This is a genomic window from Isoptericola jiangsuensis (assembly GCF_048320105.1).
Lineage (GTDB): Bacteria > Actinomycetota > Actinomycetes > Actinomycetales > Cellulomonadaceae > Isoptericola > Isoptericola jiangsuensis_A.
Genome location: NZ_CP182942.1, coordinates 3,468,875 through 3,515,477, shown reverse-complemented (window position 1 = coordinate 3,515,477; position 46,603 = coordinate 3,468,875). Strand labels below are relative to the sequence as shown.

34 protein-coding genes (1 of these 34 only partly in view) are annotated in these 46,603 nt (G+C 72.9%); 6 read left to right on the top strand and 28 right to left on the bottom strand.

What is annotated here, in order from left to right; all coding sequences use genetic code 11:
- The first annotated feature begins 336 nt into the window (after positions 1-336).
- Positions 337-936 (top strand): N-acetyltransferase family protein, encoded by a 600-nt coding sequence (locus ACNHYB_RS15975; RefSeq protein WP_418276347.1) that lies wholly within the window; start codon positions 337-339, stop codon positions 934-936.
- Here the strand turns inward: ACNHYB_RS15975 and ACNHYB_RS15970 are convergent.
- The 7 genes from ACNHYB_RS15970 to ACNHYB_RS15940 all read right to left on the bottom strand — a co-directional run bounded on the left by ACNHYB_RS15970 (position 930) and on the right by ACNHYB_RS15940 (position 13,834).
- Positions 930-1,928, bottom strand: a complete 999-nt coding sequence (locus tag ACNHYB_RS15970) for a sugar phosphate isomerase/epimerase family protein (protein ID WP_418276346.1) — start codon at positions 1,926-1,928, stop codon at positions 930-932. The genes ACNHYB_RS15975 and ACNHYB_RS15970 overlap by 7 nt on opposite strands.
- 48 nt (positions 1,929-1,976) lie before the next feature.
- Positions 1,977-2,588: a hypothetical protein gene (locus ACNHYB_RS15965; RefSeq protein WP_418276345.1), complete on the bottom strand. Its 612-nt coding sequence runs from the start codon at positions 2,586-2,588 to the stop codon at positions 1,977-1,979.
- 219 nt (positions 2,589-2,807) lie between these two features.
- Positions 2,808-8,711 carry a ThuA domain-containing protein gene (locus tag ACNHYB_RS15960; protein ID WP_418276344.1) on the bottom strand — a complete coding sequence of 1,968 codons (5,904 nt, stop codon included), beginning with the start codon at positions 8,709-8,711 and terminating at the stop codon, positions 2,808-2,810.
- A 138-nt stretch (positions 8,712-8,849) separates the two neighbouring features.
- Positions 8,850-10,022 carry a Gfo/Idh/MocA family protein gene (locus ACNHYB_RS15955; protein WP_418276343.1) on the bottom strand — a complete coding sequence of 391 codons (1,173 nt, stop codon included), beginning with the start codon at positions 10,020-10,022 and terminating at the stop codon, positions 8,850-8,852.
- Between the two features lie 111 nt (positions 10,023-10,133).
- Positions 10,134-11,201 (bottom strand): substrate-binding domain-containing protein, encoded by a 1,068-nt coding sequence (locus ACNHYB_RS15950; RefSeq protein ID WP_418276342.1) that lies wholly within the window; start codon positions 11,199-11,201, stop codon positions 10,134-10,136.
- 81 nt (positions 11,202-11,282) lie between these two features.
- Positions 11,283-12,317 carry an ABC transporter permease gene (locus tag ACNHYB_RS15945; RefSeq protein ID WP_418276341.1) on the bottom strand — a complete coding sequence of 345 codons (1,035 nt, stop codon included), beginning with the start codon at positions 12,315-12,317 and terminating at the stop codon, positions 11,283-11,285.
- Positions 12,314-13,834: a sugar ABC transporter ATP-binding protein gene (locus ACNHYB_RS15940; protein ID WP_418276340.1), complete on the bottom strand. Its 1,521-nt coding sequence runs from the start codon at positions 13,832-13,834 to the stop codon at positions 12,314-12,316. Before ACNHYB_RS15940 ends, ACNHYB_RS15945 begins: the two co-directional genes overlap by 4 nt.
- A gap of 113 nt (positions 13,835-13,947) precedes the next feature.
- On the opposite strand from ACNHYB_RS15940, the gene ACNHYB_RS15935 reads away from it, so the two are divergent.
- Positions 13,948-15,159, top strand: coding sequence for an ROK family protein (locus ACNHYB_RS15935; protein ID WP_418276339.1), 1,212 nt, complete (start codon positions 13,948-13,950; stop codon positions 15,157-15,159).
- Entirely contained in the window at positions 15,156-15,827 is a 672-nt protein-coding gene (locus tag ACNHYB_RS15930) for a ThuA domain-containing protein (protein WP_418276338.1), read from the top strand. The genes ACNHYB_RS15935 and ACNHYB_RS15930 overlap by 4 nt, the downstream gene beginning before the upstream one ends.
- A 5-nt stretch (positions 15,828-15,832) precedes the next feature.
- Here the strand turns inward: ACNHYB_RS15930 and ligA are convergent, their stop codons facing one another.
- Positions 15,833-18,283, bottom strand: a complete 2,451-nt coding sequence (ligA, locus tag ACNHYB_RS15925; RefSeq protein ID WP_418276337.1) for an NAD-dependent DNA ligase LigA — start codon at positions 18,281-18,283, stop codon at positions 15,833-15,835.
- A gap of 63 nt (positions 18,284-18,346) precedes the next feature.
- On the opposite strand from ligA, the gene ACNHYB_RS15920 reads away from it, so the two are divergent.
- Positions 18,347-19,150, top strand: a complete 804-nt coding sequence (locus ACNHYB_RS15920; RefSeq protein ID WP_418276336.1) for a hypothetical protein — start codon at positions 18,347-18,349, stop codon at positions 19,148-19,150.
- Positions 19,151-19,262: 112 nt separating this feature from the next.
- Complete coding sequence (locus ACNHYB_RS15915; protein WP_418276335.1) at positions 19,263-20,750, top strand: flavin-containing monooxygenase; 1,488 nt, start codon at positions 19,263-19,265, stop codon at positions 20,748-20,750.
- 42 nt (positions 20,751-20,792) lie between these two features.
- Here ACNHYB_RS15915 and ACNHYB_RS15910 read toward each other — a convergent pair whose 3' ends face one another.
- Genes ACNHYB_RS15910 through ACNHYB_RS15890 form a run of 5 tightly spaced genes read right to left on the bottom strand, consistent with a single transcriptional unit; the run spans position 20,793 to position 24,801 of the window.
- Positions 20,793-22,022: a hypothetical protein gene (locus ACNHYB_RS15910; RefSeq protein WP_418276334.1), complete on the bottom strand. Its 1,230-nt coding sequence runs from the start codon at positions 22,020-22,022 to the stop codon at positions 20,793-20,795.
- Positions 22,019-22,618: a GTP-binding protein gene (locus ACNHYB_RS15905; protein ID WP_418276333.1), complete on the bottom strand. Its 600-nt coding sequence runs from the start codon at positions 22,616-22,618 to the stop codon at positions 22,019-22,021. The genes ACNHYB_RS15910 and ACNHYB_RS15905 overlap by 4 nt, the downstream gene beginning before the upstream one ends.
- Complete coding sequence (locus tag ACNHYB_RS15900; RefSeq protein WP_418276332.1) at positions 22,599-22,955, bottom strand: DUF742 domain-containing protein; 357 nt, start codon at positions 22,953-22,955, stop codon at positions 22,599-22,601. Before ACNHYB_RS15900 ends, ACNHYB_RS15905 begins: the two co-directional genes overlap by 20 nt.
- 11 nt (positions 22,956-22,966) lie before the next feature.
- Entirely contained in the window at positions 22,967-23,389 is a 423-nt protein-coding gene (locus ACNHYB_RS15895) for a roadblock/LC7 domain-containing protein (RefSeq protein ID WP_418276331.1), read from the bottom strand.
- Complete coding sequence (locus ACNHYB_RS15890) at positions 23,386-24,801, bottom strand: ATP-binding protein (RefSeq protein ID WP_418276330.1); 1,416 nt, start codon at positions 24,799-24,801, stop codon at positions 23,386-23,388. Before ACNHYB_RS15890 ends, ACNHYB_RS15895 begins: the two co-directional genes overlap by 4 nt.
- Before the next feature lie 267 nt (positions 24,802-25,068).
- Between ACNHYB_RS15890 and ACNHYB_RS15885 the strand changes: the two genes are divergently transcribed.
- On the top strand, positions 25,069-27,219 hold the full coding sequence (locus ACNHYB_RS15885; protein WP_418276329.1) for a prolyl oligopeptidase family serine peptidase: 2,151 nt from the start codon (positions 25,069-25,071) through the stop codon (positions 27,217-27,219).
- A 42-nt stretch (positions 27,220-27,261) separates the two neighbouring features.
- On the opposite strand, the gene ACNHYB_RS15880 is transcribed toward ACNHYB_RS15885, so the two are convergent.
- From ACNHYB_RS15880 to ACNHYB_RS15810, 15 genes are all read right to left on the bottom strand, one after another.
- Entirely contained in the window at positions 27,262-29,739 is a 2,478-nt protein-coding gene (locus tag ACNHYB_RS15880; protein WP_418276328.1) for a glycoside hydrolase family 65 protein, read from the bottom strand.
- Positions 29,736-30,479: an HAD family hydrolase gene (locus ACNHYB_RS15875; RefSeq protein ID WP_418276327.1), complete on the bottom strand. Its 744-nt coding sequence runs from the start codon at positions 30,477-30,479 to the stop codon at positions 29,736-29,738. Before ACNHYB_RS15875 ends, ACNHYB_RS15880 begins: the two co-directional genes overlap by 4 nt.
- 42 nt (positions 30,480-30,521) lie before the next feature.
- Positions 30,522-31,562, bottom strand: a complete 1,041-nt coding sequence (locus ACNHYB_RS15870) for a hypothetical protein (protein ID WP_418276326.1) — start codon at positions 31,560-31,562, stop codon at positions 30,522-30,524.
- Positions 31,559-32,728: a tRNA 2-thiouridine(34) synthase MnmA gene (mnmA, locus tag ACNHYB_RS15865; protein ID WP_418276325.1), complete on the bottom strand. Its 1,170-nt coding sequence runs from the start codon at positions 32,726-32,728 to the stop codon at positions 31,559-31,561. The genes ACNHYB_RS15870 and mnmA overlap by 4 nt, the downstream gene beginning before the upstream one ends.
- Positions 32,725-33,906, bottom strand: coding sequence for a cysteine desulfurase family protein (locus ACNHYB_RS15860; protein ID WP_418278085.1), 1,182 nt, complete (start codon positions 33,904-33,906; stop codon positions 32,725-32,727). Before ACNHYB_RS15860 ends, mnmA begins: the two co-directional genes overlap by 4 nt.
- A 196-nt stretch (positions 33,907-34,102) precedes the next feature.
- The gene (locus ACNHYB_RS15855; protein WP_418276324.1) at positions 34,103-36,436 is read right to left on the bottom strand and encodes a PhoX family protein; all 2,334 of its coding nucleotides are present in this window, start codon (positions 36,434-36,436) and stop codon (positions 34,103-34,105) included.
- 147 nt (positions 36,437-36,583) lie between these two features.
- Entirely contained in the window at positions 36,584-37,657 is a 1,074-nt protein-coding gene (locus ACNHYB_RS15850) for a molybdenum cofactor biosynthesis protein MoaE (RefSeq protein ID WP_418276323.1), read from the bottom strand.
- A complete protein-coding gene (gene moaC / locus ACNHYB_RS15845) occupies positions 37,654-38,097 on the bottom strand; it encodes a cyclic pyranopterin monophosphate synthase MoaC (RefSeq protein ID WP_418278084.1) in 444 nt (147 codons plus the stop codon). The genes ACNHYB_RS15850 and moaC overlap by 4 nt, the downstream gene beginning before the upstream one ends.
- A gap of 41 nt (positions 38,098-38,138) precedes the next feature.
- The gene (gene glp, locus ACNHYB_RS15840; protein ID WP_418276322.1) at positions 38,139-39,413 is read right to left on the bottom strand and encodes a gephyrin-like molybdotransferase Glp; all 1,275 of its coding nucleotides are present in this window, start codon (positions 39,411-39,413) and stop codon (positions 38,139-38,141) included.
- 73 nt (positions 39,414-39,486) lie between these two features.
- Positions 39,487-40,584 carry a uroporphyrinogen-III synthase gene (locus ACNHYB_RS15835; RefSeq protein WP_418278083.1) on the bottom strand — a complete coding sequence of 366 codons (1,098 nt, stop codon included), beginning with the start codon at positions 40,582-40,584 and terminating at the stop codon, positions 39,487-39,489.
- Between the two features lie 31 nt (positions 40,585-40,615).
- On the bottom strand, positions 40,616-41,410 hold the full coding sequence (cobA, locus tag ACNHYB_RS15830; protein WP_418276321.1) for a uroporphyrinogen-III C-methyltransferase: 795 nt from the start codon (positions 41,408-41,410) through the stop codon (positions 40,616-40,618).
- Position 41,411: 1 nt separating this feature from the next.
- Complete coding sequence (gene nirD, locus ACNHYB_RS15825) at positions 41,412-41,816, bottom strand: nitrite reductase small subunit NirD (protein WP_418276320.1); 405 nt, start codon at positions 41,814-41,816, stop codon at positions 41,412-41,414.
- Positions 41,813-44,521, bottom strand: coding sequence for a nitrite reductase large subunit NirB (nirB, locus tag ACNHYB_RS15820; protein ID WP_418276319.1), 2,709 nt, complete (start codon positions 44,519-44,521; stop codon positions 41,813-41,815). The genes nirD and nirB overlap by 4 nt, the downstream gene beginning before the upstream one ends.
- Before the next feature lie 179 nt (positions 44,522-44,700).
- The gene (locus ACNHYB_RS15815; protein ID WP_418276318.1) at positions 44,701-46,350 is read right to left on the bottom strand and encodes an FAD-dependent oxidoreductase; all 1,650 of its coding nucleotides are present in this window, start codon (positions 46,348-46,350) and stop codon (positions 44,701-44,703) included.
- Positions 46,347-46,603: the 3' end of a molybdopterin oxidoreductase family protein gene (locus ACNHYB_RS15810; RefSeq protein ID WP_418276317.1), read on the bottom strand. It continues 1,981 nt past the right edge of the window; 257 of the gene's 2,238 nt are visible here — the last part of the coding sequence; the start codon falls outside the window, past its right edge; it ends in the stop codon at positions 46,347-46,349. Before ACNHYB_RS15810 ends, ACNHYB_RS15815 begins: the two co-directional genes overlap by 4 nt.

The following is a 46,603-nucleotide window of genomic DNA, read 5'->3' as shown; positions in this document are numbered from 1 at the left end:
TTCAACCTTACCCGGTCCGACCCGCGCTGTCCAACTCGCTCTCGCTCGCTGGACGGCCGATCTCGTGAGCTCGGCCCCGCACCGCTCGACCGCAGGGCGCACTGATGCACCGTGTGATCTTGCGTTGTGGGTTTCAGCCCCGGTCGGCCGCTCTCGCGTCCGTTCCCCGTCGGGCTGACTTCGAGAACATTACACGCCCTGCGGCGTCGGTCCAAGTCCGCCGGGCGTGACCCGGCGCACACCGCTCCACCGCACTGTCGAGGACTCCCGCCGGGGTCCGTCGTCGGCCGTCGTCCGGTGCACACGTCCGGCGGTCCTGGACCGCACCAGGCCCGCATGGCCGACGTCCTGCGGGCTAGTCTCGACGACGTGACCACCGCCGTCGTCCGCCCCGCACGTCCCGACGAGGCCGCCGAGATCGCCTGGCTGGCAGCCCTCACGTTCCCGCTCGCCTGCCCGCCGGGAACCGGCGTGTCCACCATGGCCGCGCACATCGCCGCGCACCTGACCCCCGCCCACGTCGAACGCTGGATCCGCGACCCCGACCGTGCGCTCCTGGTCGGGGTCGACGACGGCGCCCCGGCCGGCTACGCGCTGCTGGTGCGAGGTCTCCCCGACGGCGCCCAGGAGCGGGAGACCCTGAGCACCGCGACCGGACCCGGACCGTACGTCGAGCTGTCCAAGATCTACGTCCACCCAGACCGGCAGGGCGACGGCACCGCAGGCGCCCTGATGGCCACCGCCGTCGCGGCCGCGGCGGAGCTCGCACCCGGGCGCCCCCTCTGGCTGGGCACCAACGGTCGCAACGAACGCGCCCAGGCCTTCTACCGCAAGCACCGGTTCGAGGTGGTGGGGCGGCGCACCTACGACGTGGGAGGCGTGCAGCACGACGACGTGGTCATGCTGCACGCCCCCGGGTCGTCAGCTCCTCACTGAGACGAGAACGCGGCGTCGAACGCGGCGTCCGGGGCGTCGAACGCGAGGCGTCGGACGAACTCCAGCCCCTCCGGCGCGCCGACCAGGCGGTCCATCCCGGCGTCCTCCCACTCCACGGACAGCGGACCGTCGTAGCCGATCGCGTTGAGCATCCGGAACGCGTCCTCCCAGGGCACGTCACCGTGCCCGGTCGAGATGAAGTCCCAGCCGCGGCGCGGGTCCGCCCACGCCAGGTGCGACCCCAGACGCCCGTTACGGCCGTTGAGCCGCTTCTTCGTGTCCTTGCAGTGGACGTGGTAGATGCGGTCCTTGAAGTCCCACAGGAAGCTCACCGGGTCGAGGTCCTGCCACACCATGTGGCTCGGGTCCCAGTTGAGGCCGAACGACTCGCGGTGCCCGATCGCCTCCAGCGTCTGCTTCGCGGTCCAGTAGTCGTAGGCGATCTCGCTCGGGTGGACCTCCAGGGCGAACCGCACCCCGACCTCCTCGAAGACGTCGAGGATGGGGTTCCACCGGTCGGCGAAGTCCTGGTAGCCGGCCTCGACCATGTCGGCGGGCACGGGCGGGAACATGGCCACCGTCTTCCAGATCGACGACCCGGTGAACCCGACGACGGTGCGCACCCCGAGCTGCGCGGCCATGCGCGCCGTGTCCTTCATCGCCTCGGCCGCCCGCTGACGGACACCCTCCGGGTCGCCGTCGCCCCAGACCTCCGGCGAGAGGATCTCCTGGTGCCGACGGTCGATCGGGTCGTCGCAGACGGCCTGGCCGGTGAGGTGGTTCGAGATGGCGACGATCTGCAGGCCGTGCCGTGCCATGAGGTCCTTGCGGCCCTGGACGTACTCGGCGTCGTCCCACCGGGACACGTCGAGATGGTCGCCCCAGCAGCACAGCTCCAGGCCGTCGTAGCCCCAGCCGGCGGCGAGCCGCGCCACCTCCTCCAGGGGCAGGTCGGCCCACTGGCCGGTGAAGAGGCTGATCGGTCGTGTCATGGTCGTTCCTCTCGTTGATGTGTCCACGGTCGGCCGCGGAATGCCTTCTCAGCGCGCACGACGCCGAAGATGCAGGAGCACGGCGCCCGCGGCGCCCGCGGCCGCCAGGACCGCCAGGCCGGTGATCGCCCAGGTCGGCAGGCCGTCGCTCGTCCCGACGCCCGCTGCCGCCTGGTCGGCGGAAGGCGCGTCGGCGGCCGCATCGTCGACGTCCGGTGCGGCGGAGGGCTCGGCAGCCGGCGGCGACGGCGGAGGGGCGACGTCGATCTCGGTCACGCCCTCGTACTCGGCAGGCTCCGTCGCGGACATCGTCACCGTCCAGTGCCCCGCACCGAGGACTCCCGGTTCGGACCGGTACCACCCGACACCCTCCGACGCCGACTGCAGCTGGATCGGCCCGACCTCCTCCCCGTCGTCGGAGACCGCGGTCACGGTCAGGTCCACGGTCTCCTCGACCGGGTGCCCGTCCTCGGCCCACGTCACGGCTGCATCGATGCCCCCGGCACCATCGGTGCCGAGGTCGACCGCCACGTCCCCGCCGTGCGCCACGGCCGGCGTCGCCGTCAGGGCCCAGGCCGCCGCGAGCACCGCGACAACCGCCACGAGCACGGCTCGTGCGATCGCCCTGCCGTCGACCAGCACGCCACGTTGCGTCCTCATCAGTCCTGCTCCTCGTCGCTCGTCCTCGATAGGGGCCCTCGGCGCAGGTGCGGAGCGCACCGCCCTGCGCCGAGAGCTTGCCGACACCAGGTCGGCGATGTCACCACCCCTGGTACCGACCGCACCGTCGTCCCCGGGCCGGGAGACCGTGCGGCGTTCCCGGTACCCGGGTGGCGACGGTGCGGGGAGCCGCGAACGGCGCGGCTCCCCGCGGTCATGTCAGCCGCAGGTCACCCCCGCGACGGTCACGATGACGACGGCCTTGCCCGACGGGCTGAGGGTCCAGTCGCCCTCCACCTCGAGCTCGGTCCCGGTCTCCGGCGTGGCGATCACCCGGTACTGCCCCGGCGCCAGGGCGCCCAGGTCGGCGGGCTTGCCGTCGGCCTTGCCGTCCACCCAGCGGTGGACGACGTAGCCCTTGACCCCGACGACGTCGACCGGGCTCAGCGCGCCGGTCGTCGTGGCGTCGGCGTCGCAGCTCGGCTGGACGAGGTCCACCGCAGGGACCCGGTCGCAGCCGTAGCCCTCGATCGTCACCACGAGGGTCGCCTTGCCCGACGGGCTCGTCCTCCACTCGCCGTCCACCTCGAGGAGGTGGTCGGCGTCGGGCGTGGCGATCACGTGGTACTGGCCCGGAGCGAGGTCCTGAAGGTCCGACGGCTTGCCGTCGTTCAGGTCCCCGTCCACCCAGTTGTGCACCACGTACCCCTTGACGCCTTCGACCGGCTCACCGGTGAGCGAACCACCGGTGCGGACGTTCTCGCCGTCGGCGTCGACCGCGCACGTCGGCTGCGTGACGGTGACCACGGGGGTCGCCGTCGGGCAGTCGAAGGCGTCGATCGTGACCGACAGCTCGAGACGTCCCTGGAAGATCTCCTTCCAGCCGTCGCCCGGGACGAGGGTGTAGCCCTCGGCCGGCCAGGCGCGCACGAGGTACTCGCCGGGAGACATGTCCCCGGCACGCACGTACCGGCCGGAGTCGTCGGCGTCCTTGACGACGTAGCGGGCCACGCCGTCCGTCTCGGTACCGACCACCGAACCGTTCACCTGCTCGAACGCCCCGTCCACGACGGTGCAGCTCGACTGGTGCACGGTCACGGCCGGAGCCGCCTCCAGCACGGCCGGCTCGGCGATGGTGAAGGTGAGCGACTCCCCGACGACGTTCTGGTCCCCGGCCGAGGCGCGCACCTGGACGGTGTGCTCCCCCGGTTCGGCGACCTCGATCGGCGCGGTGTACTCCGCCCAACCCTCACCGTCGAGGTTGTACTCGCGGTACACGAGCACGCCCTCCGGGCCCCCCGCGGTGTCGATCGAGATCGTCACCGGTCCGGTGTAGGCACCGTCCTCGCCGTCCGGGGCCGCCGGGTCGAGCGACCCGGTGACCGTCAGCGGCTCGACGTCGTCCCCGACCACGCGGAAGTAGTCGAAGGCGGCCGTCGACGAGGACTGCTGCACACCACCGAGGGCGTACAGACCGACCTTGGCGTCGTCGAGGGACTCGTTGGTGACGCCGTCCGGGAACTCCTCCCACTCCTCGCCGTCGGTGGAGTACGACGCCGAGAACGTCGCCCCCTCCTTGGCCAGTCGCAGGTACCAGACGTCACCGGTCACGTCCAGGACCGTCGGCCCTCCGGCCGAGGCGTCCTGCTCGGAGCGCAGCTCCAGGTTGGCGCCGGCCGTCCCACCGGGCTGGTTCTTCGCCAGGTAGTCGAGCTTGACGTAGTTGTCGTCGTCGCCGTACACGAGAAGACCCGCCTGCTGCCAGCGCTGGTCGAGGTCGGAGACGTCGACCTTGGTCTCGATCGTCCAGTCACCGTCGGGCTGGTCCTGGACGACGATGTTCGGCGTCCCGGTGTTGTCCGGCCCGTAGACGTCCGTGGCGGTCGTGTCGATCTCGAGCGAACCGTCGCTCACCCGATACCCGGTCGGGTCCTCGCGGACCACGGCCCAGCGGCAACCGTCGAGCTGGTCGCCCTCGAACTCGTCGTCCGGCCCTGCCTCCACCGCGGTGTCGTCAGGGGTGACCGAGAACCAGTCGAACCGTGCGTCGATGACGTCGGCCGGCGAGTTGCCGTTGGCGAACGCTGTCAGCCCGATCTTCGGGTCGACGATGTCCGCCGTCGTCGTGCTCTCGGGCATGTCGGTGAACGTGACGCCGTCCGTCGAGTACGACCCGACGAGCGACTCGCCGGAGCGGGTCAGACGCAGGTACACGGTGTCGTCGACGTCGGCACCGACCGCCGGGGTGTTGATCTCCGACGGGGCGCCTCCGACCTCCGTGGCCAGCTGGAAGATGCGGGAGCCCGCGTTCGGGGACGTCCCGCGTCCCTGGACCACCATCTTCACGTAGTTGGCGTCGTCCGCGTACAGGACGAGACCAGCCTGCTGGTAGTTGACCCGAGCCGCCAGGTCCACCTTGGTGGTGACCGTGAAGTCACCGTCGGGCAGGTCCTGCAGCACGATGTTCGACACGTCGTCGGCCGAGCCGCCGTAGATGTCGGTCTTCGTCGCCGGGATCACCAGGTTCCCGTCGGACACCGCGAGGTTCTGGTCACGGCGCACCACGGTCGTCCAGCGGTCCTCGTCGAGCTCGTCGCCGAGGAAGTCGTCCGACCGGCCCGAGAAGCACAGGGCGGGCGGGACGACGACCTCCGAGACGGTCACCTCGACGTACTCGGTCGCGTAGGCACCGCCCGCATCGGTCACCCGCACCTGGAGGCGGTACGTGCCCGCCTCGGCGTACGTGTGCTCGAACGTGGACGTGCCCTCGACGAACCCGTCACCGAGACCGGTGTCCCAGGCGTAGGTGAGCTCCGCGGAGTCACCGTCCGGGTCCGACGCGGTGGCGGTCGCCGTGACCGTCAGCGGAGCGTCGCCGGCCACCGGGTCGGCCTCGAGGCTGACGTCGGGGCGCACGTTGTCCGTGACGCCACGGCCGTCGAACTCGGCCCAGTTGACGTTGATCCGGCCGTCGAGAACGACGAAGTAGAGCGTCCCGCTCCCGGAGGGCGGGTCGGCGATCTCGACCAGGTCGGTGGTGATCCAGTTCTGCCACCCACCGGTGCCCGGCACGGTGACCTGGGCGAGCTCCGGACCGTCCGGAGCGTCCCAGCGCACGGACACGCGCGACGAAGCGGCCGGCGTCGAGGCGCGCAGCGAGATCGCCTCCACGTTGGTCAGGCTCACCGGTTCGAAGGCCCACCAGTCGTCGACCTCGGTCCAGCCGATGTTGAGGCCGCCACCGGCCTCGTCCTCGGTCTCCTCGGTCTGCACGCCGGCCGTCCCGGTGGACGTCGAGCCGTCGAGACGACCCGTCGAGGTGAAGAACTCCGCCTGGAGCGTCTTCGGCTGCAGGACCTGCAGGTCGTTGGCACCCAGCGGCACCCCGGCGTCACCGCCGTCGTCCGTGTAGGTGGCCTCCACGACCCAGAAGATGTTCTCCGAGATCCCGTGGCCCTCGTCCCGCGCCGTCTGGAGCATCCCCGAGCAGCCCGTGAGCTCCTCGAACGGGTGGGCGTGGGTGTCGTGACCGAGCGACGTGTAGAGGGTGACCTCGGAGCAGTCGACCTCGCCGTCGGGGTCCGTGACCTCGACCTCGTAGGCCACCTGGTCACCGAACTCGAAGAAGCCCCCGTTCTCCGGGAACGTAATCGACACCGTGGGCGCTTCGTTGCCCACGACGATCGTCACGTTCGCCGTGCTGACCTTCTCGTTCGCGGCCGTCACCGTGAGCTGCGCGGTGTACGAGCCGTTCTCGGAGTAGGTGTGCGTCGGGTTCGCCTCGGTCGACGGCGCGGTGCCGTCGCCGAAGGTCCACTGCAGCGAGATCGCCTCGCCGGCAGGGTGTCGCGTGCCCTCGGAGGAGAACTGCACCGTCAAGGGAGCGGCCCCGCTGGTGACGTCCGCGGACGCACGAGCGATCGGGGCCGGGTCACCCTGGACGTAGTTGACCTTGAAGATGCCCGAGGAGTCGTTGTTGCCGCCGAAGCCGGCACCCCAGTCGACCATGTAGAGCACGCCGTCCGGGCCGAACTCGAAGTCCATCGGCCGGTTGAAGCCCGCTGAGGAGTCGAAGATCCCCGGGAGGATCCGGTTGACGTCGACGACGTCCTCCCGGTCGTCGGCGGAGAGCTGGATCGAGTACATCCGACCCTGGTTCCACTCGCCGAAGAGGGCCTTGCCGTCCCAGTACTCGGGCCACTTGTAGTCCGAGTCCAGGGCGGCGTCGTAGTCGTACGTCGGGCCCGCCATCGGGGCACCACCGGCACCGATCTCCGGCGAGACCTCCGAACCGTCCTTGTCGTACGGGATCTCGGCGCCGATCACCGGCGGCAGCTCGGCAAGACCGGTGTTGTTCGGCGAGTCGTTCACCGGTGCCGCGCAGTCGAACGCCTCCCCGGACTGGCCGGTGGCGAAGTCGTAGTCGACGTACGCGTCCAGGTCTCCGGTGCAGTACGGCCAGCCGTAGTTGCCCGGCTCCGCGACGACGTTCCACTCGACGGTGCCCGCCGGGCCACGGTTCGGGTTGGCGTTGCGGTTGTCCGGTCCGTAGTCGCCGACCAGGATGTTGCCGCTCCGGGCGTCCAGGTCGATGCGGAACGGGTTGCGGAAGCCCATCGCGTAGATCTCCGGGCGGGTCAGGTCCGTGCCGGGCTCGAACAGGTTGCCGGCCGGCACCGTGTACGAACCGTCCTCCTGAGGCGTGATCCGCACGATCTTGCCGCGCAGGTCGTTGGTGTTCGCCGACGTCCGCTGGGCGTCGAAGTTCTCCTCGCCGGCACGCTCGTCGATCGGCGTGTAGCCGTTCGACTGGAACGGGTTGGTGTTGTCCCCCGTGGCCAGGATCAGGTTGCCCGCGTCGTCGAACACCATGTCACCACCGGCGTGGCAGCAGGTCTCCCGCTGGGTCTCGACGACGAGCACCTTGACCTGCGAGGCCGGGTCGATGCTCTGGGTGCCCGGGTCGTAGGTGAAGCGGGAGATCCGGTTGTGCGGTCCGTCCTCCCCCACGTCCGACGGCGACCAGTAGAGGTAGATCCACCCGTTGGTCTCGAAGTCGGGGTCGAGCACGAGACCGAGCAGCCCGTCCTCGTTCCCCTGGGTGACGCCGAGCGACAGCGCGGTGGTCGTCACGCCCGACGCGGCGCCGATGACCCGCACGCGCCCGTCCCGCTCCGCGTAGAACACGTCACCGTTCGGTGCCACGTCGAGCACCATCGGGTTCTGCGTCTCGTCGTCGAGCGTGACCTGCTCGTAGCTGGCCGTCTGGGTCGCGTTGCAGTCGCTGTCGACGACGCCGGCGGCCGTCCGGATACCGCCGAGCAGGTGCTCGACGAACTCCGGCTCGGCGAACGAGGCGTCGGTGTGACCGCCGCCGGTGTACCAGGACCGGCCACCTTCGAAGTTGTGGCACCAGGCGATCGGGTGCTCGGCACCCATCGCCGTCCCGCCGGCGCTGTACGTGCTCTCGTCGAGGGACGCGAGCACGTGGACCTCGTCACGGGGGTCCGAACGGAAGTTGTACCACTCGTCGAACCTGTCCCACCGCTCCGGCAGGTGCTCGGTCGAGGGGTGGGCGTGGTCCTCCACCTTGACGGTGGCGTCCTGCTGCGCGGGATGACCGGCGAAGTAGGCGCCGACCAGCTCGCCGTACCACGGCCACTCGTACTCGGTGTCGGAGGCGGCGTGGATGCCGGCGTAGCCGCCACCCGCCTGGATGTACTCCTCGAACGCGGCCTGCTGGGTGTCGTTCAGGACGTCACCCGTGGTCGACAGGAAGACCACGGCCTCGTACTGCTCGAGGTTCTCGGTGGTGAAGGCACCGGCGTCCTCCGTCGCCGTGACGGTGAAGCCGTTGTCGGTACCGAGCTGCTGGATGGCCGAGATGCCGGCCGGGATCGAACCGTGGCGGAAGCCCGCCGTCTTGGAGAAGACGAGGACGTCGAACTCCTCGGCCGCCGCCTCGGCGGCGGGTGCGGGTGCGGCCTCGGCCGAGGGTGCGGCGTCGGCCGCCTGTGCGGCGCCGGCGCCGGCCCACGAGAGCGGCAGGGCGACGGCGGCCGCCAGCGCGGCGGCGACACCTCTCCTCGCAGCGCGCGAGCGTGCTCTGAGCACTGTACTCACCAGGAACTCCTTCGGTCTGGGTCAGTGGTGCTGATGCTTGTGCGCTCCGCGGCGCCCGCTCACGTCGGCCCGGACGTGGTGGGACCGGTCGGTCGTGCGTCGGTGTGCGTCGACCTCCTCCCGTGGTCGGTCAGCCGGTCAGACGTCGAGCCAGGTGCCCTGCGCGGCACTGCGCTCGACCGCGTCCAGCACCCGCTGGACGCGGAGCCCGTCACGGAACGACGGCGCGGGATCGTGACCCGCGGCGATCGCCCCGACGAGGTCCACGACCTGGTGGGTGAACGCGTGCTCGTACCCGAGGCCGTGCCCGGGGGGCCACCAGGCCGCGACATAGGCGTGGTGGTCGGCCTCGGTGACGACGATCCGACGGAAGCCGGCCGTCTCGCCGGGCTCCTCGGCGTCGTAGTGGTGCAGGACGTTCATGTCCTCGAAGTCGAACGCGAGCGAGCCCTGGGAGCCGTTGATCTCGATGCGGATGGCGTTCTTGCGTCCCTGGGCGAACCGGGTGGCCTCGAAGACCCCCAGCCCACCACCGGACATCCGCGCCAGGAAGCTGGCGGCGTCGTCCACCGTCACCGGTCCGGTCTCCTCCCCGCCGGTCGCGGACAGGCCGGACGACGCGGTGGCGACGGGCCGCTCGGTCACGAACGTCTCGAGCATCCCCGTCACCGCGACGATCTGCTCGCCGGTGATGAACTGCGTCAGGTCGACGATGTGGGCACCGATGTCCCCGAGCGCCCCGGAGCCGGCCTTGTCCTTGTCCATCCGCCACGTCAACGGGGCGGTGGGGTCCGAGAGCCAGTCCTGCAGGTACTGGGCGCGCACGTGCCGCACCTGGCCGATGCGGCCGTCGGCGACGAGCTTGCGCGCCAGCTGGATCGCCGGGACGCGGCGGTAGGTGAAGCCGACCATCGCGCGCACGCCGCGCGCGGCGGCCCGCTCGGCGGCCTCGACCATCTGCTCGGCCTCGGCCACGGAGTTCGCCAACGGCTTCTCGCACAGGACGTGCTTGCCGGCGTCCAGCGCGGCGACCGCGATCTCGGCGTGGGTGTCCCCGGGGGTGCAGACGTCGACCAGGTCGACGTCGTCACGTTCGAGGAGACGCCGCCAGTCCGTCTCGGCCGAGTCCCAGCCGAGACGTGCGGCCGCTGCCGTCACGCGCTCGTGGTCGCGGCCGACGACGGCCGTCATCTCGGGCCGCAGCGGCAGGTCGAAGAAGTGGGGGGCCGTCCGCCACGCCTGGGAGTGAGCGGCACCCATGAACGAGTAGCCGACCATCCCGACGCCCAGGCGAGCTGGTGCATCAGCCATGTCAGTGGTCCTTCCGGTCGTGGTCGCGGCCCGCCGCCCGTGGGCAGCGGCGGCCGCGGCGGCGGGGCAGGACCGTGCCGTACCCCGCCGCCGGGTCGTGGTGGAGTCGGGTCAGGACTCGAACGCGCTGGGCAGGAACTCGCTCACGTTGTCCGCCGTCACGACGGGCGCGAAGAGCTGGACGGTGCGGGGCACGCTCGAGGACTCCAGGTCGCTCATGCTCTTCCCGTGCGCGACGAGCCGGGCGAGCTTGATGCCGTCCGCGGCCTGGGTGGCCGGGTAGACGACGGTGGCCTGCACGACGGAGTCGCCGCTCTCGATCTCCCGCATCATGTTGGCCGAACCGGCACCGCCGACCATGAAGAACTCGTCGCGCCCGGCGTTCTCGATCGCCTGCAGCACGCCGACGCCCTGGTCGTCGTCGTGGTTCCAGATGGCGTCGATCTCCGGCGCCGCCTGGAGCAGGTTCGCCGTCACCGACTCACCGCTCTGCACGGTGAACTCCGCGGCGACCTGGTTGTCGACGTCCTGACCGCAGTCGGACAGCGCGTCCTCGAAGCCCTGGCTGCGGTCCTGGGTGAGGGGCAGGGAGGCGATGCCCTGGATCTCGGCGACCACGGCGTCGGGGTCGTCGCCGATCTGCTCGCAGATGTACTGCCCGGCCGAGACGCCCATGCCGTAGTTGTCGCCCAGCACGGTGGAACGCGCGGCGAACGGGCTGGAGAACTCGCGGTCGACGTTGATGACCGGGATGCCGGCCTCCATCGCCTGGGTCGCGACGTCCGTGAGGGCCGCGCCGTCGAAGGGCAGCAGCACGATGGCGTCCACGCCGTCGGCGATGAAGCCCTCGATCTGGCTGATCTGCACGTTGACGTCGTTCGTGCCCTCCGCGACGCGGAGCTCGACGTCCTCGTAGTTCTCGGCCTCGGCCTCGGCCGCGGAGGTGATCGCGCCCATCCAGCCGTGGTCGGCCGCGGGGGCGGAGAAGCCGATGACGACGGCGTCGCCCGGTGCGTCGTTGTCGGACATGGCGGCGGAGTCGCCGCCGCCGTCGGACATCGACTCGGACTCCTCCTCGGCGGGTTCGTTGCTGACGCAGGCGGTCAGCAGGAGTGCCGAGGCGGCAAGGGCAGCGGGGACGCCGAGCATGCGCTTGGTGCGGTTCGTGCGTGCGGACATGTGATCTTCCTCGATTCGGTCCGGTCGTGCGGGGTGGGTGGTGCTGGTCGTGCTGGTGGTGCTGGTGGTGATGGAGGTGAGTCAGCTCGATCTCGACGGCTTCGAGATCCGCTGCTGGAGCAGCACGGCGCCGACGATGATCGCTCCCTTGGCGATCTGCTGCACCGAGCTGTCGAGGTTGTTGATGATGAAGATGTTCGTGAGCGTCGCGAAGATCAGGACGCCGATGACGGTGCCGACGATGGTGCCGCGCCCGCCGGCCAGGAGCGTGCCGCCGACGACGACCGCGGCGATGACGTCGAGCTCGATGAGCATGCCGTTGGTCGACGAGCCGGCCCCCGTGCGGGCCAGCAGCATGACGCCGCCGATCCCGACGGTGAGCCCGGCGAGCCCGTAGACGTACATGAGGTGCCGCTTGACCTTGATGCCGGCCAGGCGGGCGGCCTCGGGGTTGCCGCCGACGGCGACGGTGCGACGGCCGAAGGTCGTGCGGTTGAGCAGGAACCAGCCGGCGACGACGACGAGCGCGAAGATCCACACGATCTTCGGCACCCCCAGGAGGTCGCCCTGGAAGGCGTTCTCGAAGGAGGGCTGGTCGACGATCTGCGTGCGGCGGTTCGCGATGAGCTCCGCCAGGCCGCGGGCCGCGACGAGCATCGCGAGAGTCGCGATGAACGCGACCACGTTGCCGTAGGCGATGATCACGCCGTTCACGAGTCCGGCCGCCAGGCCCACGAGGAGCGCGCAGCCGACCATGACGATCCAGCCGTACTGGTCGGCCATGTCCTGCGTCGCGAGCGTCGAGGCCCACACCGTGGTCAGGCCGAGCACCGACCCCACGGACAGGTCGATGCCGCCGGTGGTGATGACGAAGGTCATGCCGATGGCCATCACGCCCGTCACGGAGGCGAGGCTGAGGATGATCGTCATGTTGGTCAGGCTCGCGAACCGCTCGCCACCGGTGAGGAAACCCACCAGGCAGAGCAGCACGAGGGCCGCGACCAGACCCAGGTTGCGGACGGTCGCCCCGGACATCCCGCGGTGATCGCGGCGGACCGCGGCCGTCGGTGCTGGGGCGTCGTCCGCCGGCTTCGGAGACGTCGGCTGCTCGCTCACGCGGCACTTCCTTCCATGACCAGGTCGAGCACCTGGTGCTCGTCGATCGATTCGGTGGGCCCGGTGTGCACGACCCGCCCCTCGGAGATCACGAGGACGCGGTCGGCAAGGCCCAGGACTTCGGGGATCTCGCTGGAGACGACGAGGACGGCGGTCCCGGCGTCGGCGAGACGGCGCACGAGGGCGTAGATCTCCGACCGTGCGCCGACGTCGACCCCGCGGGTGGGTTCGTCCAGGAGCAGCACCTCGCAGCCGTGCACCAGCCAGCGCGCGAGCATGGCCTTCTGCTGGTTGCCGCCGGACAGGGTGCGGATCGCGCGGTCGACGTCCAGGGGTCGCAGGTCGAGGGCGGCGGCCTGCTCGGCGGCGGCCGCTCGTTCGGCCCGCTCGTCGAGCCAGCCGCCGCGCGCCATCCGGGCGAAGGTCGACAACGTGATGTTCCGGTAGACGGGCTCGTCGAGGACGAGGCCCTGGCTCTTGCGCTCCTCGGGCGCCAGCCCGATGCCGGCTCCCACCGCCCGGGACACGGAGCCGTGCCGCAGATCTGTCCCGTCGAGGCTGACCGTCCCCGCCGTCGCGCGACGGGCGCCGTAGATCGTCTCCAGGATCTCCGACCTGCCGGAACCGACGAGGCCGGCCAGTCCGACGATCTCCCCCGCCCGGACCGTCAGCGAGACGTCCTCGAAGGTGCCGGAGAGCCCGAGCCCGTCGACCACGAGCCGGGTCGGGGCGTCCTCGGCGACGCCGGGGCGCACCGGGAACGAGTACTCGACGTTCTTGCCCGTCATGAGCCGGATGAGCTCCTTGGTGGGCGTCGACGCGACCGGCAGGTTCCGCCCGACCGTGACGCCGTCCTTGAGGACGGTGATGCGGTCGCCGATCCGACGGATCTCGTCGAGCCGGTGGGAGATGTAGATGATCGCGATGCCCTGGGCGGTGAGCTCCTCGACGACGCGGAAGAGGTTGTCCACCTCCCCCGAGTCCAGGACGGCGGAGGGTTCGTCCATGACGATCACCCGGGCCTCCCGGGACAGGGCTCGGGCCATGGAGACGACCTGCTTGCCCGCTGCCGACAGCGTCGCGACCTCGCGATGGGGGGCGATCTCGGGGTGTCCGAGCCGTTCCATGACCTCGCGGGTCCGGCATGCGACGTCGCGACGCCGGGTGAACCCGACGCGGTCCAGCTCGTGACCGAGGTAGATGTTCTCCGCGACGGTCAGGCCGTCGACGACGTCGAGCTCCTGGTACATCGTCGCGACGCCGTGCTCGAGCGCCGCGTCGGGGTGCGGGAACTGGATCTGCTGCCCGTCGAGGAGGATCGTGCCCGCGGTGGGCTGGTGCGCGCCGGCGAGCACCTTGATGAGGGTGGACTTGCCCGCGCCGTTCTGGCCGAGGAGGCAGTGGACCTCTCCGGGCAGGACGTCCAGATCGACGCCGTCCAGCGCCTTGGCGCCCGGGAAGTGCTTGACGATTCCTTGCATCTGCAGCAGCGGTGCTGGGGGGTCTTCGGTGACCATGCGATGAATCTAGACACGACTTCTGTTCACCGTCAATCATAAGTTCCGGTACTTTGGGATCGTTACATCGTCGTGATGTAGTCGTGGACCCAGAAGGTGTCACCCGAGGAGGCGTGGTTCACTGTGCTCATGGAAGGGCTGGTCAAGTTCCCCCGCGACCCACGGGAGCAGGCGACACGTTCCAGCTGTTCCGTGACGGCAGGCCCCGGACCAGGTCCTCCCTGGTCACCGAGACCGGCCAGTCCCGGTCCACCGTCGCGGCACGCATCGACGCCCTGTGCGCCGTCGGGCTGCTCGCGCCGGCCGGCGAGGCCACCAGCACCGGCGGCCGCCCGCCGTCGACGTTCGCGTTCGACCCGCACAACCGGATCGTGCTCGGTGTCGACCTCGGTGCCACGCACGCCCGGCTCGCCGTGACCGACCTGTCCGGGACTCCGCTGACGCTCCTCGACGAGCCCCTGGCGATCGCCGACGGTCCCGAGCACGTCCTGAGCTGGGTGGCGGAGGCCGGGGCGAAGCTCGTGGCCCAGGCCGGCCGGGACGTGGGCGAGCTCGCCGGCATCGGCGTCGGTCTGCCCGGCCCCGTCGACCACACCACCGGACGCCCCGCCAGCCCGCCGATCATGCCGGGCTGGGACGGCACCGACGTCCCCGCCGAGCTGCACGCCCGGCTCGGCGCACCCGTGATGGTCGACAACGACGTCAACATCATGGCCCTCGGCGAGCACCGCACCGTCTGCCCCGACGTCGACGACCTGCTGTTCGTCAAGGTCGCCACGGGCATCGGCGCCGGGGTCATCCTCGACGGCAGGATCCGTCGCGGCGCCCAGGGCGCCGCCGGGGACATCGGCCACGTGACCGTCCCCGGCGCCGCCGACATCCCGTGCCGCTGCGGCAACGTGGGCTGCCTCGAGGCCGTCGCCGGGGGCCTGTCCATCGCCCAGCGACTGCGGGACCAGGGGGCCACGGTCAGCGGGACCACCGACATCGTCGACCTGGTCAGGGCGGGGGACGTGGCCGCCGGCCAGGCCGTGCGGCAGGCGGGACGCGACATCGGCTCGGTGCTCGCCGCCTCGGTCAGCCTGCTCAACCCGGCGCGTATCGTGATCGGTGGGATCCTCGCCGGAGCCGGCGAGCACCTCATGGCCGGCATCCGCGAGGTCGTCTACCAACGCTCGCTGCCGCTGGCCACGCAGCACCTGCGCATCGTCGGCTCCGGCGCCGGCGCGCAGGCCGGCGTGGTCGGGGCCGCGACCCTGGTCACCGAGCAGTACCTGGCACCCGCCTCGGTCGAGGCGCTCATCACCACCCAGGAGGCATCGTGACCACCCGCACCGCCCTCGTCGTCCGCGGCGGCTGGGAGGGCCACGACCCCGTCGGGACCACCGAGCTCTTCGTCCCCGCCCTGCGCGAGGCAGGGTTCGACGTCCAGATCGAGACCGCGCTCGAGGTCTACGCCGACGAGTCCGTGATGTCGCAGACCGACCTGGTGGTCCAGTCGTGGACGGTGGGCGACATCCTCGCCGACGAGATGCACGGGCTGCGGGTGGCGGTGGAGAACGGCACCGGCCTGGCCGGCTGGCACGGCGGCCTGCTCGACGCGTTCCGCAACGCCACCGACTACCACCTGCTCGTGGGCGGACAGTTCGTCGCGCACCCGGACGACACGATCGACCACGAGGTCGACGTCCGTCCCGAGCGCGCCGACCACGAGATCGTCGCGGGCCTGCCCCCTCGGCTCGCGCTGCGCACCGAGCAGTACTGGGTCCAGACGGACGCCGCCTGCGACGTGCTCATGACCACGACGCACGCCCCGCGCCCCACCGTCCCGTGGCACGAGCCGGTCACCGTCCCGGTGACCTGGACCCGCCGCTGGGGCAAGGGGAAGATCTTCGCCTGCACGCTCGGACACTCCGTCACCGAGCTGCAGGAGCCGACCGTCCACGAGATGGTGCGGCGCGGGTTGCTCTGGGCGGCGCGCGGCCCCCGCTGACCTCCTCAGGTGGTCCCGAGCGCTCCCGGACCGCCCTGCAGCAGGGCGGTGAACCCGGCCTCGTCGAGGATCGGCACCCCCAGCTCCTCGGCCTTGGCGGCCTTGGACCCGGCGTTCTCCCCCACCACGACGTAGTCGGTCCTCTTCGACACGGACCCGGCCGCCTTGCCCCCGGCCTCCAGGATCGCCTCCTTGGCGCCGTCGCGGGTGTAGCCCTCCAACGAGCCCGTCACCACCACGGTCAGCCCGGCCAGCGGGCCGGTCGGACCGTCGGCCACCTTCTCGGCCATGGCTGCCGGGCCCGGGTGCCCCGGGGTCTCGAACCGCACCCCGGCACGCTCCCACGCCTCCACGATCTCGCGGTGCCACGGGACCTCGAACCAGGCGATCAGCTCGTCCGCGATCACCGGGCCGACGCCGTCGACGGCCGCCAGGTCCTCCTGGGACGCCGCGCGCACGGCGTCCAGCGAGCCGAACCAGTCCGCGAGCGCCCGTGCCGCCACGGGGCCGACGTGCCGGATGTTGAGGGAGACGAGGATGCGCCAGAGGTCCTTGGTGCGGGCGCGTCCGAGCTCGTCGAGGAGCTTGGTGGCCTGCGCGTTCGGCTCGTACAGCGACTCGCCGGCGTCGAGGGCCTCGCGCTCGGCGGCTCGTGACAGCTTGCGCCTCTTCTGGAAGGGGCGCACGACCTTGACGGTGGCGGTGGAGCCGTCGGGCATCGGGACCTCGGCGGACTCCCCGCGTCCGTCCCACTCCTTGGGCAGTCCGGTCTCCGCGTCACGGACGACCGCCTTGATCGGAGCGAGCTCGTCGAGGGTGAGGTCGAAGAGCCGCGCCTCGGTGCGCAACGGTGGCTCGGCAGGCTCGAGGGGCTGGGTGAGTGCCGCGGCGGTCACCTCGCCGAGGGCGTCGACGTCCAGGCCGCCCCGCGAGCCGATGTGCTCCACCCGTCCGCGGACCTGCGCGGGGCAGGACTCGGCGTTCGGGCAGCGCAGGTCGACGTCCCCCTCCTTCATGGGCCGCAGGGGCGTGCCGCACTCGGGGCAGTCCGCCGGCATCACGAAGTCCTCGCGGGGGTGGCCGTCGTCGGCGAGCGCCGTGACCGGGCCGAGGATCTCGGGGATGACGTCGCCCGCCTTGCGGAGCACCACCATGTCGCCGATCCGCACGCCCTTGGCGCGTACGACGTCCTGGTTGTGCAGGGTCGCCTGACGCACGGTGGAGCCCGCGACGGTCACCGGTTCCATGACGGCGTAGGGCGTCGCCCGACCGGTGCGCCCGACACCCACCTGGATCGCGACCAGGCGTGTGGTGACCTCCTCGGGCGGGTACTTGTAGGCGATGGCCCAGCGGGGGGCGCGGCTGGTGGTGCCGAGGCGGCGCTGGTCGGCCAGCGCGTCCACCTTGACGACGATGCCGTCCAGCTCGTGCTCGATGTCGTGCCGGTGCTCGGCGAAGTGCTCGATCATCTCCAGCACGCCGTCGACGCCCTGGACGACACGGTTGTGCGGGGAGACGGGGATGCCCCACTGCTCGAACAGGGCGTACGCGTCGGACTGGTTGGCCAGCTCCTCGTGCTCGCTCTCGGTCCACTGCAGCGCACCCACGCCGTGGGCGTACATGCGCAGCGACTCCACCCGGGCGAGGCCGGCCTCGAGCTCTGGGCCCTCCTTCTTGTCCAGGAGCTGGCGCAGTCCGCCGGCCGCCGCGTTGCGCGGGTTGGCGAACTGGGGGAACCGGCGCAGCGCGGCGACGCGGGCACGCTCGTCGTCGAACTCCTGTGCCGTGCCGCTGCGGGAGCCGGCGCGTTCCCGCGCCTCGGCGACCACCCGGTCCCGCAGCTGCGCCTGCAGCTCGTTGAGCCGGGCGAAGGACTCCACCGGGATGAAGACCTCGCCACGGACCTCGACGACGTCGGGGTGGTCGCTGCCCTGGAGCTCGTGGGGGATCTGCGCGATCCGCAGCGCGTTGGCCGTGATGTCCTCACCGGTGCGGCCGTCGCCACGGGTGGCGGCGCGGACCAGCCGCCCGCGCTCGTACAGCAGCGCGATCGCCAGCCCGTCGATCTTCACCTCGGACAGGTAGCCGACGGCGCCGCCCGGCTCGCCGACGTCCCGCGCGACCCGGGCGTCCCAGGCCTGCAGCTCCTCGGTGCTGAACACGTTGTCCAGCGAGAGCATCCGTTCGACGTGCTCGACCGTGGTGAACCCGGACGCCGGGCGCCCCCCGACCCGTCGGGTCGGCGACTCCGGGACGCGTAGGGCCGGGTGGGCGGCCTCGATGTCGGCGAGCTCGCGCAGGCGGGCGTCGTACTCGGCGTCGGAGACCCGGGGCGCGTCCTGCTCGTAGTACGCGGCCTGGTCCTCCTCGATCAGCGCCACCAGCTCGGTCCAGCGGCGCCGGGCCGCGGTCTCGTCCAGCTGGGCGGCGTCGACGGGGGGTTCGGTGTCGGTCACGGCACCATCTTGCCGCGGGTCGCCGACATCCACCGGCGCCGAGCCCTGGGGCAGGATGGAGTCATGGCACGCGCGCTGACCACGCTCGGGCTCGACGTCGACCTGACCGCCGACCCCTGGCGCTACCCGGGACCGTCGGCCACCACGGCGGGACTGCTCCACGCAGGGTCGTTCCACCCGCTGCGCGAGGCCGACGGCGGCTGGGTCGACGACGACGACGCACCGCTCGACACGCTGCTGCTGCGCGCCGGTGCGCCCGGCGTCGGCGCACGGCACGCCGTCGTCGGGATCGGTTCCAACGCGGCACCGGCCGTCCTGGACCGCAAGCTCGCCGGAGCCGGCGTCCCGACGACGGTGCCGCTGCTGACCGCCCGCGCGACCGGCCTCGCGGTGGGGCACCTGCCGCACGTCAACCCTCGCGGCTACGTCGCCGCCGTCCCGCTCGCCCGCACGCGCGCCGGCACCGGCACGCCCGAGAGCGCAGACCTCGCGGTCGTCGTGGTCCTGCTGACGACGGAGCAGGTCGCGGCGCTCGACGCCACGGAACCGCGGTACCTGCGACGCACGGGCGCTCACGACGTCCACGGCGTCGACCTCGCGGGGCTCGCCGGACCCTGGTCGCTCTACGTCTCGCGGCTCGGAGCGGTCGCGGACGACGACGGGGCGCCGCTGCCCCGCTCGAGCCAGGAGGACCTGTGGCGCACGTTGCGCCACGACCAGGTCCTGGCGGCCCTCGTCGGCCACGGCGACCACCGGGCGGTCGCTCGTCGACTGGCGGGCGACGCCGTCCTGCGCGACCAGGTGAGCGCCCGGCTGGTGGAACGGGGCACACCCTCGACCGGGCTCGAGAGCCTGGCACCGGCCTGAGGCACGGGCGGCTCCGTTCAGGGCAAGAGTCCTGTTCAGGCCTATCCTCCGAGATGTCCGGACCGCTACGCTCTCGGGGTTGACGACCACTCGATCGAAAGCAGGGACGCTGATGAAGATCGCTGTCGTGGGCGCCGGGTTCGCCGGTCTCGCCAGTGCAAAGATCCTCCGGGAGGCGGGCCACGAGGTCGTCGTGTTCGAGAAGGCCCCCGACGTCGGCGGGGTCTGGAGCGCGACGCGTCGGTACTCCGGCCTGACCACCCAGAACAACAAGGGCTCGTACGCCTTCAGCGACCTGCCCATGCCGCGCCACTACCCCGAGTGGCCCACCGGCGAGCAGGTCCAGGACTACCTCGAGCAGTACGTCGCCCGGCACGACCTGGCGCCGCTGCTGCGCCTGTCGACGGAGGTCGTGCGGGCCGAGCTCTCGCCCGCCGAGGACGCGTGGCTCGTCACCGCACGCCACTCGGGCGAGGCGGTCCGCGACCCCGAGCAGTTCGACCACCTCGTGGTCGCCAACGGCATCTTCTCCGACCCGGTGATCCCCCAGTTCGACGGGCTCGCCAGCCTGCTGCGCGCCGGCGGCAAGATCGTGGCGGCGAGCCAGGTCCCCACGACGGCGGAGGCGGAGGGCAAGCACGTCGTCGTCGTCGGCTACGGCAAGTCAGCCTGCGACGTCGCGGCAGCCGTCGCGGACGGTGCGGCGAGCACCTCCGTGGTGGCACGACACCTGCTGTGGAAGATGCCCAAGAAGCTCGGCAAGGCGCTCAACTACAAGTACCTGCTCCTGACCCGCCTGGGCGAGGCGTTGTTCCGCTACCAGGACCTCGAGGGCACCGCCGAGAAGTTCCTGCACGGCCCGGGCGACCCGGTCCGGCGCTCGATGGTCGCCAGCGTCGGAGCCGTCACGACCAAGCAGCTGCGCCTCAAGGAACTCGGCCTCGTGCCGCACAGCGAGTTCGAGACGATCGCCCGTTCCAACGTCTCGCTCGCCACCGACGGGTTCTCCGAACACGTCGAGCACGGACGCATCACCGTGCACCGCGAGGCCGAGATCGAGCGGTTCACCACGGACGACGACGGAGCGCCCGTGGCGATCCTCAGCGACGGGTCCACCGTGCGCGCCGACCTGGTGGTCTGCGGCACCGGGTTCCACCAGCGGGTGCCGTTCCTGGACGACGACGTGACCCGCCGACTCCAGGACGACCGCGGCAACTTCCAGCTCTACCGCCAGATCCTGCCGCACGACGTCCCGCACCTGACCTTCGCCGGCTACAACTCGTCGTTCTTCTCGCCGTTGTCGGCCGAGATCGGCGCGGTGTGGACGGCGGCGCTGCTGGCCGGGGCGTTCACCCTGCCCCCGGTCGAGGTGCGTCGCGAGCACGTCACCGACCGAGTCGACTGGATGGAGAAGCGGACGGAGGGCCGCCACGCCCGCGGCACGAACGTCATCCCGTTCTCGATGCACCAGATCGACGAGATGCTCGACGACCTCGACCTCAACCTCTCCGCGCCGCGGCGAGCAGGTCAGTGGCTGCTGCCCGTGGACCCGTCGGCCTACCGGGGCGTCGCCGGCCGACTCCAGGAACGGCTCGCCTGAACCTCGGCGGGGCTCCCGGTCACGGCGGGGCTCCCGGTCACGTCAACGACGACGCACCGGGAGCTCTGCCGGGTGGCGCACCCACGCGGAGCGGACGGGCACGACCTGCTCCGGCTCGACGGCCAGCTCCAGGTTCTCCAGGCGCGCGACGAGGTGCCCGACGACGAGCCTCGTCACCAGCGGCGCCGACCGGTGCGCGGGACACGCGTGCGCGCCCACGCCCCAGGTGAGGTGGAACCGGGCGTCGACCTGCTCCCACGGGTCCGCCACCTGCACGGCACGGTCCTGGTTCGCCGCCGCCACCGCCGGCACCACGGCGTCGCCCGCGGCGATCGCCTGCCCTCCGAGGGTGCCGTCGTTGAGCACGAACCGTGGCTGCAGGTGGGGCAGCGGCGGTGACGTCCGGGCGATCTGGCCGAGCGCGTCGTCCAGGGAGATCCGGCCGCCGTGCAGCTGCGCGGCCAGCTCGCGGTCGACGAACAGCCGGTGCAGCGCCGTCGCGATCCACGCGACCCACGCGTCGTGGGCCGTCCTGAAGAGCAGGGAGATGGCGCCCATCACCTCGAGGTCGTGCACGTGGTCCGGGTGCGCGACCAGCGCGGAGGTGAGGTCGTCACCGGGTTCCGCCCGCTTCTGTGCGACGAACGTGGCCAGGAGGTTCTCCAGGTCGACCGACGCCTGGTAGGCCTCGTCGGTGCCGGACCTCGCCGCGACGGTGAGGGTGTGCATGCGGCGCGCGTCGGTGGGGTTCATGCCGAACATCTCGGCCAGGACCCGCACCGGGACGTCGACGGCGAGCTCGGCCACGAGGTCCCCTGCACCCCGCGACATCAGGTTGTCCAGGATCGACGTGCAGGCCACCGTGACCGTCCGCGTGACCCGGCGCTCGTCGAGGGACGCCAGCACGTCGTCCAACGCCGACCTGAGCCGGCGGTGCTCGTCGCCGTCACGGTCGAGGGCGCTGTCGCGCTGCGCGACCACCGCCCGCGCCGGCGAGCGCCAGGCCACCAGCCGTTCCCGCTCGTAGCGCCAGTCCCGCGAGTCGCGCGAGTACATCGCCGAGTTCCGCAGCACCGTGGAGACCTCGTCGTAGCCCAGGGCGAGCCAGGCCGGCAGCCCCGGTTCGAGGTCCACCGGCGCCACGTTCCCCCAGCGGGAACGCAGCGCGTCGTACGCCGCACCCGGGTCGGGCGCCCCGGCGAGGTCGGCGAGCAGCGGACGGTCGGCGATCTGCTCCAGCCGGACCGTCCGGACGGCCGACGTCAGGCTCATGCGGCGGCGCTCCCGGCCGTACGGCGACGCAGCGCGTGCTCCACGAGCGTCACCAGGGCGGCCACGGCCTGTGCACGCTGCCGCAGGTCCCCGGACACCACCGGGGTGCCGACCGGCAGGTCGAGCGCCTCCCGGACGGCCTCGTCGGGATGCTGCGGGGAGCCCGGGAACTGGTTCACCACGACCGCCAGGGGCAGGTCCGTCTTCTCCTCGATCTGGTCCAGGACCTCGAAGCTGTCCTCCAGCCGACGGGTGTCCACCAGGACGAGCACGCCCAGCGCCCCGTCCGCCAGACCGGCCCACAGGTCCCAGAACCGCCGCTGCCCCGGGGTCCCGAACAGGTACAGGGCGGTGCTGCCGCCGAGGGTGACCCGCCCGAAGTCCATCGCGACGGTGGTGGTCGCCTTCTGCGCCACGTACGGGTCGACGCCGACGCTCGCCGTCGTGACCGACTCCTCGGTGCGCAGCATCGGGATCTCGCTCACCGCGTCGATCAGCGTCGTCTTGCCGACGCCGTAGGCACCCACGACGAGCACCTTGACCGACCGCTCGACCGTCGAGGACAGGTGGCGCGGCTCAGAGGTTGCGGAGTCCATCGAGCACCTCCTCCAGCAGCCCCGTGTCGGGCAGTCCCGCCCCGGAGCCCGAACGGATCGTCAGGTGGCCGGCGTCCACCAGGTCGGAGACGAGCACGGCCACCAGGCTCACCGGCAGCCGCAGGTAGGCGGCGATCTCCGCCAGGGCGAGTGTGCCCCGGCAGATCTCGAGGACCGCGCGCTCGTAGCGTCCCGTCGCCCGTACCGGGTCGCGCCGGTCGTCCTGCGCCACGCACAGGAGCGTCTCGGGGCGCAACGTGTTGCGCGTCGGGTGCGCCCGGCCGCCCGTCAGGACGTAGGAACGGACCGGATGGTCCCGGAACCCCTCGGAGTGCATGGCCCGCCCCCTCAACGACCGACTGGCTTGGTGCCGAGCGTGCGCTCACCGATCTGGAGCACCTGCGCCTGCATCTGCTGGGCGACCAGGCCGGGGTCGACGCCGGCCCGGGTCACCACCGCCAGGCGCGACCCGTCGCCGGCGCCCCGCACGAAGAGGAACCCGCCGTCGAACTCCACGACCACCTGGCGCAGCGTGTCGCTCTCCCCGAACTCGCGCCCCATGCTCAGGCCCAGGGCGACCAGGCCCGCGCAGGCCGCCGCGACCTTGTCGGCGGTGTCGGGGTCGGTCGAGTCGGTCCGCACCTTCACCAGGCCGTCGGAGCTCAGCACGACGGCGTGCCGCACGCCGCGGACGTCGGCCACGAGGTCGAGCATCCAGCTCTCGGGGTGGGCGGTCAGGGGCGTGGTGGCGCCCGGGGGGTGCATCGTCATCGGTCCTCCGAGGTAGCGTCCGCCTCGACGGGCGGCTCGTCGTGCTGGGGATCGTGCGGTGGGTCGAGCTCGTCGTGCGGTGCCCGTGCCGCCAGGTCGCGTGCGTCGTCGCCGGCCGAGAAGAAGGCTCCGATCCAGGCGCCGGCCTCCTCCGCCGACTGGTCCGGCGCCCTCACCGCGGGGGGCGGGGCGGTCGACCCTCGCGCCCCGGACGCCGCGGCGTCCGCCGGCGTACCGGGCTCGCCGCGCCGTGACCGGCGCTGCGGCAGGACAGGGGGTCCGGCGACCGCGGGGGTCCCCGTGCCGGTGGTCGTGGCGGGGAGCGCGGCGGCTCCGCCGACGGACCGCGCACCACCGTCACGCGCGACGAGGCCCGAGGAGCTCCCGGCGGGCAGGCCGCCGGGGTCCAGGGCGCTCGTGGCCGACCTGCCGGCGTCGGTCGTCCAGGCGTCGTCGGCGCTGGGTGCGAGCACCGTCGGCGTATCGGCCGCGACCTCCATCAGGGCGTCGGGGACCAGCACCACGGCGCGCAGCCCTCCGTACACCGACTCCATGAGGTCGACCCGCAGGTCGAGGAAGCGTGCGTAGGTGCCGACGACGGCGAGCCCGGTCTGCGGGACCTCCCCCAGGTCGGCGACGGTCACCGTGGTGGCGCCGCTCGCCACCGCCCGGACACGGAGCAGCTCGCGGGCGTCCATCCCGACGCCGCAGTCGTCGATCTCGATGACGGCACCGCGCTGGACCTGCCGCAGCGTGACGAGGACCTGGGTGTTGGGGGGCGAGCACTGGGTGGCGTTCGCGAGCAGCTCGGCGACGACGTGGATCAGCGCCTCCACGGCGCGTCCGGTCACGGCCAGGCCGGGGTCCCCGGAGACCTCGACCCGGTGGAAGGCGGTGATGCGGCCGGCGGCCGCGTGCACGACGTCGGGCAGCGCGAGCGGGTCGTCCCAGCTCTGGCCGGGGCGCCGTCCGCACAGCGCGACGAGGCACTGGGCCTGACGGGCGTGCTGGGCGGCGGCATGGTCGATCCGCATCGAGGTCTGCAGCACGTCCGGGTCGCTGGAGTGCCGCTGCACCATGCGCGCGGCCTCCTCCTGGACACGGTGCGCGGAGGCCTGCACCTTGCGGCTGAGCGCGACGACGGCCGTCTCGACCGCGGCTCGTTCGTCCAGCCGGCCGGTCTGCTCACGGGTGAGCGCCTCGGTGGTCGCCGCCAGGGACGACGAGGCCTCGGAGAGCTCGGCCGCGAGGCGGTCGCGCTCGAGGACGAGGGACCTGAAGACCCGGTGGTCCCGCCGGGACGCTCGCCCGAGCAGCACGGCCGCGACGACCGGCAGGGCGACGGCCGCGGAGCCGAGGACCCAGGCCTCCCACCCCGCACCGACACCACCGACCATTGGAAGCGCTGCCACGCAGAGCACCATGAGCGCGACGCACAACCACGGCAGAACCCTCGTGCTCGCGTGCGGTCTCGCTGACGCTGACGTACTCACTGCACCCCCGTTGGTGTCAGGAGGGTCCAGCGGCGTCGAGCTCAAGACCACACGAAAACGGCCTTCTCCGCGAACCCCCTGGAATGACTGCTGACCGGGCACAGTGGCCCTGACCTGGAATTTCTACCACATCGGACCTTTCGGCGGAAGGGTTCACCGCGCCCGAGGCGACTAGTCTCAGGGGCGATGACTGCCGAACCCCGCGACCTCGTCGACGACACCGCACCCACCGATCCGCACCTCTGGCTGGAGGACGTCGAGGGCGCCGCAGCGCTCGGGTGGGTCCGCGAGCGCAACGACGCCGCCCACCGTGCCCTCGGCGGGGAGCGCCTGGCCGCCACCGAGGCCGCGCTGCTCGAGGTGCTGGACTCCGACGACCGCATCCCGGCCGTGTCCCGGATCGGCGACCACCTGTACAACTTCTGGCGCGACGCCGCCCACCCGCGCGGTCTGTGGCGTCGCACCACCCCGGAGTCCTACCGCACCCAGGACCCTGCCTGGGAGACCGTCCTGGACCTGGACGCCCTCGCCGCCGCCGAGCAGACGTCCTGGGTGTGGCACGGTGCCGGCGTGCTGCGCCCCACCCCCGCCCAGCTCGCCGCGGGCGAGCCGTGGCGGCGCGCCCTGGTGGACCTCTCCCCCGGCGGCTCCGACGCCGACGTGACACGCGAGCTCGACCTCGTCGACCTGAGGTTCGTGCCACCCGAGGAGGGCGGCTTCGAACGGCCGCTCGCCAAGGGCGGGCTCGGCTGGGTGGACGCGGACACCGTCTACGCGTACACCGACCTCGGCCCCGGCAGCCTGACGACGTCCGGCTACCCCCGCGTGGTCAAGCTGTGGAGGCGCGGCACCGCGCTCGACGACGCCCCGGTCGTCTTCGAGGCCGCCGAGCAGGACCTGTCGGTCTCCGCCGGCCGGTCCCGCACCCCCGGGTTCGAGCGCGACGTCGTCCGGCGCGGGCTCGCGTTCTACCGGTCCGAGACCTACCTGGTGGACGACGTCGGCACGCCGGACCAACGGCTGACGAAGATCGACGTGCCCGACTCCGCGGACGTGGGCTTCCACCGCGAGTGGATCCTGGTGGAGCTGCGCGAGGACTGGGACGTGGGCGGACGCACCTACGCGGCCGGGTCGCTGCTGGCCACGACCGTCGACGCCTTCCAGGCCGGTTCGCGCGACCTGACCGTGCTGTTCGCGCCCACGGCGAGCACCTCGCTGGTCGGCGCCACCTGGACCCGGCACCACCTCGTCGTCAACGTGCTCGACGACGTCAAGAACGCCGTGCACGTCCTCACCCCGCCGGAGCCCGCCGACCCCGGCGCGCGCTGGGCACGTTCCGACCTCGCCGTCGGCGGCGGGCTCCTGACGGTCGGGGTCCGAGCCGTCTCGGCGATCGACAGCGACGACGTCTGGGTGACCACCACCGGCTACCTCACGCCGTCCACCCTGGCGCTCGCGACCGTCGTCGGGCCCCTGGGCGAACCGCGTGAGCCGGAGCCGCTCAAGGCCGCGCCGGCGTTCTTCGAGTCCGAGGGGCTCGTCGTCGACCAGCACTTCGCCACCTCCGACGACGGCACGCGGGTGCCGTACTTCGTGGTGGGACGCGAGGACCTGGTGCGACCCGCCGACGCGACGACGCCCGGGTCCGCGCCCACCCTGCTGTACGGCTACGGCGGCTTCGAGATCTCGCTGCTGCCCGGCTACTCCGGCACCGTGGGACGCGCCTGGCTGGCACGTGGCGGGGTGTACGTCGTGGCGAACGTCCGCGGCGGCGGCGAGTACGGGCCGGGCTGGCACCAGGCGGCCCTGCGCGAGAAGCGTCACCGCGCCTACGAGGACTTCGCGGCCGTCGCCCGCGACGTCGTCGCCCGCGGCATCACCACGCCCGCGCACCTCGGTGCGCAGGGCGGGTCCAACGGCGGCCTGCTGGCCGGCAACATGCTGACGCGGTATCCCGACCTGTTCGGCGCGGTCGTGGTCCAGGTGCCCCTGCTGGACATGCGGCGCTACTCCCGGCTGCTCGCGGGGGCGTCGTGGACCGCGGAGTACGGCGACCCCGACGTCGCGGAGGACTGGGAGTTCCTGCGCACGTTCTCGCCCTACCACCAGTTCGACGGGGACCGCGAGCACCCGCCGGTGCTGTTCACGACCTCGACCAAGGACGACCGGGTCCACCCAGGGCACGCGCGCAAGATGGCGGCGCTCATGCTCGCGGCAGGCCAGGACGTCACCTACTACGAGAACGTCGAGGGCGGTCACGGCGGGGCGGCGGACAACGCGCAGGCCGCGCACATGGCCGCCCTGGCGTGGACGTTCCTGGCCGAGCGCCTCGGCTGAGCGCACCCCGGCCGGACGCGAGGGCCCGGCCGGGGTGCCGGGTCAGGAGTGCGGGACCGTCGCGGTGATGAGCGTGCCGTCGTCACGGCGGTTGCCCGACAGCGCTCGCAGGCCGGGCCGGCCCGCCTTGACCGGTCCCTGGCCGTCGAGCACGACGCGGACCACCTCACCGGCCGCGACCCGCACCTCGGACCCCCGCACCGAGACGGTCGCGCCGTCGCCGGTCTCGGCCTCCAGCTCGAGGACGTCCGGGCGGACGGTGACCCGCAGCCGCGAGCCGTTCCACGTGATCCGGTAGGTGAGCGACTCCCAGCCCTGCGGGAGCCGCGGGTCGAACGCCAGCTCGCCGTCGTGGTCGCGCATGCCGCCGAACCCGCACACCAGCGCCGACCAGGTGCCGCCCGCCGAGGCGACGTGCACGCCGTCCGAGGCGTTCGCGTGCAGGTTCGCCAGGTCCACGAACAGCGCCGACAGGAAGTACTCCAGGGCGAGCTCGTGGTACCCGACCTCCGCGGCGATGATCGACTGCACGACGCCGGACAGCGTCGAGTCGCCCGTCGTCAGCGGGTCGTAGTACTCGAAGTTCGCGAGCTTCTCCTCGGGCGTGAAGTGCTGGCCCTGCAGGAAGAGCGCGAGCACGACGTCGGCCTGCTTGAGCACCTGGTAGCGGTAGATCACCAACGGGTGGTAGTGAAGCAGCAGCGGTCGCTTGTCCGCCGGGGTGCGCGCCAGGTCCCAGAGCTCACGCTCCAGGAAGTGGGAGTCCTGGGGATAGATGCCGATGCCCTCGGCGTACGGGATCGCCATCCGCTCGGCCGCGCGCCGCCACTCGGTGACCTCCGACTCCTCGAGCCCGAGGCGGTCGACCATGCGCGCGTGGTCCTGCGGGTACTCGCTGCGCATGTGCTCCACGACGAGGGCCGCGGCACGCAGGTTGAACCGCGCCATGACGTTCGTGAAGAGGTTGTCGTTGACCACGGTCGTGTACTCGTCCGGTCCCGTGACACCGTGGATGTGGAACTTGTCGTCGCCGTTGACCCGCCAGAACCCGAGGTCCTCCCACATGCGGGCCGTCTCCACGAGGATGTCCACGGCCTCCTTGCGCAGGAAGTCTGCGTCACCCGTCGCCCGCAGGTACTGCGCGAGCGCGTAGCTGATGTCGGCGTCGATGTGGTACTGCGCGGTGCCGGCGGCGTAGTAGGCGGACGCCTCCTCGCCGTTGATGGTGCGCCACGGGAACAGTGCGCCGCGCTGGGAGAGCTCACCGGCACGCTTCCGTGCCGCGTCGAGCATCTGGTAACGGAACCGCAGGGCGTTGCGCGCGTACCGGGGGCTCGTGTACGTCAGGAACGGCAGGACGTAGCCCTCGGTGTCCCAGAAGTAGTGCCCGCCGTAGCCGGACCCCGTCAGCCCCTTCGCCGGCACGCCGTTGCCCTCGGCGCGCGCCGTGGCCTGGGCGAGCTGGAACAGGTTCCAGCGGACCGCCTGCTGGATCTCCGGACGTCCGCCGATCTCGACGTCCGACCGGGCCCAGAAGTCGTCCAACCAGGCCCGCTGGTCGGCATGGCACGCCGCCACGCCCCTGTCGGTGACACGGTCCAGCGTGCGGCGGCAGCGGTCCACCAGCTCGCGCGACGGCACGCCGCGCGAGGTGTGGTACGCCACCGTCTTCGTCAGCCGGATGGGTCGGTTCGGCTCCGCCTTCACGCGGAACACGTGCTTGGCGAGGTCCTCGTCGACCTGGGTGCGCACGTCCCACTCGTTCTCGGTCTCGATCCGGTCGTCGGCCGCGACCGCCACCGTCATGCCCGAGTTGGTGCACCGGTAGGCCATCACGACACGCTCGTCGTCGCCCCACCGCGTCTGCGGCTGCAGCACCCGCTCGTTGAAACGCTCCGCCTTGCGCGGGTCGAAACCCTCGCCCAGGGAGGCGGCACGCACGTGGTACTCGTCCTGGCCGTCCTGCCGGTTGAGCACCTGGGACGAGATCGCGACCGGGGCGGCGGCGTCCAGCAGCGTCACCTCGAACGTCATCACGGCCAGGTGCCGCTCGACGAAGGAGACCATGCGCTCCGAACGGATCCGCACCCGCTTGCCCGACGGCGTGCGCCACAGCAGCTCGCGGCGCAGGATCCCGTCGCGCATGTCGAGCGCCCGCTCGTACTCGATCAGGTCCGCGACCGGCAGCAGCAGCGGCTCGTCGTCCACGTACAGCCGGATCACCTTGGCGTCCGGCAGGTTGACGATCGTCTGCCCGACCTTGGCGAACCCGTACGCCTCCTCGGCGTGACGGATCGGCCACGTCTCGTGGAACCCGTTGACGAACGTGCCGTGCGCGAAGGAGTCGCGCCCCTCCTCCACGTTGCCGCGCATGCCCAGGTAGCCGTTGGCGACGGCGAACAACGTCTCGGTGACACCCAGGTCGTCCGCCGAGTACTGCGTCTCGACGAGCCGCCACGGGTCCGCCGGGAACCGCTGGCGGTCGACCGAGTTCTGCTCGTCGTTGGTCTTGCGGATCACGCGTCACCTCCGTCGAGCACCGTCGCGTCGAGCACCGTCGCGTCGAGCTCGCCGAGGTCCGCCACGACGACGTCGGCACCGTGCTCGCGCAGCACGTCGGCACCCACCCCGCGGTCCACGCCCAGCACCAGCCCGAAGTCGCCGGCGGCACCGGCCTGGACACCGGAGATCGCGTCCTCGACGACGATCGCCTCCGCCTGCGCGACCCCGAGCAGCTCGGCGGCACGCTGGTAGGTGTCCGGTGCGGGCTTGCCGGCGATGCCCTCCCGGGAGGCCACGTTCCCGTCGACGACGACGGCGAACCGGTCGGCGATGCCGGCGGCGGCCAGCACGCTCGGTGCGTTGCGCGACGACGAGACGACGGCGACCTGGGCGCCCGCCGCGGTCACGGCGTCGAGGAAGCGGACGGAGCCGGGGTACGGGTCGATCCCCTCGGTCTCGAACATCCGGTTGACGATCTCGTCCTTGCGGTTGCCCAGCGCGCAGGCCGTGTCCTCGCCGGGGGCGTCCTCGGCGGTGCCGCGCGGCAGCTCGACCCCGCGTGAGGCGAGGAAGGTCGCCACGCCGTCGTACCGGGGCTTGCCGTCGATGTGGGCGAAGTAGTCGGCCGACGTGTACGGCGCGAGGCCGTGGGCCTGCGCGTACGGCTCGAAGAGGCGGGCCCAGGCACGCATGTGCACCTCGGCGGTGGGCGTCAGGACGCCGTCGAGATCGAAGAGCACGGCTCGCAGTTGAGGCATGCGGCCAGCCTACGCAACGTCACGCCGGGCTGGTGAAACGCCTCAGGCGTGGGCGCGTTCGGCGAGCGCCTCCGCGACCCGACCCAGGTCGGCCAGGAGCCCGCGATGCATGTCGGGCGTCCCGCCGACGGCGTGCCCGACACCGGCGCGCGGCGGCGCACCCAGGAGCGTGACGCCGTCGAGCTGCTCGAGCGGCAGGCCGATGCGGCGCCAGGGCACGCTCACGAGGTCCACGAGCTCGCCCAGCGCCGGGCCCGCGCACTGCGACACCTTCGCGGGCGGCAGCGCCGCCCACAGCGCGACGCCGCGCTCGGTCGCCCGGGCGAGGGTCTCCCAGAGCCGCTCGTCCCACCCGCCGAGCGTGACGGCCACGGCGTCCGCCCCGGCGACCACGGCAGGGACCACGGGCCCGCGGGTCGACCCGACGTTCACCACCGTGGTCGCGCCGGCGCCGCGGACGGCGTCGAGCACCGGCCGCAGGCCGTCGACGAGGTCGGGCCCGGGCACCGCGCGCAGGCGCGAGAAGCCGGAGAAAGTGGGCAGCACCCCCGCCCCGACCTGCGCCAGCATCGTCTCGTCGACCTGCACGACGACGTCGGCGCCGGGGACCCGCCGGCGGACCTCGGCCACGTGGTCGGCGACGCCGACCGCCAGCGCCTCGCCGAGCTCTCGCACGGCGCCGGCATCGCTCAGGACGCGGTCCCCGCGGGCGAGGTAGAGGTCCGCGGCGAGGGTCCACGGGCCCTGCACGCCGACGCTGAGGCGCCCGGTGTACCCGGAGGCGGCGATGGCGAGCGCCTCCACGTCCTCGCGCAGGAGGCTCTGGGCGCGGCGGCCGTCACCCCCGGCGTGGTCGGCGAGCTTCCAGCCGTGCGGGCCGAGCTCGGTGGGCAGGCCGGGCAGCAGCGCCGCGGTGCGACCGGTCGCGTCGGCGCCGGGGCCGCGCCCGGTGAGCTGGACGAGGAACGGGACGCCGTCGACGCCGGTCGGCAGGTCCGCGAGGTCGCCCAGCACCGTCATCTGGGCCTCGAGGACGTCGCCGTCCCCGCCGGGCCAGGGACCGGGTCCGCTGACGGCGGTCATCGGACCCCCTCCGCGACCTGGGACGCCCGGCTCGCGGCCCGGTAGGCGTCGTCGACGGTCGCCTGCCCGAGCACGCGGGTGCCCGCGTAGACGACGAGCGACTGCCCGGGTGCGACGCCACGCAGCGTCGCACCCGTGAGCTCGACCTCGACGGATCCCGCCCCGTCGTCGTCCCGCCCCGGCACGGCGCGCACCCGCGCCGCCACGGGTGCACCGTGCGCGCGGACCTGCACCTCGGCGTCGAACCACTGCCCCGGCGCGGCGAGCGCCGTGGGGCCGTCGAGGACGCCGTCGAACCAGAGGGCGAGCGAGGCGTCGACTCGGTCCACGCTGAGCAGCTCGGCCGGGCCCACGACGACCTGGTTGTCCGCGGGCCGGACCTCCAGCACGTAGCGGGGGCGGCCGTCCGCCGCGGGCCGGTCGATGCCGAGGCCCTTGCGCTGCCCGACCGTGTAGGCGTACGCGCCGTCGTGCTCCCCGAGCACGTCACCGGACGCGTCGACGATCTCGCCGGGCCTTGCGCCGAGACGGTCGCGCAGGAACCCCTGGGTGTCGCCGTCGGCGACGAAGCAGATGTCGTAGGAGTCGGGCTTGGCGCTGACCGAGAGCCCGCGCCGCTCGGCCTCGGCCCGGACCTCGTCCTTCGAGGCGAAGCCGCCCAGCGGGAAGATCGAGCGCCGCAGCCGCTCGGACCCCATCACGGCGAGCACGTAGGACTGGTCCTTGGCGTCGTTCGGGGAGCGGTGCAGCTCGCGCGTGCCGCCGTCGCCCTCCACGACCCGGGCGTAGTGCCCGGTGGCGACGGCGTCGAACCCGAGCGCGGTGGCCTTGTCGAGGAGCGCCTCGAACTTGATGTGCTCGTTGCAGCGCACGCACGGGTTGGGCGTGCGCCCGGCGGAGTACTCGGCAAGGAAGTCCGCGACGACGGTCTCCTCGAACGTCTCGGACAGGTCCCACACGTAGTAGGGGATGCCCAGCACGTCGGCGGCCCGCCGGGCGTCGCCGGCGTCCTCGATGGAGCAGCAGCCGCGCGACCCGGTGCGGAACTGGTCACGGTTGCGGCTCAGGGCCATGTGCACTCCGACGACGTCGTGCCCGGCCTCGACGGCGAGCGCGGCGGCGACGGCGGAGTCCACTCCCCCGGACATGGCGGCGAGCACCCTCATGCGGCACCACCCTGGCGGGCCGAGACGAGCCCGGCGGCACGCGCCCGGTCCACGACCTGCGGCAGCGCGGCGAGCAACCGGTCGACGTCCTCGGCGGTGGAGGTCGCGCCGAGCGAGAACCGCAGGGCGCCGCGCGCGTCGGCCTCCTCGACGCCCATGGCGAGCAGCACGTGGCTGGGCTGCGGCACCCCGGCCTGGCACGCCGACCCGGTGGAGGCCTGCACCCCCGCGGAGTCCAGCAGGTAGAGCAGGGAGTCGCCCTCGGCGCCGGGGAACGTGAAGTGCGCGTTGGCGGGCAGCCGGGCGGGGGTGCCCGACGGCGTGGACGCGGCCGGGTCCGGACCGCGCAGCACCGCCGACGGTGCGGCAGCCCGCACGCCCGCGACCAGGGTGTCGCGCAGCGCGCCGAGACGCTCCGCGCGCTCGGTGCGGGACCCCACGGCGTCGACCAGCGCGACGGCGAACGCCCGGATCGCGGCGACGTCCAGCGTCCCGGACCGTACGCCGCGCTCCTGACCGCCGCCGTGCGAGACGGCCTCCAGCGGCAGGTCGCGGCGGGCCAGCAGCGCGCCCACACCGACGGGACCGCCGAGCTTGTGGCCCGTGACCGTCAGGGCGTCGACACCGGAGGCGGCGAAGTCGACCGCGACCTGGCCGACGGCCTGGATGGCGTCGGTGTGCACGGGGACGCCGTGCTGGTGGGCGATGCGCACGACGTCCGCCACGGGCTGGATGGTGCCCACCTCGTTGTTGGCCCACATCACGCTGACGAGGGCGACTTCGTCGGCGTTCTCGGCCAGCTCGGCGCGCAGCGCGTCCAGGTCGACGAGGCCCTCGCCGTCCACGGGCAGCAGGGTGATCTCCGCGCCGGCGTGGCCTGCGAGCCAGAACGCCGGGTCGAGCACCGCGTGGTGCTCGACCGCCGAGACCAGGACACGTCGACGGCGCGGGTCCTGCGTGCGCCGGCCCCAGAAGACGCCCTTGACCGCGAGGTTGTCGGACTCGGTGCCCCCCGCGGTGAAGATCACCTCGCTGGGGCGCGCGCCGAGCGCCGCCGCGACCGACTCGCGGGACTCCTCCACCGCGCGCCGGGCGGCACGGCCCGCCGAGTGCAACGAGGACGCGTTGCCGGTGCGGCCCGCCTCGTCGACGAACGCCGCCAGCGCCGCCGGCGACATGGGTGTCGTGGCGGCGTGGTCGAGGTAGGCGCCGGGGCTCGGGGACGTGGTCACGATCATCAAGTCTACGAACCACCGTCCACCCCGGATCCATCCCGCCGCCCGGACGCGGTCCGAGCCGTGCGCCGCACGACCAGGGCTCCCGGGGAGGCGCGTCGGACGCACCTGCCCGGGAGCCCTGGTTCAGCCCCGATCGTCAGCCGCGGGACTGCTCCCCCGACCAGCGGCGGCTCGGCCGGTTGGTCGAGCCGGTGCCGCGGCCACCACGGGAGTAGCGGAACGGGCCCGGACCGTCGTGGTCGTCGCTGCCGTCGCGACGGTCGCCGTCCTTGTCACGCCCACCGCCACGGCCGTCCTCCCACCACTTCCAGTCGTCGTGCCGGTGCCACTTCTCCCACCACTTCTTACCGGCGTCGGTGGGGTACACCTGGACGGTCGACGGCCGCGCGCCGCGCCACGCACCGGCGGGTGCCTGCTCGTCCGGCCCCAGGTAGTCGGGGAAGAAGGACGTCTGCGCGCCCCACTCGCCGTCGTCGCCCGGGTGCTGGACGTTGACGTACGCCATCGAGTCGCGCAGGTCGAGCACCGGCCCGCACGTCTCCCCGCCGCGCGGGACGGCGAGGAACTGCTCCACCTTGCCGCGCTCACGCCCGGTGAGGGTGACCTTGAACAGGCCGTCGCACTTCTGGATCGACGACGGCTGGCCGTCGGTGGAGATCCAGAGGTTGCCGTCCTGGTCGAACGCGACGTTGTCGGGGCAGGAGATCGGCGAGACCTTCTCCGGCGGGAACCCGGAGAAGTAGGTCGAGCCGTTCACCGCGGGGTCGCCCGCCACGAGGAGCAGGTTCCAGCGGAACGACGTGGCCGTCTGGTCACCCCGGTCCTCGATGATCTCCACGACGTGCCCGTCACGGTTCGAGCTGCGCGGGTTCGCCTCGTCCGCCGCCGGGTCGGACCCCGTCCCACGGTTGGAGTTGTTGGTGCACGCCACGTAGACGCGTCCCGTGTACGGGTTGGGCTCCACGTCCTCCGGGCGGTCCATCTTGGTGGCGCCGACGGCGTCGCCGGCCAGGCGCGTGAACATCAGGACCTCCGCGACCGACATCCCGTCGACCCGCGACCTGCCGTCGACGACCAGCGGCAGCCACGTGCCCCGACCGTCGAACGACCCGTCGGAGGGCAGCGCGCCGCTGCCGTCGATCTCCGACGCCGGGGAGTCGCCGTCGAACCGCGCGACGTACAGGTCGCCCTCGCTCAGCAGCGTCTTGTTGTGGCGGCGGGCCGACGCGCTGCTGCCCCGGCGCATCCGGTTCTTCGAGACGAACTTGTAGACGTAGTCGAACCGCTCGTCGTCACCCATGTAGACCACGGCACGGTCGTCGCGGGACATGATGACGTTCGCGCCCTCGTGCTTGAAGCGGCCGAGCGCCGTGTGCTTCACCGGGGTCGAGTCCGGGTCGTACGGGTCGAGCTCCACGATCCAGCCGAAGCGGTGGTTCTCGTTCTCGTAGCCGGCGTTGTTGCCGTCGAAGCGCGGGTCGTCCAGCTCCCAGCCGTACCCCGTGGCGGCGTCGCGCAGGCCGTAGCGGTCATCGCGCGGGTCCTCGCCGTTCACCCGCAGGTAGCCGTGGAAGTTCTCCTCGCCGGAGACCACGGTGCCCCACGGCGTCGTGCCGCCGGCGCAGTTGTTCAGCGTGCCGAGGACCTTGCGGCCCGTCGGGTCCGCGACGGTCTTCATCAGGTCGTGCCCGGCGGCCGGACCGTCGATCGCGAACGCGGTGTCCAGGTGGATGCGCCGGTTGAGGCGCGCGATGCGGTCGTACTCCCAGGGCATGCCCTCGGCGTCGCGGCGCAGCTCCACCACGGACATGCCGTGGGCCGCCCGCTCGATCGCGCGCCGGGTGGCGTCGTCGTAGGACTCGTCGAACATGATGTACGGGTTGGTGTACTCGTGGTTCGAGACCAGCACGCCATGCTTGCCGCGCCGCACCTCGACCATCGACTCGATGTGCTTCGGGTCGCTCGGCAGGATGTCGAGGTAGTCGCAGTTGTAGCCGAACTGCTTCTTCTGCTGCTCCGGCGTCTGGCGCAGCGGGTCGAAAGCGCGCCCGCCGGGCATGATCGGGTCGCCCCAGCGGATGATCGGCGACCACTCGTACCCCTCGGGCACGGTGAAGTCGTCGACGTCCGCGGCGACCGCGTCGATGGCGTCGAAGGCGAGGCCCTTGCCGTGACCACCGCCCCACCCCCAGCCCGTGCTCGTGGCCGCGCCGGCAGGCTGGGCGCCGAGCACCTCGGCGCCCACGACGACGGCGGCCGCGGCCGCGGCCGCCCCGCCGAGCATCACCCGGCGGGTCAGGGCGCGGGAGGCGACGTCACGGAAGTACTCGTTGGCGCTCTCGTTGGGAGCCGGGTGCGCGCAGGCGTCGGCGCACTTGAGCCGGCAGGTCGCCGCGGACCGCTTGCCGCGGGCGTAGTGAGGGGTGCTCGCGACCGGCAGCAGCGGGCGCGAGTCAGGGGCGATCGTCATCGGTGGCACTCCTGTGGGGGTGGGCCGGGGGGACTCACCGAACCTAGGAATGCCACGTGGACGCCGTCCGACGCCGGACCGACAGCGCGGTGAACTCCCGATGACACGCAGCCGCGAGCGCGCTGGTCGTGGGCTGGGAGCGCCGGATCAGCCGAGCGAGGCCACCCACTCGCTGGTGCCGTCGGTGAAGCCCTGCTCCTTCCAGATCGGCACCTGCGCCTTGAGCTCCTCCACGAGCTCGCCGGCGCACGTGAACGCCGCCTGGCGGTGACCGGAGGCGACCGCGGCGACGACCGCCACGTCCCCGATCCTCAGGTCGCCGACGCGGTGCACGACGGCGGTGCGCACCCGGTCCCCCGTCGCCGCGGCCGTGCGGCGGGACACCCGCTCGGCGACCTCGGTGAGGATGCGGGCGGCGTCGGGGTGCGCCTCGTAGTGCAGCGCGGTGACACCGCGCCCCTCGTCGTGGTCGCGCACGTAGCCGGCGAAGGTCGCCACGGCACCGCAGGCGTCGTCGCGCACGAGGTCGCTCAGCTCGGTCACCAGGGCGTCGAGCGGCGCGTCGACGACGTCGGCGCGCAGCACCTGCGCCGCTTCCTCGCCCGGCCCCTCGTCCCGTCCCTCGTCCCGCGAGGTCGTACCGCGTGCCGCGCGGTGGTGCTCCGGGGGTGCTGCCCCGGTGCCTGCGGTACGACCGGGCGAGGGGTGGACGGGGGCACCGGCCGGGTGGTCGCCGCCGGCGAGCTGGTCGACGGCGTGCGGCAGCACGTCGGCGAGCGCGTCGAGGCCGTCGCGGACCCCTCCGACGGAACCGGGAAGGTTGACCACCAGGGTCCGCCCGGCGAGGCCCGCGACCCCCCGGGACAGCGCGGCCGCCGGCACCACCTTCTTGGCGGGATCGGTCGGCGCGAGCGAGCGCGCCCGCACCAGCTCGGCCACGCCCGGCACCTCACGGTCCAGCACGGCGCGCGTCATCTCCGGCGTGCAGTCCGACGGCGCGATCCCCGTGCCGCCGGAGGTGACGATCACGTCCGGGGCGCCGTCGTCGGCCGCGAGCAGCGAGCGCAGCGCGTCGCGCACCGGCTCGCCGTCGGGCACCACCACGACGGGCGCGACGTCCCAGCCGCGGTCGGCGAACCAAGCCGCGGCGGCGACCCCGGAACGGTCCTCGTAGACCCCCGCGGCGGCACGGTCGGAGGCGACGACGACGGCGGCCCTCACGCCTGCTCCCACGTCCAGTCGCCCGACTTCCCGCCGGACTTGGCCACGACCTCGATGTCGGTGAGGACGGCGGCCTTGTCGACGGCCTTGATCATGTCGTACAGCGTGAGCCCCGCGACGGTCACGGCGGTGAGCGCCTCCATCTCGACGCCGGTGCGTCCGGTGGTCCGCACGGTCGCGGTGATCTCGACGGTCCCGGCGCCGTCGTCGGAGGGCACCACGTCGATCTCGACGCCGGAGAGGGGCAGCGGGTGGCACAGCGGCACGAGGTCCGGGGTGCGCTTGGCGCCCATGATCCCCGCGATGCGGGCCGTGGCGATCGCCTCGCCCTTGGGGAGCCGGCCGGACGCGATCTGCTCGACGACGTCCGGACGGGTGCGCAGCACGCCGCGCGCGGTGGCCTGACGCCGGGTGACGTCCTTGGCGGAGACGTCGACCATGTGGGCCGCACCGTCGTCGCGGTAGTGGGACAGGTCGCTGCTCAACGGAACTCCCAGTGGTCGACGGCGTCGCCCGCCTCGAGACGGCTGACGCCGGGTGGTAGGTGCACCAGGAGCGTAGCCGCCGCCAGGTGGGCCAGGAGGTGGGATCCCGGCCCGCCGACCATCACCACGCGGCCGTCGGCGTCCAGGCGGCCACGGCGCACCTGGTGCAGGTGCGCGGGCGAGTCGACGGCCTCTGCCAGCGGGGCCCGGCCGGCCGGCCGGTGCGCCGGCGTCGAGCCCGTGGCTGCGGCCAGGACGGGACGCAGGAACAGCTCGAAGGAGACCAGCGCGCTGACCGGGTTGCCGGGGAACGCGACCAGCGGCACCTGACGCCCACCGCCCACGGTGATCGTGCCCAGGCCCTGCGGGCCACCCGGCTGGACGGCGACGTGCCCGAACCAGGCGTCCGTGAGGGTCTGGCGGACCACCTCGTAGGCGCCCGCGGAGACGCCACCGCTGGTGACCACCAGGGCGACGTCGTCGGGCGCCCGGGTCAGGACGCCGCGCAGGGCGGCCGGGTCGTCCGGGACGATGCGGTGCGTGACCCGGCAGCCGATCTCGCCCAGCGCAGCGGCCAGCATGGTCCCGTTGGCGTCGTAGAGCTGTGCCGGCCCGAGCGGCTCGCCCGCGCGGACGAGCTCGGAACCGGTGGAGACCAGCAGCACGTGCGGCGCCTCGGCGACCACGACCGCCTCGACGCCGGCCGCGACCAGCACGCCGAGCTGCGCCGGACCGAGCACCGTGCCCGCCGGCACGAGGACGTCACCCGCGGTGACGTCGGACCCGGCCGGGCGCACGAACGTGCCCGGCGTGATCGGCGCGGTGAACCGCACCGTGGCCGGCGTCCCCGGGTCGGGGAAGACGGGCGGGGAGGCGTCCTCGATCTTCACCACGCCGTCCGCGCCGAGCGGGACCGGCGCGCCCGTCATCACCGGCGCCGCCGTGCCGGCGAGCAGCGGGGGCGGCTGCGTCCCCGCCGGCACCGGCGCCGCGACGCCCAGCGCGACCGGGTCCGACGCCGTCGCACCGGCGAGGTCCGCGGCACGCACGGCGTAGCCGTCCATCTGGGAGTTGTCGAAGCCCGGCAGGTCCGCCGCGGCGACGGCGTCGGCCGCCGTGAGGCGGACCGCGCCCGGGCGTCCCGCCGGCGTCAGCAACGACGCCACGGGCACCTGCACCATCCGCCGGCCCGCCGTCAGCGCCCGACCCACGACGTCGCGCACGGCTTCCTGGTGCCGCTCGACCGGCCGTCGCGGTGTCTCGTGATCCACCCCTGAACCCTACGGCGCCGAGGGCGTGCGCCCACGGTCCGGGTGGATCACGCGCACGTCCCGCTCGATGGTCTCAGGAGTGCGCGAGCTCGAGGCGGTAGCCTCGCTTGACGACCGTCTTGACGAGGTCGCGCCGGCCGGTCGCCTCGCGCAGCCGCGCCACCGTGACCTCGACGGCGTGGCCGTCCCGGGAGATGCCGGGCAGCACGTCGAGCACCTGGTCCCGGGAGACGACGTCCCCGCCGGCGGCGGCGAGCAGGCGCAGCACCTCGACGCCGGTCGGCGACAACGGCAGCACCTGCCCGTCGAGCACGGCCACGCGCGCCCGGATCACCAGCGGCCCGGCCACCGTGCCGAGCGCCACCGAGTCGGCGTCCTCGTAGTGCCCGACCAGGGCACGCACCAGCGCGCCGAGCCGCCCGCGCTCGGGCTCCAGCGGCTCCACGCCGCGTCCGACGAGGGGGCGGGACGTCACCGGGCCGACGGAGGCGGCCACCATCTCGCCGGTCGTGAACCGCGACAGGACCTCGTCGAGCACGCCGGCCGACTCGACCGCCTGCATCCACGCCTCCGCGCCGGGCGCCGACGTGAACACCACGGCGTCGATCTCACCGGCCGCTGCGGCACGCACCGACGCGGCGACCGCCTCGGGGTCCGGTGCCGGGCCCCAGCGGTACACGACCAGCGGGGACACCCGGCCGCCGGCCTTGGCGAACACCTCGTCCAACCCGTCGGCACCGGCCCCGTGGTGCTGGATCGCGATGTGCAGCCCCTGCACGCCCTCGCTGAGCAGCACCTCGGCGACCTCCGCCGACGTCTCGGACTCCGCGACCCAGTCGGCGCCGAGCCCGGCCGCCTGCACCGCGCCGCGCGCCTTCGGCCCGCGGGCGACGATGCGGGCACCGTCCAGCACGCCCAGCAGGTCGTCCGCCAGGCCGTGCGCGTCCGCCGCCTCGATCCACGCCCGGAAGCCGACACCGGTGGTCGCGACGACGACGTCGGGAGGGTCGTCGATGAGGCGGGCGGTCGCGTCGACGAGCGTGTCGTCGTCCACGTGCGGGACCATGCTGAGGGCGGGCGCGTGCCGGATGGTGGCCCCGCGACGTTCGAGCGCCGCGGCGAGCTCGCCGGAACGCCGGTCCGCCGTGACCAGCACCGTGCACCCCGCCATGACCTGCCCGAGTCCCGGTCTCGCCGAGGTCTCAGGCACGCGCGGCTCCTGGGCGCCGTCCGCTGTCCCCACTCACACCCTCCAGAAGTCCTTCTGCGGCCACGTCCCCGATCACGATCACGGCCGGAGCGCGCACACCGACCTCGTCGGCACGCTTGGCCGCCAGGTCGAGCGCGGCCCGCGTGACCCGTTGTTCCGGCGTGGACCCCTTCTCCACGATCGCCACGGGGGTGGCCGGATCGGCACCGGCGTCGAGCAGGCGGCTCACGATCGCCGGGAGCGAGGACACCCCCATGAGGATCACCAGCGTAGCCGTCCGCAGCGTGACGCAGGACACGGCCGTGTCGTCGAGCTCCTGCTCACCGCTGCGGGTGTGCGCCGTGACGACGTGGAACGCCGTCGTCGTCCCGCGGTGCGTGACCGGGATCCCCGCGAGCGCCGGGACGGACAGCGCGGACGACACCCCGGGCACGACCTCGACGGCCACGCCCGCCGCCGTGCAGGCCGCGTACTCCTCGCCGCCGCGGCCGAACACGAACGGGTCGCCGCCCTTGAGCCGCACGACGTGGCGTCCGCGTCGTGCGTGCTCGACCAGCAGGTCGTTGATGCCGTCCTGCGCCACCTTGTGCTTGCCGGGTGCCTTGCCGACGTCGATCACCTCGACGTCGGGGCCGAGGTCGTCGAGCACCTCGAGCGGCACGAGCCGGTCGTGGACGACGACGTCGGCGCGGGCGATCGCCCGCCAGGCACGGTAGGTGAGCAGGTCGGCCGCGCCGGGGCCCGCCCCGACGAGGGTGACGCGCCCCGGCGCCGGCGGCGCGGTCATCTCAGCTCAGCCCCACGTGCACGACGCCGTCGCGGACCTCGGCGGCGAAGTGCTCCAGGTGGACGCCGTGCCCGGGCCTGGAGGTCTTGCCCCCGGACTCGAGGCACTCGCCGGAGCGGAGCGCGAAGACCTGCTTGTAGACGGGCGAGGCGACGGTCGGCTCCTCGCCCCGGGTCCCGACGATGCCGCGGGACATCACGTGGGCGCCCGAGTAGGGGTCGAAGTTCGACACGGCGTGGACCGAGTCGTCCAGGAGGCGGAACACCGCGACCTGCACGTCGGTGCCGTCCTCGCGGCGGAGCAGCGCGGCCGCACCCCGTTCGGGGACGAGGTCGTCGAGCCGGCAGACGGCGCGCCAGGTCGCCACAGCGGTCACGGGGGCCTCCGGTTCGGTGAGGGCGCTCATGCGCGGACCTCCAGCGTGGGGCCGGCCACGAGGACGGGGCCGACGAGCTCGGGATCGACCGGGCCGGCAGGACCGGCCGCGATCTCGTCAGGGGTGGCGGGACGCTTCTGGCCGCGCTCGGGCACGTAGGCCAGCGTCGGGTCGGGCGTGGTGGGGGCGTTGACGAAGGAGCTGAAGCGGGCCAGCTTCTCCGGGTCCTCCAGGACCGCCTTCCACTCGTCCTCGTAGTCCTCGACGTGCTTCGCCATCGCCGCGTCGAGGTCGGCGCCGATGCCGAGCGAGTCCTCCATGACGACCTCGCGGATCGCGTCGAGCCCGCCCTCGTACTCCTCGACCCAGGGCGCGGTGCGCTGCAGGCGGTCCGCGGTGCGGATGTACAGCATGAGGAACCGGTCGATGGTGCGCAGCATCGTCGGGGTGTCGAGGTCCTCGGCGATGAGCTGGGCGTGCTTGGGCGTCTGGCCGCCGTTGCCGCCGACGTAGACGTTCCAGCCCTTGTCGGTGGCGATGACGCCGACGTCCTTGCCGCGCGCCTCGGCGCACTCGCGGGCACAGCCCGAGACACCCATCTTCAGCTTGTGCGGCGAGCGCAGGCCGCGGTAGCGCAGCTCCAGCTCGACCGCCATGCCGACGGAGTCCTGGACGCCGTAGCGGCACCAGGTCGAGCCCACGCAGGACTTCACGGTGCGCAGCGACTTGCCGTACGCGTGGCCGGACTCGAACCCGGCGTCCACCAGGCGCCGCCAGATGTCGGGCAGCTGCTCCACCCGGGCGCCGAACATGTCGATGCGCTGGCCGCCGGTGATCTTGGTGTACAGGCCGAAGTCCTTGGCGACCTGCCCGACCACGATGAGCCCCTCCGGGGTGACCTCGCCGCCGGGCATGCGCGGGACCACCGAGTAGGTGCCGTCCTTCTGCATATTGGCGAGCATGTGGTCGTTCGTGTCCTGCAGGGTGGACTGCTCGCCCGCCAGGATGTGGCCGTTGCCGAGGGAGGCCAGGACGGAGCCGACGACCGGCTTGCAGATGTCGCAGCCGCGCCCGGCGCTGGTGGCGCCCTCGGGCACCACGCCGAACCGCTCGATGATGTCGCTGAACGAGTGCAGGTCCGCGACGCGCACGGCGTCGAAGAGCTGGGCCCGGGTCATCTCGAAGTGCTCGCACAGGGCGTTCGAGACCTCGATGCCCGCGCGGGTCATCTCCGTCTCGGTGATCTTCTTGACCAGGGGCAGGCAGGCGCCGCAGGTGGTGCCGGCCCGGGTGCAGGTCTTGACCTCGCCCACCGAGGTGCAGTCGTGCTCGGTGACGGCGCCACGGATCGCGCCGGCCGAGACGTTGTTGCAGGAGCAGACGTTCGCCTCGTCGGGCAGCTCCAGGTCCGGGGCCCCGCCGGTGCCCTCCGGCAGGAGGAACGCGGCCGGGTCGCCGGGCAGCTCCGCGCCGAGCATGGGCCGCAGGGAGGCGTACGGGGTGGCGTCCCCGACGAACACGCCGCCCAGCAGCGTGCGCGCGTCGTCGGACATGACGAGCTTCTTGTAGACGCCGGCCGTGGGGTCGGCCCAGACGATCTCGATGCAGTCCTCGGTGCGGCCGTGCGCGTCACCGAAGGAGGCGACGTCGACACCGGAGAGCTTGAGCTTCGTGGCCGTGTCCGCACCGGGGAACTGAGCGGCACCGCCGAGGAGCTGGTCCACGACGACCTCGGCCATCGTGTTGCCCGGCGCGACCAGGCCGATGCAGCGGCCCTCGATGCAGGCGACCTCGCCGATGGCCCAGACGTGCGGGTCGGCGGTGCGGCAGGTGAGGTCGACGACGGCGCCACCGCGCTCGCCGACCTCGAGGTCCGCGGCGCGGGCGAGCTCGTCGCGGGGACGCACGCCGGTGGCCACGACGACCACGTCGACGTCGAGGCGCCCGCCGTCGGCGAAGTCCAGCCGCCCGACGTGCCCGGTGCGCCGGTGCGGCTTCATCTGGCTGGTGGCCGTCTCGGCCCGCACCGAGATGCCCTTGTCGTTGATGAGGCGCTTGAGCGCCTGCCCGCCGCCCAGGTCGACCTGCACACCCATCAGGTGCGTGCCGAACTCGATGACGGTCGCCTGGGCACCGAGCGCCTTGAGGGCGCCGGCGGCCTCCAGGCCGAGCAGACCACCGCCGATGACGGCGCCGCGGATCGGCTTCTCGACGACCCCGCCGCGGGTCTCGACCCGGCCGGCCTCGCGCTTGGTCTCGACCCAGCCCCGCAGCTCGGCGACGTCGTCGATGGTGCGGTAGACGAACACGCCGGGCAGGTCGTTGCCAGGGATGGGCGGCATCGCGGCGTTGGAGCCGGTGGCCAGCACCAGCTCGTCGTAGGCGTGCACCCGGCCGAGGCGGTCGGTGACCGTCCTGGCCTCGCGGTCGATCGAGGTGATCTTGCAGTCGCGGTGCAGGTCGACCAGGGGGTCGTCCCACAGGGCCGGGTCGCCGAGGGTGAGCTCCTCGGGGTCACGGACCTCGAAGTAGCGCGTCAGACCGACGCGGTCGTAGGGCTTGCGCGGTTCCTCGGCGAAGAGGCTGACGCGCCACTCGCCGGCGGTGTCGCGGGCGCGCATGGCCTCGACGAAGCGCTGCGCGACCATGCCGCCGCCGACGACGACGACGTGACGCCGGGTGTCGGTGGGTGCGGCGTCGGTGGGCCGGACCGTGGTGGGGGGCTCGCTGGTCATGGGCACGACACTAGGAAGCAGGCGTGACCGCCCCGTCAGAGGGCGGTTACCCCACGGGAACATCTTGCTCACTCGGACGTCAGAATCCGTGAGAGAAGGACGTCACACGGGCGCGGGCCCGGACAGACCGGTGCGCCCGACGGCGAGGGGCTCGTCGGGCGCACCGGGGTTCGTGGGCCTCAGACGGCGGCCATGCCGGAGGTCGACGCCGGTTCGGCGGCGTCGGGGTCCCGGGTCTCCGCGAGCCACTGGGTCAGCCCGCACACGGCGTCCTTGCAGCCGCCGCAGCCGGTGGTCGCCCGGGTCGCGGCGGCGACGTCCTCGACGGTGCGTGCCCCCTCGTCCCAGCAGGAGGTGATGTCGTGCTTGGTGACGCCGTTGCACCGGCACACGGTCGCGTCGTCCGGCATGTGCTCCGGCGAGGCGGCCGGCTCGGCGCTGGGCATCACGGCAGTGAGCAGCAGGAACGCGGGATCCACGGGGACGGGGGTGCGCCGGGTGTAGGCGGCCGTCAGGTCGGCGGCGACGCGGGCGTCGCCCACGCACGTGGCACCCACGAGGATCCCGTCGGAGACGATCGCCTCCACGAACCGGCCCGCCGAGGCGTCGTGCAGCCGCACGGCACGCTCCCCCGGCACGAGCGCCCGGCCCGCGCCGCACGACCCCATCGCGACCACGCTCAGCGAGCCCGCCTTGACCTTGACGACGTCCGTGCCGCGGGTGTCGATGCCACGGTCCGTCGGCGCCCGGGAGGCGAACAGCGTCCCGAGGCGCACGGCCATGGACGGCCGTCGCCCGTCCTGCGGCAGGCGCAGGTGCTCGCGCGGGGAGTCCTGCTGGCGCGACTCCTCGGCCTGCGCCACGACCAGGGAGGCCAGGGAGTCCGCCAGCCGGCGCGCCTGGTCCCAGCCCTCGGCGACGAGCCCGAGGGAGCCCTGCGGCGGCTGGGCGCAGTCACCGACGGCGTACACCCGCGGGTCGGTGGGCGAGGCCAGGTCCGGCCCCACGACGACCCCGCGGTCCACCTCGAGCCCGGCCGCGCGGGCCAGCTCGACCCGCGGCACGGTCCCGGTCGTCAGGACGACGAGACCGGCGGCCAGCACGTCGCCCTCGCTGCCGTCGCCGGTGTCGACGCGCACCCCGACGGCCCGACCGCCCGCGACCAGCACCTCGGTGGGCCGCACCAGGGAGCGCACCGTCACCCCGTTCGCGGCCAGGCCCGCCGACAGCACCGCGCCCGCGTCCGGGTCGAGCTGGCGGAACATGGGCGCCGGCGCGGGGTCGACGAGCGTCACCTGCAGCCCGCGCGCCGCCAGCCCGAAGGCCGCCTCCACGCCCAGCACCCCGCCGCCGACGACGACGGCGCGCGTCGTGTTGACGGTGGCCGCGACGATCTCTCGGGCGTCGTCCAGGTCGCGCAGGGCGTGCACCCCGCCGGGCAGGGAGATCTCGCCGTCGTCGTCCACGAGCCCGGGCATCGCGAAGACGCGGGCCTGCGACCCGGTCGCCAGCACCAGGTGGTCGTACGGGTGGACGGCGCCGGCCTCGTCGGTGACCGTGAGCGCGGTCCGGTCGATCCGCGCCGCCGCCACGCCGCGCAGCACGGTGACGTTCTCCCCGACGACCTCGGGCATGCCGATGGCCGCGACCTCGGTGCGTCCGGCGACGACGTCGCTGAGGAGCACCCGGTTGTACGGCTCGTACGGCTCGGCGCCCAGCACCGTGACGTCGAACGCGTCCGGGCTGCGACGGACCAGCTCGTCGGCGAACCGCGACCCGACCATCCCGTTGCCGACGACGACGACCTTCAGCGGCCGGTGGAGCGTCATGCCGGTACCTCCTGTGACTCGTGGAGCGACGACCCGTCGGACGTCGCCTGCTGCTCGGGGGCCTGGACGGGTTCGACCTCGACCGCGCACACCTTGAACTCGGGCATGGAGGAGATCGGGTCGACGGCGTCGGACGTGATCCGGTTGACGCTGCCGACGCCGCTGAAGTGGAACGGCACGAAGACGACCTCGGGCCGCACGGCGTCGGTCCAGCGCGCGACGGCCTCGATCTCCCCGCGCGCGGACCGCACCC

Excerpts from the sequence above, each read along its gene's own strand:
- ACNHYB_RS15855 (WP_418276324.1), bottom strand. The coding sequence starts at position 36,436 with ATGACGATCGCCCCTGACTCGCGCCCGCTGCTGCCGGTCGCGAGCACC.
- ACNHYB_RS15975 (WP_418276347.1), top strand. The coding sequence starts at position 337 with ATGGCCGACGTCCTGCGGGCTAGTCTCGACGACGTGACCACCGCCGTC.
- mnmA (WP_418276325.1), bottom strand. The coding sequence starts at position 32,728 with ATGAGGGTGCTCGCCGCCATGTCCGGGGGAGTGGACTCCGCCGTCGCC.
- ACNHYB_RS15885 (WP_418276329.1), top strand. The coding sequence starts at position 25,069 with ATGACTGCCGAACCCCGCGACCTCGTCGACGACACCGCACCCACCGAT.
- ACNHYB_RS15915 (WP_418276335.1), top strand. The coding sequence starts at position 19,263 with ATGAAGATCGCTGTCGTGGGCGCCGGGTTCGCCGGTCTCGCCAGTGCA.
- moaC (WP_418278084.1), bottom strand. The coding sequence starts at position 38,097 with ATGGTCGACGTCTCCGCCAAGGACGTCACCCGGCGTCAGGCCACCGCG.
- ACNHYB_RS15970 (WP_418276346.1), bottom strand. The coding sequence starts at position 1,928 with ATGACACGACCGATCAGCCTCTTCACCGGCCAGTGGGCCGACCTGCCC.
- ACNHYB_RS15860 (WP_418278085.1), bottom strand. The coding sequence starts at position 33,906 with ATGTCGCCGGCGGCGCTGGCGGCGTTCGTCGACGAGGCGGGCCGCACC.
- ACNHYB_RS15920 (WP_418276336.1), top strand. The coding sequence starts at position 18,347 with ATGGCACGCGCGCTGACCACGCTCGGGCTCGACGTCGACCTGACCGCC.
- ACNHYB_RS15835 (WP_418278083.1), bottom strand. The coding sequence starts at position 40,584 with ATGGCGGGGTGCACGGTGCTGGTCACGGCGGACCGGCGTTCCGGCGAG.
- ACNHYB_RS15940 (WP_418276340.1), bottom strand. The coding sequence starts at position 13,834 with ATGGTCACCGAAGACCCCCCAGCACCGCTGCTGCAGATGCAAGGAATC.
- ACNHYB_RS15900 (WP_418276332.1), bottom strand. The coding sequence starts at position 22,955 with ATGCACTCCGAGGGGTTCCGGGACCATCCGGTCCGTTCCTACGTCCTG.
- cobA (WP_418276321.1), bottom strand. The coding sequence starts at position 41,410 with ATGACCGCGCCGCCGGCGCCGGGGCGCGTCACCCTCGTCGGGGCGGGC.
- nirD (WP_418276320.1), bottom strand. The coding sequence starts at position 41,816 with ATGAGCGCCCTCACCGAACCGGAGGCCCCCGTGACCGCTGTGGCGACC.
- ACNHYB_RS15815 (WP_418276318.1), bottom strand. The coding sequence starts at position 46,350 with ATGACGCTCCACCGGCCGCTGAAGGTCGTCGTCGTCGGCAACGGGATG.
- ACNHYB_RS15895 (WP_418276331.1), bottom strand. The coding sequence starts at position 23,389 with ATGACGATGCACCCCCCGGGCGCCACCACGCCCCTGACCGCCCACCCC.
- ACNHYB_RS15905 (WP_418276333.1), bottom strand. The coding sequence starts at position 22,618 with ATGGACTCCGCAACCTCTGAGCCGCGCCACCTGTCCTCGACGGTCGAG.
- ACNHYB_RS15950 (WP_418276342.1), bottom strand. The coding sequence starts at position 11,201 with ATGTCCGCACGCACGAACCGCACCAAGCGCATGCTCGGCGTCCCCGCT.
- nirB (WP_418276319.1), bottom strand. The coding sequence starts at position 44,521 with ATGACCAGCGAGCCCCCCACCACGGTCCGGCCCACCGACGCCGCACCC.
- ACNHYB_RS15955 (WP_418276343.1), bottom strand. The coding sequence starts at position 10,022 with ATGGCTGATGCACCAGCTCGCCTGGGCGTCGGGATGGTCGGCTACTCG.
- ACNHYB_RS15870 (WP_418276326.1), bottom strand. The coding sequence starts at position 31,562 with ATGACCGCCGTCAGCGGACCCGGTCCCTGGCCCGGCGGGGACGGCGAC.
- ACNHYB_RS15875 (WP_418276327.1), bottom strand. The coding sequence starts at position 30,479 with ATGCCTCAACTGCGAGCCGTGCTCTTCGATCTCGACGGCGTCCTGACG.
- ACNHYB_RS15910 (WP_418276334.1), bottom strand. The coding sequence starts at position 22,022 with ATGAGCCTGACGTCGGCCGTCCGGACGGTCCGGCTGGAGCAGATCGCC.
- ACNHYB_RS15965 (WP_418276345.1), bottom strand. The coding sequence starts at position 2,588 with ATGAGGACGCAACGTGGCGTGCTGGTCGACGGCAGGGCGATCGCACGA.